The 57,671-nt window shown below is 41.0% G+C and carries 55 protein-coding genes (2 of these 55 running past the window's edge); 52 read left to right on the plus strand and 3 right to left on the minus strand.

The window, feature by feature from the left end; genetic code table 11:
- From ACTJJD_RS06025 to ACTJJD_RS06105, 17 genes are all read left to right on the plus strand, one after another.
- Window positions 1-1,450 carry the 3' portion of a glycoside hydrolase family 9 protein gene (locus ACTJJD_RS06025; RefSeq protein ID WP_440608177.1) on the plus strand. It extends 401 nt beyond the left edge of the window, so only the last 1,450 of its 1,851 coding nucleotides appear in the window; the start codon falls outside the window, past its left edge; it ends in the stop codon at window positions 1,448-1,450.
- A 17-nt stretch (window positions 1,451-1,467) separates the two neighbouring features.
- Window positions 1,468-3,576 carry a glycoside hydrolase family 48 protein gene (locus tag ACTJJD_RS06030; RefSeq protein ID WP_440608178.1) on the plus strand — a complete coding sequence of 703 codons (2,109 nt, stop codon included), beginning with the start codon at window positions 1,468-1,470 and terminating at the stop codon, window positions 3,574-3,576.
- Window positions 3,577-3,655: 79 nt separating this feature from the next.
- Window positions 3,656-4,882 carry an endo-1,4-beta-xylanase gene (locus ACTJJD_RS06035; protein WP_440608179.1) on the plus strand — a complete coding sequence of 409 codons (1,227 nt, stop codon included), beginning with the start codon at window positions 3,656-3,658 and terminating at the stop codon, window positions 4,880-4,882.
- A 23-nt stretch (window positions 4,883-4,905) separates the two neighbouring features.
- Complete coding sequence (locus ACTJJD_RS06040) at window positions 4,906-6,036, plus strand: glycoside hydrolase 5 family protein (protein WP_440608180.1); 1,131 nt, start codon at window positions 4,906-4,908, stop codon at window positions 6,034-6,036.
- Window positions 6,037-6,277: 241 nt separating this feature from the next.
- Entirely contained in the window at window positions 6,278-6,751 is a 474-nt protein-coding gene (gene rimP, locus ACTJJD_RS06045) for a ribosome maturation factor RimP (protein ID WP_008344744.1), read from the plus strand.
- Window positions 6,752-6,783: 32 nt separating this feature from the next.
- Window positions 6,784-7,899, plus strand: coding sequence for a transcription termination factor NusA (nusA, locus tag ACTJJD_RS06050; RefSeq protein WP_007499530.1), 1,116 nt, complete (start codon window positions 6,784-6,786; stop codon window positions 7,897-7,899).
- Window positions 7,900-7,914: 15 nt separating this feature from the next.
- Complete coding sequence (rnpM, locus tag ACTJJD_RS06055; protein ID WP_008344742.1) at window positions 7,915-8,199, plus strand: RNase P modulator RnpM; 285 nt, start codon at window positions 7,915-7,917, stop codon at window positions 8,197-8,199.
- Entirely contained in the window at window positions 8,192-8,494 is a 303-nt protein-coding gene (locus ACTJJD_RS06060; protein WP_007499528.1) for a YlxQ family RNA-binding protein, read from the plus strand. Before rnpM ends, ACTJJD_RS06060 begins: the two co-directional genes overlap by 8 nt.
- Window positions 8,495-8,513: 19 nt before the next feature.
- The gene (gene infB / locus ACTJJD_RS06065) at window positions 8,514-10,634 is read left to right on the plus strand and encodes a translation initiation factor IF-2 (protein WP_007499526.1); all 2,121 of its coding nucleotides are present in this window, start codon (window positions 8,514-8,516) and stop codon (window positions 10,632-10,634) included.
- Window positions 10,631-10,909 carry a DUF503 domain-containing protein gene (locus tag ACTJJD_RS06070; RefSeq protein ID WP_017359071.1) on the plus strand — a complete coding sequence of 93 codons (279 nt, stop codon included), beginning with the start codon at window positions 10,631-10,633 and terminating at the stop codon, window positions 10,907-10,909. Before infB ends, ACTJJD_RS06070 begins: the two co-directional genes overlap by 4 nt.
- Window positions 10,910-10,926: 17 nt before the next feature.
- On the plus strand, window positions 10,927-11,277 hold the full coding sequence (rbfA, locus tag ACTJJD_RS06075; protein ID WP_007499525.1) for a 30S ribosome-binding factor RbfA: 351 nt from the start codon (window positions 10,927-10,929) through the stop codon (window positions 11,275-11,277).
- Window positions 11,278-11,345: 68 nt separating this feature from the next.
- Window positions 11,346-12,275, plus strand: coding sequence for a tRNA pseudouridine(55) synthase TruB (gene truB, locus ACTJJD_RS06080; protein ID WP_008344736.1), 930 nt, complete (start codon window positions 11,346-11,348; stop codon window positions 12,273-12,275).
- A gap of 18 nt (window positions 12,276-12,293) precedes the next feature.
- Window positions 12,294-13,244, plus strand: a complete 951-nt coding sequence (gene ribF, locus ACTJJD_RS06085) for a bifunctional riboflavin kinase/FAD synthetase (protein ID WP_440608181.1) — start codon at window positions 12,294-12,296, stop codon at window positions 13,242-13,244.
- Between the two features lie 155 nt (window positions 13,245-13,399).
- On the plus strand, window positions 13,400-13,669 hold the full coding sequence (rpsO, locus tag ACTJJD_RS06090; protein WP_008354438.1) for a 30S ribosomal protein S15: 270 nt from the start codon (window positions 13,400-13,402) through the stop codon (window positions 13,667-13,669).
- 183 nt (window positions 13,670-13,852) lie between these two features.
- Window positions 13,853-15,970, plus strand: a complete 2,118-nt coding sequence (pnp, locus tag ACTJJD_RS06095; RefSeq protein ID WP_007499522.1) for a polyribonucleotide nucleotidyltransferase — start codon at window positions 13,853-13,855, stop codon at window positions 15,968-15,970.
- Between the two features lie 125 nt (window positions 15,971-16,095).
- A complete protein-coding gene (locus ACTJJD_RS06100) occupies window positions 16,096-17,049 on the plus strand; it encodes a polysaccharide deacetylase family protein (protein ID WP_017359068.1) in 954 nt (317 codons plus the stop codon).
- Between the two features lie 33 nt (window positions 17,050-17,082).
- Window positions 17,083-18,315, plus strand: a complete 1,233-nt coding sequence (locus ACTJJD_RS06105) for a M16 family metallopeptidase (protein ID WP_041090488.1) — start codon at window positions 17,083-17,085, stop codon at window positions 18,313-18,315.
- Window positions 18,316-18,367: 52 nt separating this feature from the next.
- Here ACTJJD_RS06105 and ACTJJD_RS06110 read toward each other — a convergent pair whose 3' ends face one another.
- Window positions 18,368-18,631 (minus strand): acyl carrier protein, encoded by a 264-nt coding sequence (locus tag ACTJJD_RS06110; RefSeq protein ID WP_052463354.1) that lies wholly within the window; start codon window positions 18,629-18,631, stop codon window positions 18,368-18,370.
- Between the two features lie 170 nt (window positions 18,632-18,801).
- Here ACTJJD_RS06110 and ACTJJD_RS06115 point away from each other — a divergent pair, with 170 nt between their 5' ends.
- The 3 genes from ACTJJD_RS06115 to ACTJJD_RS06125 all read left to right on the plus strand — a co-directional run bounded on the left by ACTJJD_RS06115 (window position 18,802) and on the right by ACTJJD_RS06125 (window position 23,377).
- A complete protein-coding gene (locus ACTJJD_RS06115; RefSeq protein ID WP_440608182.1) occupies window positions 18,802-19,722 on the plus strand; it encodes an aminoglycoside phosphotransferase family protein in 921 nt (306 codons plus the stop codon).
- 173 nt (window positions 19,723-19,895) lie between these two features.
- Window positions 19,896-21,665 (plus strand): ABC transporter ATP-binding protein, encoded by a 1,770-nt coding sequence (locus tag ACTJJD_RS06120; protein ID WP_440608183.1) that lies wholly within the window; start codon window positions 19,896-19,898, stop codon window positions 21,663-21,665.
- Entirely contained in the window at window positions 21,662-23,377 is a 1,716-nt protein-coding gene (locus ACTJJD_RS06125; protein ID WP_440608184.1) for an ABC transporter ATP-binding protein, read from the plus strand. Before ACTJJD_RS06120 ends, ACTJJD_RS06125 begins: the two co-directional genes overlap by 4 nt.
- Here ACTJJD_RS06125 and ACTJJD_RS06130 read toward each other — a convergent pair.
- Window positions 23,364-23,624, minus strand: coding sequence for an acyl carrier protein (locus ACTJJD_RS06130; protein ID WP_041090484.1), 261 nt, complete (start codon window positions 23,622-23,624; stop codon window positions 23,364-23,366). The genes ACTJJD_RS06125 and ACTJJD_RS06130 overlap by 14 nt on opposite strands.
- Window positions 23,625-23,725: 101 nt before the next feature.
- On the opposite strand from ACTJJD_RS06130, the gene ACTJJD_RS06135 reads away from it, so the two are divergent.
- The 4 genes from ACTJJD_RS06135 to ACTJJD_RS06150 are packed head-to-tail and all read left to right on the plus strand — an operon-like array spanning window position 23,726 to window position 27,681.
- The gene (locus ACTJJD_RS06135; RefSeq protein WP_342498995.1) at window positions 23,726-24,739 is read left to right on the plus strand and encodes a hypothetical protein; all 1,014 of its coding nucleotides are present in this window, start codon (window positions 23,726-23,728) and stop codon (window positions 24,737-24,739) included.
- 19 nt (window positions 24,740-24,758) lie between these two features.
- Window positions 24,759-25,337: a CYTH domain-containing protein gene (locus ACTJJD_RS06140; protein ID WP_440608185.1), complete on the plus strand. Its 579-nt coding sequence runs from the start codon at window positions 24,759-24,761 to the stop codon at window positions 25,335-25,337.
- Between the two features lie 5 nt (window positions 25,338-25,342).
- The gene (locus ACTJJD_RS06145) at window positions 25,343-26,488 is read left to right on the plus strand and encodes a nucleotidyltransferase domain-containing protein (protein WP_440608186.1); all 1,146 of its coding nucleotides are present in this window, start codon (window positions 25,343-25,345) and stop codon (window positions 26,486-26,488) included.
- Window positions 26,489-26,511: 23 nt separating this feature from the next.
- Window positions 26,512-27,681, plus strand: coding sequence for a hypothetical protein (locus ACTJJD_RS06150; RefSeq protein ID WP_350391197.1), 1,170 nt, complete (start codon window positions 26,512-26,514; stop codon window positions 27,679-27,681).
- Here ACTJJD_RS06150 and ACTJJD_RS06155 read toward each other — a convergent pair.
- A complete protein-coding gene (locus ACTJJD_RS06155; RefSeq protein ID WP_335352760.1) occupies window positions 27,678-28,760 on the minus strand; it encodes a serine hydrolase domain-containing protein in 1,083 nt (360 codons plus the stop codon). The two genes, ACTJJD_RS06150 and ACTJJD_RS06155, sit on opposite strands and share 4 nt — an antisense overlap.
- A 109-nt stretch (window positions 28,761-28,869) precedes the next feature.
- On the opposite strand from ACTJJD_RS06155, the gene ACTJJD_RS06160 reads away from it, so the two are divergent.
- The 28 genes from ACTJJD_RS06160 to ACTJJD_RS06295 form a co-directional block, all read left to right on the plus strand.
- The gene (locus ACTJJD_RS06160) at window positions 28,870-30,099 is read left to right on the plus strand and encodes a methionine adenosyltransferase (protein WP_073413546.1); all 1,230 of its coding nucleotides are present in this window, start codon (window positions 28,870-28,872) and stop codon (window positions 30,097-30,099) included.
- Window positions 30,100-30,104: 5 nt separating this feature from the next.
- Entirely contained in the window at window positions 30,105-31,139 is a 1,035-nt protein-coding gene (locus ACTJJD_RS06165; protein ID WP_342462526.1) for a hypothetical protein, read from the plus strand.
- A 14-nt stretch (window positions 31,140-31,153) separates the two neighbouring features.
- The gene (locus ACTJJD_RS06170; protein WP_052472184.1) at window positions 31,154-31,705 is read left to right on the plus strand and encodes an AAA family ATPase; all 552 of its coding nucleotides are present in this window, start codon (window positions 31,154-31,156) and stop codon (window positions 31,703-31,705) included.
- 4 nt (window positions 31,706-31,709) lie between these two features.
- Entirely contained in the window at window positions 31,710-32,699 is a 990-nt protein-coding gene (locus tag ACTJJD_RS06175; RefSeq protein WP_178930153.1) for a phosphotransferase enzyme family protein, read from the plus strand.
- Window positions 32,696-33,424 (plus strand): SDR family NAD(P)-dependent oxidoreductase, encoded by a 729-nt coding sequence (locus tag ACTJJD_RS06180; protein ID WP_041507281.1) that lies wholly within the window; start codon window positions 32,696-32,698, stop codon window positions 33,422-33,424. The genes ACTJJD_RS06175 and ACTJJD_RS06180 overlap by 4 nt, the downstream gene beginning before the upstream one ends.
- 14 nt (window positions 33,425-33,438) lie before the next feature.
- On the plus strand, window positions 33,439-34,212 hold the full coding sequence (locus ACTJJD_RS06185) for an SDR family NAD(P)-dependent oxidoreductase (protein WP_058337328.1): 774 nt from the start codon (window positions 33,439-33,441) through the stop codon (window positions 34,210-34,212).
- A gap of 16 nt (window positions 34,213-34,228) precedes the next feature.
- The gene (locus ACTJJD_RS06190) at window positions 34,229-35,035 is read left to right on the plus strand and encodes a histidinol-phosphatase (protein ID WP_041090464.1); all 807 of its coding nucleotides are present in this window, start codon (window positions 34,229-34,231) and stop codon (window positions 35,033-35,035) included.
- A gap of 24 nt (window positions 35,036-35,059) precedes the next feature.
- Window positions 35,060-36,142 carry an inositol-3-phosphate synthase gene (locus ACTJJD_RS06195; protein WP_440608187.1) on the plus strand — a complete coding sequence of 361 codons (1,083 nt, stop codon included), beginning with the start codon at window positions 35,060-35,062 and terminating at the stop codon, window positions 36,140-36,142.
- Window positions 36,143-36,145: 3 nt separating this feature from the next.
- Entirely contained in the window at window positions 36,146-36,997 is an 852-nt protein-coding gene (locus ACTJJD_RS06200; protein ID WP_058337326.1) for an HAD hydrolase family protein, read from the plus strand.
- Window positions 36,998-38,134 (plus strand): aminoacyl--tRNA ligase-related protein, encoded by a 1,137-nt coding sequence (locus tag ACTJJD_RS06205; RefSeq protein ID WP_440608188.1) that lies wholly within the window; start codon window positions 36,998-37,000, stop codon window positions 38,132-38,134.
- Window positions 38,121-39,251 (plus strand): nucleotidyltransferase family protein, encoded by a 1,131-nt coding sequence (locus ACTJJD_RS06210; RefSeq protein WP_440608189.1) that lies wholly within the window; start codon window positions 38,121-38,123, stop codon window positions 39,249-39,251. The genes ACTJJD_RS06205 and ACTJJD_RS06210 overlap by 14 nt, the downstream gene beginning before the upstream one ends.
- 4 nt (window positions 39,252-39,255) lie before the next feature.
- Entirely contained in the window at window positions 39,256-40,512 is a 1,257-nt protein-coding gene (locus ACTJJD_RS06215; protein ID WP_440608190.1) for an ATP-grasp domain-containing protein, read from the plus strand.
- Window positions 40,499-41,809 carry a type III PLP-dependent enzyme gene (locus tag ACTJJD_RS06220; RefSeq protein ID WP_440608191.1) on the plus strand — a complete coding sequence of 437 codons (1,311 nt, stop codon included), beginning with the start codon at window positions 40,499-40,501 and terminating at the stop codon, window positions 41,807-41,809. Before ACTJJD_RS06215 ends, ACTJJD_RS06220 begins: the two co-directional genes overlap by 14 nt.
- The gene (locus ACTJJD_RS06225; RefSeq protein WP_440608192.1) at window positions 41,775-42,968 is read left to right on the plus strand and encodes an acyl-CoA dehydrogenase family protein; all 1,194 of its coding nucleotides are present in this window, start codon (window positions 41,775-41,777) and stop codon (window positions 42,966-42,968) included. Before ACTJJD_RS06220 ends, ACTJJD_RS06225 begins: the two co-directional genes overlap by 35 nt.
- Window positions 42,969-42,993: 25 nt before the next feature.
- Window positions 42,994-43,989 carry a hypothetical protein gene (locus ACTJJD_RS06230; protein WP_282747176.1) on the plus strand — a complete coding sequence of 332 codons (996 nt, stop codon included), beginning with the start codon at window positions 42,994-42,996 and terminating at the stop codon, window positions 43,987-43,989.
- Window positions 43,958-44,512 carry a hypothetical protein gene (locus tag ACTJJD_RS06235; protein ID WP_041507274.1) on the plus strand — a complete coding sequence of 185 codons (555 nt, stop codon included), beginning with the start codon at window positions 43,958-43,960 and terminating at the stop codon, window positions 44,510-44,512. Before ACTJJD_RS06230 ends, ACTJJD_RS06235 begins: the two co-directional genes overlap by 32 nt.
- A gap of 18 nt (window positions 44,513-44,530) precedes the next feature.
- Entirely contained in the window at window positions 44,531-46,492 is a 1,962-nt protein-coding gene (gene asnB / locus ACTJJD_RS06240) for an asparagine synthase (glutamine-hydrolyzing) (RefSeq protein ID WP_440608193.1), read from the plus strand.
- Between the two features lie 61 nt (window positions 46,493-46,553).
- Entirely contained in the window at window positions 46,554-46,826 is a 273-nt protein-coding gene (locus ACTJJD_RS06245; protein WP_008344726.1) for a YlmC/YmxH family sporulation protein, read from the plus strand.
- Window positions 46,827-47,153: 327 nt separating this feature from the next.
- A complete protein-coding gene (gene dpaA / locus ACTJJD_RS06250; protein ID WP_017359065.1) occupies window positions 47,154-48,056 on the plus strand; it encodes a dipicolinic acid synthetase subunit A in 903 nt (300 codons plus the stop codon).
- Window positions 48,053-48,646 carry a dipicolinate synthase subunit B gene (dpaB, locus tag ACTJJD_RS06255; RefSeq protein WP_017367267.1) on the plus strand — a complete coding sequence of 198 codons (594 nt, stop codon included), beginning with the start codon at window positions 48,053-48,055 and terminating at the stop codon, window positions 48,644-48,646. The genes dpaA and dpaB overlap by 4 nt, the downstream gene beginning before the upstream one ends.
- Before the next feature lie 139 nt (window positions 48,647-48,785).
- The gene (gene asd / locus ACTJJD_RS06260; RefSeq protein ID WP_440608194.1) at window positions 48,786-49,805 is read left to right on the plus strand and encodes an aspartate-semialdehyde dehydrogenase; all 1,020 of its coding nucleotides are present in this window, start codon (window positions 48,786-48,788) and stop codon (window positions 49,803-49,805) included.
- A gap of 92 nt (window positions 49,806-49,897) precedes the next feature.
- Window positions 49,898-51,112 (plus strand): aspartate kinase, encoded by a 1,215-nt coding sequence (gene dapG, locus ACTJJD_RS06265; protein ID WP_025207348.1) that lies wholly within the window; start codon window positions 49,898-49,900, stop codon window positions 51,110-51,112.
- A gap of 30 nt (window positions 51,113-51,142) precedes the next feature.
- Window positions 51,143-52,009 carry a 4-hydroxy-tetrahydrodipicolinate synthase gene (gene dapA / locus ACTJJD_RS06270; RefSeq protein ID WP_019744174.1) on the plus strand — a complete coding sequence of 289 codons (867 nt, stop codon included), beginning with the start codon at window positions 51,143-51,145 and terminating at the stop codon, window positions 52,007-52,009.
- Window positions 52,010-52,180: 171 nt separating this feature from the next.
- Window positions 52,181-53,848, plus strand: coding sequence for a ribonuclease J2 (rnjB, locus tag ACTJJD_RS06275; protein ID WP_008344715.1), 1,668 nt, complete (start codon window positions 52,181-52,183; stop codon window positions 53,846-53,848).
- Between the two features lie 121 nt (window positions 53,849-53,969).
- Window positions 53,970-54,698 (plus strand): ClpP family protease, encoded by a 729-nt coding sequence (locus ACTJJD_RS06280; RefSeq protein ID WP_326378245.1) that lies wholly within the window; start codon window positions 53,970-53,972, stop codon window positions 54,696-54,698.
- On the plus strand, window positions 54,695-54,931 hold the full coding sequence (locus ACTJJD_RS06285) for a YlzJ-like family protein (RefSeq protein WP_008344712.1): 237 nt from the start codon (window positions 54,695-54,697) through the stop codon (window positions 54,929-54,931). The genes ACTJJD_RS06280 and ACTJJD_RS06285 overlap by 4 nt, the downstream gene beginning before the upstream one ends.
- 110 nt (window positions 54,932-55,041) lie before the next feature.
- Entirely contained in the window at window positions 55,042-57,417 is a 2,376-nt protein-coding gene (locus tag ACTJJD_RS06290; protein ID WP_249670168.1) for an FtsK/SpoIIIE family DNA translocase, read from the plus strand.
- Between the two features lie 164 nt (window positions 57,418-57,581).
- On the plus strand, window positions 57,582-57,671 hold the beginning of the coding sequence (locus ACTJJD_RS06295; RefSeq protein WP_008344706.1) for a GntR family transcriptional regulator. It continues 636 nt past the right edge of the window; the window shows 90 of its 726 coding nt (coding positions 1-90); the start codon lies at window positions 57,582-57,584; its stop codon lies off the right edge, out of view.

The raw sequence follows: 57,671 nt of genomic DNA on the forward strand, positions 1-57,671 counted from the left end.
GCCGATGAATCGGCCGGCATTTAAAATTGATGAACATTGTCCAGGAACAGAAGTAGCCGCCCAAACCGCAGCCGCTTTAGCAGCAGGTTCAATTATTTTTAAAGAAACTGATGCGCCCTATGCAGCAAAGCTTCTCACCCATGCAAAACAGCTTTATGCATTTGCCGACCAATATCGCGGTGAGTATACAGATTGTGTCACCAATGCGCAGCCATTTTATAACTCTTGGAGCGGCTATATTGATGAGCTCATTTGGGGTGGAATATGGCTGTACTTGGCGACAAATGACCAGACCTATTTAAACAAAGCACTAAAAGCAGTAGAAGAATGGCCGAAGGATTGGGATTATACGTTTACGATGTCGTGGGACAATACCTTTTTTGCTTCGCAAATTTTACTTGCGAGAATCACAAAGGAGAAAAGGTTTATCGAATCGACGGAGCGTAATCTCGATTACTGGTCGACGGGTTTTGTTCAAAATGGAAAAGTAGAAAGAATCACTTATACGCCTGGCGGACTAGCGTGGTTAGATCAATGGGGTTCACTTCGTTATACAGCAAATGCTGCATTTTTAGCGTTTGTGTACGCAGATTGGGTCTCTGATCAAGAAAAAAAGAATCGATACCAAACATTTGCGATCAGGCAAACAAACTATATGTTAGGGGATAATCCGCAAAATAGAAGCTATGTCGTTGGGTTTGGCAAAAATCCGCCGATCCATCCACACCATCGAACTGCACATGGCTCATGGTCTAATCAGCTGACAACTCCTTCTTCTCATCGGCACACGTTATATGGAGCGCTTGTTGGGGGGCCTAATGCACAGGATCAGTATACCGATGACATCTCTGACTATGTATCCAACGAGGTAGCAACAGACTATAATGCCGCCTTTACTGGAAATGTAGCCAAAATGGTGCAGCTGTTTGGTCTGGGGCAGTCAAAGCTGCCGAATTTTCCGCCTAAAGAAAAAGTGGAAGATGAGTTTTTTGTAGAGGCAGCTGTCATGAGTAACGATACAACATCTACTCAGATCAAAGCCATTCTATACAATCGATCAGGCTGGCCGGCAAGAAGTAGTCAATCACTTTCTTTTAGATATTATGTCAATCTAAGCGAGATATTTGCGAAGGGATTCACTGATAAAGATATTCAAGTGACAGCTGTTTACAATGAAGGCGCTTCCTTAACTCCGTTAACGGTGTATGACGCATCATCCCATATCTATTTTACAGAAATCGATTTTACTGGCGTAGCTATTTTTCCAGGAGGCGAATCGCTTCATAAGAAGGAAATCCAGTTCCGATTATCTGCGCCAAATGGTGCGAATATATGGGATGCCTCAAATGATTATTCCTTTCAAGGATTAACATCCAATATGCAGAAAACAGCGAGAATTCCTGTTTTTGATCAAGGTATTTTAGAATTTGGTACGCTTCCGAATAAATAAATATAAAGGGTGAGGACATGACAAATAAAGAACGGTTTTTAGCGCTTTATCATCAAATGAAAAACGATGCGAATGGATATTTTTCAAAAGAAGGCATTCCGTATCATTCCGTTGAGACACTCATTTGCGAGGCGCCTGATTACGGGCATATGACCACTTCAGAAGCTTACAGCTACTGGTTATGGCTTGAAGTATTGTATGGGCATTACACAGGCGATTGGAGCAAACTAGAAGCGGCTTGGGATAATATGGAGAAGTTTATCATTCCAGTAAACGAAGATGGACATGACGAACAGCCGCATATGAGTTCTTACAATCCATCTAGCCCAGCCACATACGCTTCAGAGAAACCATATCCAGATCAATATCCGAGCCATTTGACGGGTGCTCGCCCTGCTGGTCAAGATCCAATTGATCATGAACTGAGGTCAACTTACGGAACGAATGAAACGTATTTAATGCACTGGCTTCTTGATGTAGACAACTGGTATGAATATGGGAATTTGCTCAACCCATCACATACAGCCGCATATGTAAACACATTCCAGCGGGGTCCGCAAGAATCCGTATGGGAGGCCATCCCTCATCCATCACAAGATGATAAAACGGCCGGAAAGCCCAATGAAGGTTTCATGAGCTTGTTCACAAAAGAAAATCAAGCGCCAGCCGCCCAGTGGCGCTACACAAATGCGACGGACGCTGATGCACGTGCGATACAGGCAATGTATTGGGCAAAGGAACTTGGCTATAACGGGTCAGCCTATCTTGATAAAGCGAAAAAGATGGGGGATTTCCTTCGTTACGGAATGTACGATAAATATTTTCAAACAATTGGAAGCGGCAAGCAAGGTAATCCGTATCCTGGAAATGGAAAAAGTGCATGTCATCACTTAATGGCATGGTATACCTCTTGGGGCGGGGGACTTGGAGAATATGCGAATTGGTCATGGCGTATCGGAGCGAGCCATTGTCATCAAGGGTATCAAAACCCAGTCGCTGCCTACGCTTTATCCTCAGATAAGGGAGGCTTAAAGCCATCGTCACCGACTGGTGCAAGTGATTGGGAAAAGACGTTAAAGAGACAGCTTGAATTTTACGTTTGGCTTCAATCAAAAGAGGGAGCGATTGCAGGAGGTGCTACCAACAGTTGGAATGGAGACTATAGCGCTTATCCAGCAGGAAGAAGCACATTTTATGATATGGCTTATGAAGATGCGCCTGTTTACCATGATCCTCCGTCCAATAACTGGTTTGGAATGCAAGCATGGCCGATTGAGCGTGTAGCAGAGCTTTATTATATCTTTGCAAAAGATGGCGACAAAACATCTGAAAATTTCCAAATGGCCAAATCTGTCATCACAAAATGGGTCAACTATTCACTAGATTATATTTTTATTGGCACTCGTCCAGTGTCGGATCAAGATGGATATTTTTTAGATGGTCAGGGTCAAAGAATTCTAGGGGGGGCAAATGTTGCTGTTGCTACGACGAGTGCACCTGGAGAGTTTTGGATTCCTGGGAATATAGAATGGAGCGGTCAACCTGACACTTGGAGCGGATTCCAATCTGCAACAGGTAATCCAAATTTAACGGCAGTTACAAAAGATCCTACTCAAGATACTGGTGTACTGGGCAGTCTCATCAAAGCGCTCACATTCTTTGCTGCTGCAACACAGAAAGAGACAGGGAACTACACAGCACTTGGCATAAGAGCAAAAGAGACAGCGGCACAGCTCCTTGAGGTTGCTTGGAATTACAATGATGGTGTAGGGATTGTGACAGAGGAAGACAGAGAAGACTACCACCGTTTCTTTAAAAAAGAAGTGTACTTCCCAAATGGCTGGAACGGAACATTTGGTCAAGGAAATCAGATCCCTGGTTCCAGCACCATTCCTTCTGACCCGCAGCGAGGAGGTAACGGAGTGTATACGAGCTTTGCAGATCTTCGTCCGAAAATCAAGCAAGACCCAGCTTGGTCAGCCCTGGAGAGTAAATATCAATCATCTTTTAATGAAGCAACAGGCAAATGGGAAAACGGAGCGCCAAGTTTCACCTATCACCGTTTCTGGTCGCAAGTTGATATGGCTACAGCTTATGCAGAATACCATCGTCTCATAAACGAATAGAACGTAGTGCAGCTGCCGGCTTTTTTAGTCGGCGGTCTTCTCATAAGATAAATGAAGTGAAAGCAAAGGTGATGTCATTATGGTTAAAAAGAAAGAATTTATGAATCATTCATCGAATGGCGGATCACAGGAACAAGAAAATCAAAGCTGGAGAAAAGAAGCAAATGATCGAATCTTACAACATAGACAAAGAGAGCTTGTCATAAACGTCATCAATAAGGAAAAAAAGCCAGTTGCCGGAGTAGAGGTGGAAATAAAACAAATCAGACATGAATTTGCATTTGGTTCAGCAATGAATGACCAAGTACTATTCAATCAAACGTATGCTGATTTTTTTGTCCAACATTTTAATTGGGCTGTGTTTGAAAATGAGGCAAAATGGTATGCAAATGAGCCTGAACGAGGGAAAATAACCTACGAAAAAGCAGATGCCATGCTGAATTTTGCCAATAGACACCAAATTCCAGTGAGGGGGCACGCCTTATTTTGGGAGGTAGAGGATGCCAATCCAAACTGGCTGAAATCATTACCGAATCATGAAGTATATGAAGCCATGAAAAGGCGGCTTGAGCATGCAGGCAATCATTTTAAAGGAAAATTCCGTCATTGGGATGTAAACAACGAAATGATGCATGGTTCATTTTTTAAAGACCGGTTTGGGAAACAGATTTGGAAATGGATGTATGAAGAAACGAAAAAAATTGACCCTCAAGCCTTGCTGTTTGTCAATGATTATAATGTAATCTCATACGGCGAACATCACGCATATAAAGCACATATCAATGAACTTCGTCAGTTGGGGGCACCAGTTGAGGCTATTGGAGTTCAAGGTCACTTTGAAGATCGAGTGGATCCAGTCGTTGTAAAACAAAGACTAGATGTGCTTGCTGAGCTTGGTCTACCGATATGGGTGACAGAGTATGACTCTGTTCATCCGGATGCCAATAGACGAGCGGATAACTTAGAAGCTTTATATCGGGTAGCCTTTAGTCATCCAGCTGTAAAAGGTGTGCTGATGTGGGGATTTTGGGCGGGTGCTCATTGGAGAGGTGAGCACGCAGCCATCGTGAATCATGATTGGTCGTTAAATGAAGCAGGCAGGCGTTATGAAAAGCTACTACAGGAATGGACGACACAAAGAGTGGAAAAAACAGATGGGAATGGCCAAGTGACATGTCCAGCGTTTCACGGGACGTATGAGGTTCGAATTGGTGAAGTAAGTAAAATGTTGCAGCAGCAGACGATTGAACTTGATTCAACTAAACAAACACCGCTTCAACTAGATATCATCGTACCAGTAGAATAAGAGATTGTGAGGAGGAGAATGGAATGAAAAAATGGGTTCAACGGGTGGCTTGTTTTATGCTGCTGATCACTTTATGGGCGGGTTGGTTCACTCTGACCGTAAAGGCCTCCTCCTATGTGCAAACATCTGGTACACATTTTGTATTGAACAACCCCCCATTTTACTTTGCTGGCACAAATAATTATTATTTCCATTACAAATCAAAAAAGATGGTAGATGCTGTTTTTGACGATATGAAGGCAATGGATTTAAAGGTTATTCGTATTTGGGGATTTCACGATGGTACCCCTCAAGAAAACTCAGTCTTACAATCTCGTCCAGGTGTTTATGAAGAATCCGGTTTTCAAAAACTAGACTATGCGATTTATAAAGCAGGGCAGGAAGGAATCAAGCTGGTCATCCCACTCGTGAACAATTGGGATGACTTTGGCGGGATGAATCAATATGTGAAGTGGTTTCAGGCAGGATCACATGATCACTTTTATACAGATCCTCGGATTAAAACAGCTTACAAAAACTATGTGCGCTATGTATTAGAGAGAACCAATACGTACTCAGGTGTTCAATATAAAGATGATCCTGCTATTATGACATGGGAGCTCGCCAATGAGCCGCGCGCTCAGTCAGACCCTTCGGGAGATATACTAGTAAACTGGGCAGATGAAATGAGTGCATGGATCAAATCAATCGACTCGAATCACCTTGTTGCTGTAGGAGACGAAGGGTTCTTTCGCATGACAGGTCATGATGATTGGTTTTACAGTGGAGGAGAAGGTGTTGATTGGGATCGTTTGACTGCTCTCCCTCATATTGATTATGGAACCTATCATTTATACCCAGATCACTGGAATAAGTCTGCTGCATGGGGAGTGAAATGGATCAAAGATCATATCACCCGAGGAAACGCAATCGGAAAACCTGTTGTATTAGAAGAGTTTGGCTATCAAAATCAAGCAGCCCGTCCTGATGTATATGATAGCTGGCTGAAGACAATTGAACAGCTCGGAGGCGCAGGTAGCCAATTTTGGATTTTAACAAGCATTCAAGACGATGATTCCCTCTACCCGGATTATGACGGTTTTCGAGTTTTAAAGGAGAGCCGGGAGGCAGAAATCATTCGTGAACACGCCAAAAGAATGAATGAAAAGAACTGATGAAGAATGCCTGTTTATAAGGAACTTCATTTGCATAAAAAAATTGGATATGGTATAGTTTTTATGGAAATGCTAACGATTACCGAGACAAGAGTGGGGAAACCCGCTCTTTTGTATTGAACAGGCAATTTTTGTCTCGACATTATTCATCCGTTTTCTGCTCCCCCTGCTCACAATAAAGCAGGGTTTTTATGCAGAATGATTGATAAGAGCGTTTATCGAAAGCACAAGGAGGAAGAGAATGAGCAAAAAAGTAGTGGATATCGTAAGCGACATGGTACAGCCAATTTTAGATGGCTTACAGCTTGAACTCGTTGATGTTGAATTTGTCAAAGAGGGTCAAAACTGGTTCCTTCGCGTATTTATTGACTCTGACAAAGGCGTCGATATCGAGGAGTGTGCCAAAGTGAGCGAAGCCTTGAGCGAAAAGCTTGATGAGGCAGATCCAATTAGCCAAAACTACTTTCTTGAAGTGTCCTCTCCTGGAGCGGAGCGCCCATTAAAGAAAAAAGCTGATTTTGAAAAAGCACTTGGAAAAAATGTTTTCATGAAAACATACGAACCAATTGATGGTGAAAAGGCATTTGAAGGTGAGCTTACAAGCTTTGATGGTGAGATTGCAACAGTGACAGTGAAGATCAAGACAAGAAAGAAAGAGATCAATATTCCATACGAAAAAATTGCTAACGCAAGATTAGCAGTTTCGTTCAATTAACCTTTTCATTGATATAAGGGGGAACCATAAAAATGAGTAGTGAGTTGTTAGATGCCCTGACTGTTCTTGAGAAAGAGAAGGGCATTAGTAAAGAAATTATTATTGAAGCGATAGAAGCTGCACTCATTTCTGCATACAAGCGTAATTTTAACCAAGCACAAAATGTGCGTGTTGATTTAAACCGTGAAACGGGAACGATTCGCGTATTCGCAAGAAAAGATGTTGTAGATGAAGTGTATGATTCTCGTCTTGAAATCTCTGTAGATGATGCAGCAAATATCAACCCGAATTACATGGTTGGTGACGTCGTTGAAATTGAAGTCACACCAAAAGATTTCGGACGCATTGCAGCTCAGACAGCGAAACAAGTCGTGACGCAGCGTGTGAGAGAAGCAGAGCGAGGTGTGATTTACACTGAGTTTATCGATCGTGAGGAAGACATCATGACGGGAATCGTTCAGCGAATTGACAGTAAATTCATTTACGTGTCACTTGGCAAAATCGAAGCCCTTCTTCCGGTCAATGAACAAATGCCAAATGAGGACTACAAACCACATGACCGCATTAAAGTGTTCATTACGAAAGTAGAAAAAACAACAAAAGGACCACAAATTTATGTATCAAGAACACACCCAGGTCTTTTAAAGCGTTTATTTGAAATCGAAGTGCCAGAAATTTATGATGGTACTGTAGAGCTTAAATCTGTCGCTAGAGAAGCAGGGGACCGTTCTAAAATATCTGTTCGTACAGATGATCCTGATGTTGATCCAGTTGGTTCTTGTGTAGGACCTAAAGGTCAGCGTGTACAAGCAATTGTCAATGAGCTGAAAGGCGAAAAAATTGACATTGTTCATTGGTCTAATGACCCAGTTGAATTTGTTGCCAATGCGTTAAGTCCATCAAAAGTTCTTGATGTCATTGTAAATGAAGAAGATAAGGCGACAACTGTCATTGTCCCTGATTATCAGCTGTCATTAGCCATTGGTAAAAGAGGTCAAAATGCGCGTCTTGCAGCAAAATTAACGAGCTGGAAGATTGACATTAAAAGCGAAACAGATGCAAGAGAACTCGGTATTTTCCCAAGAACTGAAGACTCTGAATCTCTTTTCTTAGAGGCTGAACCAGTAGCTGAGGAATCTGACGAATAAGAGGTGATATAAAAGGTGAAAAGCCGAAAAAAAATCCCGCTTAGAAAATGCGTCGTGACGGGAGAAATGAAACCAAAGAAAGAACTGATTCGCGTTGTTCGTTCAAAAGAAGGTGAAGTGTCTGTTGACGCAACCGGAAAAATGAACGGGCGCGGTGCTTACCTTTCTCTCGATAAAGAAACCATTCTTGCGGCGAAGAACAAACGTAGTTTACAGCAGCAATTTCAGACACAGATTGACGAACACATTTTTGAAGAATTACTAGAACTAGCTGAAAAGGTGAAAAAACCCAATGACTGAATCTGAATGGTATCCTTTGCTTGGTCTAGCAAATCGAGCTCGTAAAGTCGTGTCAGGAGAAGATCTGGTGATCAAAGAAATTAGACATGCGCGTGCTAAGCTGGTTCTTCTTGCAGCAGATGCCTCATCCAACACAGAGAAAAAGGTATCTGACAAATGCAAATTTTACAATGTTCCGGTTAGAAAAGTTGAAGACCGTTCCGTTCTCGGACGTTCTATAGGGAAGGAAGCTCGCGTAGTTGTCGCTGTCACTGACCAAGGCTTCGCTAAGAAGCTCATAAGCTTGCTCGATTAATTTATTTGGGGGTGAACGAATGGCTAAAGTGAGAGTATATGAATACGCAAAAGCCATAGATGTTTCAAGTAAAGATATTATAGCAGCGCTTAAGGATATGAACGTGGAAGTGAACAACCACATGGCGACGCTTGAAGACGACACTGTGAAAAAGCTAGACGCTATCTATAAAAAAGCCAAAGCAAAAGAGACAGCTAACGAGAAACCCGCAGAACAAAAAAAACAATCATCTAACAAAAACAATGATAGAAAGAAGAATGACGTGCAGAATAATCAATTTAATAAAAACAAAAAAAACAACAACCAAAACAAAAACAAAAATAAACGCGGCGGCAACAACAAGGCGCAGCATCAGCAAGCAAGACCTGTGAAGCCGAAAAAAGAGCTTCCTGAAAAAATTGAATTTACAAATTCAATGACAGTCGGCCAGCTTGCTGACGAGCTTGGCAAAGAAACTGCTGAAATCATCAAAAAACTGATGATGCTTGGTGTTATGGCTACGATCAACCAAGAGCTCGACAAAGATACAGTCGAATTAATTGCTTCTGAATATGGTGTTCCAGTAGAAGAAGTGATCATTTTAGAAGAAACTGAACTTGAAAAGTATGAAGTTGAAGATAAAGAAGAAGATATGCAAGTACGCCCTCCAGTCGTAACGATCATGGGACACGTTGACCACGGAAAAACAACGCTTCTTGACAGCATTCGTAAAACGAAAGTTGTTGAAGGCGAAGCGGGTGGAATTACGCAGCATATTGGTGCATACCAAATTGAAGAAAACGGTAAGAAAATCACGTTCCTTGATACACCAGGACACGCAGCTTTCACTACGATGCGAGCACGTGGTGCTGAAGTAACAGATACGACGATCTTGGTCGTTGCAGCAGATGACGGTGTCATGCCGCAAACGATTGAAGCGATCAACCACGCAAAAGCGGCAGAGGTGCCAATCATTGTGGCTGTCAATAAAATTGACAAACCAACAGCTAACCCTGACCGCGTGATGCAGGAATTAACTGAGCATGGTCTTGTACCTGAGGCTTGGGGCGGCGAAACCATTTTCGTTCCTTTATCTGCAAAAACAGGTGAAGGCATTGACGAATTGATCGAAATGATCCTTCTTGTCAGCGAAGTAGCAGAACTAAAAGCCAACCCAAATCGTGCTGCAAAAGGAACTGTGATCGAGGCTGAGCTTGATAAAGGAAGAGGTTCTGTTGCAACCCTTCTCGTTCAAACTGGTACACTTCAAGTAGGTGACCCAATCGTTGTCGGAAATACATTTGGCCGAGTACGTGCAATGGTCAATGACATCGGACGCCGCGTGAAAACTGCAGGACCATCTACACCTGTTGAAATCACTGGTTTAAATGATGTACCGCATGCAGGGGATCAGTTCCTCGTATTCAAAGATGAAAAAACAGCTCGTCAAGTCGGTGAGGCGCGTGCGTCTAAACAACTTGATGAACAGCGTTCAGACAAAGCGAAATTATCTCTCGATGACCTATTTGAGCAAATCAAACAAGGTGATGTGAAAGATATCAACTTAATCGTAAAAGCAGACGTACAAGGTTCTGCTGAAGCACTGACGGCAGCTCTTCAAAAAATTGAAGTAGAAGGCGTCAAAGTGAAAATCATCCATACGGGTGTTGGAGCGATTACAGAATCTGATATCATTTTAGCAAGTGCTTCTAATGCGATTGTGATCGGATTTAACGTACGTCCTGATGGCAATGCGAAGAGCACAGCTGAAACAGAAAACGTAGATATCCGCTTACACCGCATCATCTACAAAGTCATCGATGAAATTGAAGCTGCGATGAAAGGAATGCTTGACCCTGAATATGAAGAAAAAGTCATCGGTCAAGTTGAAGTTCGTCAAACGTTCAAAGTATCAAAAATCGGTACAATTGCTGGTGGCTATGTCACTGAAGGCACCATTACTAGAGACAGTGGTATCCGCTTAATTCGTGATGGCGTCGTCATCTTTGAAGGTGAAGTCGACGTATTAAAACGATTCAAAGACGATGTGAAAGAAGTTTCACAAGGCTATGAATGTGGTATTACCATTAAGAAATACAATGATATCCGTGAAGGTGATGTCATGGAATCATTCGTTATGCAAGAAATCGAAAGAAAATGATCGGTTATACCGAGTGTGAGTGTATGATCTATGATGCATCCTCACTGAAGGAAAAACGTGCGGTTCTGCAGCGTATCATGACAAGAACGCGCCATAAATTCAATGTGACCATTGCTGAAATGGACTATCAGGATACATGGCAGCGTACTTCGATCGGAATCGCCGTCATTTCCTCCTCCCGGGTTCAAGTGGAAAAGGAACTTCAGCGTGTGTTAAGCTTTATTGATTCTTTTCCGGAAATTGAACGAACGATCACGAAAACTGAGTGGTTTTAATTAGAGGTGATAAGATCATGAGTATGAGAGCAACCCGTGTGGGTGAGCAAATGAAAAAAGAATTAGGCGACATCCTTGGCAGAAAGCTAAAAGATCCAAGAATCGGCTTTTTGACTGTAACGGATGTTGAAGTATCCGGTGATTTGCAAATTGCTAAAGTCTATATTTCTGTACTTGGCGACGAGAAGAAAAGAGAGGAAACCTTAAAAGGCCTTGCAAAGGCGAAAGGGTATATCCGCTCTGAAATTGGCAATCGAATCAGACTTCGCAAAACACCAGAGCTTCACTTTGAATTCGATGAATCTGTAGATTACGGTAACCGAATTGAAAGCCTGATTGCTGAACTAAACACAAAAGATCACGAATAAGACGTTGAAATAAGGATAGGCGATGATCGTCTGTCCTTTTTCATCGTTTATGAAAGGAGAGAACGCAGGTGCAAAACGGTGTTCTTTTATTACATAAAGAAAGAGGCATGACCTCTCACGACTGTGTGTTTAAAGTGAGAAAGATTTTACACACAAAAAAAGTGGGACATACAGGGACACTCGATCCAGAGGTTTCAGGTGTTCTGCCTATTTGTATTGGACGAGCGACAAAAATTGTGGAGTACTTAACAGATAAATCGAAAACGTATGATGCGGAAATCACCATTGGATTTTCTACAACGACAGAAGACCAAACAGGTGAAGTAGTAGAAGAAAAAAAAGTGCCGGTACCGATGTCAGAAGATGACATTGATGCTGCGTTGAAACAATTTGAAGGAACCATTGAACAGATCCCCCCCATGTTTTCTGCTGTAAAAATTGGCGGAAAAAAGCTCTATGAATATGCAAGGCAAGGCATTGAAATTGAACGTCCAAGCCGTGAAATTACCATTCATCGCATCGAGCGGACAACACCTGTCACATTTGAAAATGGTAAAGTATCATTTAGATTCACCGTACTGTGTTCAAAAGGCACATATGTGAGAACGTTAGCCGTCGATATCGGAAAAAAACTTGGGTTTCCAGCCCACATGTCTCACCTCATTCGCATAGGATCTGGTGACTTTACGTTAGATGAATGTATCACTCTTGATGAGTTGCGGGAGATCAGCGAGAAAGGAACGGTTGAGGAACATCTTGTGCCGATCGAGCGTGCGCTCAATCATTTGCCGAAATGGGAGATAAATGATACATTAGCAAGTAAAGTGGAAAACGGTGCAGTCCTACCTATGCCTGATGAATTTGCTCATTTTGCAGAGGAAGATCGTGTCGCTGTCTTTGCTCCTTCAGGCCGTTGTATGGCGATTTATATGAAGCACCCGACCAAACAGAACCTGATGAAGCCGGCGAAGATTTTATCACAGGACAAGCAATCTTAAAGAAAAGGTGACCATCTCGTGAAGACTATACATATTTCACACCCACATACATTGAATCAAAAGGATCAAGTCCCGTCTGTGATGGCTTTAGGGTATTTTGACGGTGTTCACCTCGGACACCAAAAAGTGATTGATGCAGCTAAAAACCTTGCGGAAAAAGAGGGTTTAGCTCTAGCTGTCATGACTTTTCATCCGCATCCATCACATGTTCTGCAAAAAGCACGTGAACCAAAAGACTTAATCACACCGCTTGAGGATAAGATTGATTTTATCGAACAATTAGGTGCTGACTACTTATACATTGTGCAATTCAGCGAAAGCTTTGCAGCACTGTCTCCTCAAGACTTTGTCGATCAATATTTGGACGAACTGAATGTGAAGCATGCAGTCGCTGGTTTCGATTTTACATTCGGCCGGTTTGGCGCAGGCACAATGGAAACTTTTGACGAATACGGGAAAGGGCGGATTGCTGCGACCATTGTACCTAAGCTTTCCAACCAAGACCGGAAAGTCAGCTCAACCCTTATACGTTCCGCATTGAAAAATGGAGACGTTGAATATGTGAGTGAGCTTTTAGGGAAACCGTATCAGCTTCGAGGCATTGTGATTCATGGAGATAAACGAGGACGCACGATTGGCTTTCCAACCGCCAATGTTGGTTTATCTGCTGAATACATCATCCCGCCAACAGGCGTATATGCAGTGAGAGCGGAAGTGAAAGGCAAGGTGTATGACGGTGTTTGTAACGTTGGCTACAAACCAACATTTTATGAAAAACGTCCTGATCAGCCTGCGATTGAAGTGAACCTTTTTGATTTTAACGAAGAAATTTATGGTGAACCGATTAAATTACAGTGGTACAAACGGATTCGCAGTGAACAAAAATTTAACGGTATCCAAGAATTAACGGCTCAAATTAGTCAAGATAAAGAAGAAGCGATTCAGTTTTTTCAAAATCATCTTCATTAAACAAAAAAATCACAGAAAAACCGCTCTATCATTTGCAAAATCGGCATATTTTTAGTATGATAATTCCTGTAGCTTTAAAACCACTTACTTGGCAGGCCGACTTCACCGACGGTTGCGAGGTAGATGGGGCTAACATGATTTGGAGGTGAAACAGGATGGCTATTACTCAAGAGCGTAAAACTCAATTAATTAATGAGTTCAAAACACACGAATCTGATACTGGATCTCCAGAAGTTCAGATCGCTGTCCTAACAGAATCAATTAACAACTTGAACGAGCATTTACGTACTCATAAGAAAGATCACCACTCACGTCGCGGTCTTTTGAAAATGGTAGGTAGACGTCGTAATCTTCTTACGTATCTACGTAATAAAGACGTAACTCGTTACCGTGAGTTAATTAACAAACTAGGCTTACGTCGATAATCGTAAAAAGCGGGAGGATTCCCGCTTTTTTATCGTATAATCACTAATATTTTATGGTTAAAATGTTGAAAGAATGGCAAAAACCCTTCTACATACAGCTTTCACATTGATATGTGAAAATCATTTTGTTCATAATAAGAAATAACCTAAAAACTTTACGACAAGAGAGGAGTTTATCTCAGAATGGGACAAGAGAAACAAGTCTTCACCATAGACTGGGCTGGACGTCAACTGACAGTTGAAACTGGTCAGCTTGCAAAGCAAGCAAACGGAGCGGTTCTCGTACGCTACGGAGATACGGCTGTGCTTAGCTCAGCAACAGCTTCTAAAGAACCAAAACCACTTGATTTTTTCCCGCTCACTGTAAACTACGAAGAAAGATTATATGCAGTTGGTAAAATTCCTGGTGGTTTCATTAAAAGAGAAGGCCGCCCAAGTGAAAAAGCAATCCTTGCGAGCCGCTTAATTGACAGACCGATCCGTCCACTATTTGCAGACGGATTTAGAAATGAAGTACAAGTCATTAGTATTGTCATGAGTGTGGATCAAGATTGTTCATCTGAAATGGCTGCAATGTTTGGCTCATCTTTAGCTTTATGTGTGTCTGACATTCCATTTGAGGGACCAATCGCTGGCGTGACAGTAGGACGAGTAGATGGAAAGCTCATCATCAACCCAAATGTTGAGCAGCTTGAACAAAGCGATATCAACCTTGTTGTAGCTGGAACAAAAGATGCAATCAACATGGTAGAGGCTGGTGCTGATGAAGTACCAGAAGAAACAATGCTTGAAGCCATCATGTACGGCCATCAAGAGATCAAACGCTTAATCGAATTCCAAGAAGAAATTGTAAAAGCTGTCGGTAAAGAAAAAATCGATATTCCTTTATATGAAGTCGATCAAGCATTAGCAGAGGAAGTAAAACAACTTGCTGAAGCGGATCTACTGAAAGCGATTCAAGTACATGAGAAGCATGCTCGTGAAGATGCCATCAGTGCTGTGAAAAAAGCTGTCGTTCAAAAATTTGAAGAAGAAGAGCGTGACGAAGCAACGATTAAACAAGCGAAGGATGTCTTAAACAAGCTTGTGAAAAACGAAGTTCGCCGCCTTATTACTGAAGAGAAAGTACGTCCAGATGGACGCGGCGTCGATCAAATCCGTCCACTTTCTTCAGAAGTAGGACTTCTTCCAAGAACGCACGGTTCAGGATTGTTTACAAGGGGCCAAACACAGGCACTCAGTATTTGTACATTAGGTGCACTTGGTGATGTACAGATTCTTGATGGTCTTGGTGTTGAAGAGTCTAAGCGATTCATGCACCATTATAACTTCCCGCAATTCAGTGTTGGTGAGACCGGCCCAATGCGTGGTCCAGGCCGTCGTGAGATTGGACATGGTGCGCTAGGCGAACGTGCATTAGAGCCAGTCATTCCATCTGAAAAAGATTTCCCTTATACGGTTCGCCTTGTGTCTGAGGTGTTAGAATCAAACGGTTCTACTTCACAAGCAAGTATTTGTGCGAGCACACTTGCGATGATGGATGCAGGTGTTCCAATTAAAGCACCAGTTGCAGGGATTGCAATGGGACTTGTTAAATCTGGTGAATACTACACAGTGCTGACAGACATTCAAGGAATGGAAGATGCACTTGGAGATATGGACTTTAAAGTAGCAGGTACATCTAAAGGTGTAACAGCGCTTCAAATGGACATCAAAATCGATGGTCTATCAAAAGACATTTTAGAAGAAGCACTTCAACAAGCGAAAAAAGGAAGAATGGAAATTTTAGATAGCATGCTGTCAACGATTCCAGCTTCTAGAGGAGAATTGTCACGTTATGCACCAAAAATCTTAACGATGACAATCAATCCAGATAAAATTCGCGATGTCATTGGACCAAGCGGTAAACAAATCAATAAAATCATTGAAGATACCGGTGTGAAAATTGATATTGAACAAGACGGTACAATCTTTATCTCTTCTACTGAAGAAGACATGAACCAAAAAGCGAAGAAAATCATTGAAGATCTTGTCAGAGAAGTTGAAGTTGGCCAACTTTACTTAGGTAAAGTAAAACGAATTGAAAAATTCGGTGCCTTCCTTGAAATCTTCAGCGGCAAAGATGGACTTGTTCATATTTCTGAGCTTGCACTTGAACGTGTTGGCAAAGTAGAAGATGTCGTGAAGATTGGTGATGAACTACTCGTCAAAGTCACTGAGATCGATAAACAAGGCCGTGTAAACCTTTCTCGTAAAGCTGTTTTACGTGAAGAAAAGGAAAAAGAAGAAAAGCAGTCTTAATGAGAACAAATAAAATGTGTTAGAAGCCAGGTATCCGTGCCAGGCTTCTTTCTTTTCTTGCGCGTAACAATAGTTCTAGCTTGTTTCTCCCCATCATAATTTGTGGTAAAGGGGAGGGACAACCATTGAAAAAAACGATACCATTCTTTGTGTTTGTATTTTTACTGCTCGTGTCATATCAAACGATGAAGCAGCCGGCTGCTGTTACATATATGAATTCAATGAAAGAGCACGCCGAGGTAGCATCTGTTTCAAAAGATATTCTGTATCAAGAGATCGAATCGAAGTCTTCTGACTATGAAGAGAAGCCGCAAAATGCTAAGATTGATAAAGTGTGGAAAAAGATGCCTGGTTTAAATGGACAGACAGTCGATATCGATGCTTCTTACGAAAAAATGAAAAAACAGGGCTCTTTCGATGAAAAGCTGCTTGTTTTTAAAGAAACAAAACCATCTGTCCATTTACATGAACTTGGTGCTGAACCTATCTATAAGGGACATCCAGACAAAAAGATGAATGCATTCCTGATCAATGTAGCTTGGGGCGACGAGCATTTAACAAAGATGTTGAATACACTAGAAAAGCATCAAGTGAAGGCAACCTTTTTCTTAGAAGGCAAATGGGTGAAAAACAGTCCAGACCTTGCTAAAAAAATCGTGGCAGATGGTCATGAAATTGGAAATCATTCATACAATCACCCGGATATGCGCACACTGACAAGAGAACGAGCATTAGAGCAGATGATTAAAACAAATCGCCAAATTGAAGAATCCCTTGGGAAAAAACCGATATGGTTTGCGCCTCCAAGTGGCAGCTTTAAAGAAGAAACAGTAAAGCTTGCGAAACAAGAAGGAATGGAAACCATTATGTGGACAGTAGACACGATCGACTGGCAAAAACCATCACCAGCTGTATTACAAAAACGAGTGCTTGGGAAAATTCACAATGGGGCGATGATATTAATGCATCCAACAGACGCAACAGCGAGAAGTCTAGACGCACTTATCACTCAAATCAAAGAAAGAGGATATGAATTAGGAACGGTTTCTGACCTCCTAAGTGAAAAAAGACACCCGTGATGCGATCTGTTTGTTGAATAGGAGGAGCAAAACTTGGTCAAAACGTATACATGCCAAAACGGAGTAAGAATTGTACTTGAAAACAATCCCACTGTAAGGTCTGTCGCAATTGGCGTCTGGATTGGAACAGGTTCTAGACATGAGACACCAGAAGTAAATGGGATCTCACACTTTTTAGAGCATATGTTCTTTAAAGGAACAAAGACGAGATCTGCACGTGATATCGCAGAATCCTTTGACCGCATTGGTGGTCAAGTGAATGCCTTTACGTCAAAAGAATATACTTGCTATTATGCAAAGGTACTTGATTCACATGCTGGGTATGCCCTCGATGTGTTGAGTGACATGTTTTTCAACTCTGCTTTTGACGAAGAAGAGCTGAAGAAAGAAAAAAATGTGGTCTATGAAGAAATTAAAATGTATGAAGATACTCCTGATGACATCGTTCATGATTTGTTAAGCAAAGCCATTTACGGTGATCATTCATTAGGTTATCCGATTTTAGGGACAGAGGAAACACTCTCTACTTTTAACGGTGATTCCCTTAGAAAATATATGGACGAATTCTATACGCCGGATCGCGTCGTCATCTCTGTTGCAGGGAACGTCGATGACACCTTCATTCGTGAGGTCGAAACATTATTTGGCTCGTATGAAGGAAAGGGGAAAAAGCAGCCTGTCGAAGCACCGCAATTCCACTATGACAAACTGACACGCAAAAAGGAAACAGAACAGGCGCATCTTTGCATGGGCTTTAACGGACTTCCTGCTGGAGATCAGGGCATCTATGACTTAATCGTCTTAAATAATGTTCTAGGCGGTAGCATGAGCAGCCGGTTGTTCCAAGACGTAAGAGAAGATAAAGGACTTGCGTATTCTGTATTCAGCTATCATAGTTCATTTGCAGATAACGGAATGCTGACGATCTATGGTGGAACTGGAGCGAAGCAGCTAAATCTGCTATCTGAAACCATCTTACAAACATTAGACGTCTTAAAACGTGAGGGAATTACGCAGAAAGAACTTGAAAACTCTAAGGAGCAAATGAAAGGCAACCTCATGCTTAGTCTTGAAAGCACAAACAGCAAGATGAGCCGAAATGGTAAAAATGAATTACTCCTTGGCAAACATCGTACGCTTGATGAAATTATTGATGAAATCAATCGCGTCTCATTAGACGGCGTAAACAATTTATCGAAAAGAATCTTTACAGAAGATTATGCTCTCTCGCTTATTAGTCCAACGGGTGATGTACCTTCTGCTTAATCAAAAAAAGGCATGTCTTTTAAAAGAGATGCCTTTTTTTCATGTCTAAAGATTAATCAGCTAACTTGTTTTGCAGCTGATGAACAATTTTATTGATTGTCGAAAAGTGCTCGGTCAATAGTTCCTCATCTGCAAATTGAATATCAAAAACCTCTTCTAATTCCAAAATGAGTGAAACTGCTTTAATTGAATCGAGACCGTGATTTGTTAACTCTTCATCTGCACCAATAGAAATCTTGCTATCATCGTCCAAAGAACGCAGGACCAAATCCTTTACTTGACTTGATAGTGAAAGGGCATCCGTCGTTTCATTCATCTGCAACGCTCCTCTTTACAAATTTTCTATTCTTTACATAAATTAACTATATTAGAATGGAAAAACATTGTAAAGCAGTTTCGATATAAATAGGAATTGTTGATCATTCTCTTCAAATGAAAAATTTGGTAGAGTGAGAAGAAAAGAGACTGGGAAGGATGGATCAATCCATGAATAAAACAGACCTTATGCAGCACATTCCCTTATTAAAAAAAGCGATCTCCATAGACCAAATTGATAAAGGCTATTCTCAAGATGAAAAATGGGTCGTGACGATGTCATCAGGTGAAAAGTATGTCCTTCGATTCACAGATCAAGACCAATATGACAAAATAAAGACGCAATTTGAGCTCCTTTCCCAATTAAGACGTCACGGTGTTCAGTGTGCTGATCCAGTGAAAATGGGTGTTCTAGATGAAACACAGCAAGTGTACTATATTTTATCGTTTGTAGAAGGTCAAGAAGCAAAAGAAATCATGAGTCAGTTAACAGAAGAACAGCAGTATGCGATCGGGGTAAGTGCAGGACAGGATTTACGAAACATGCATACATACCCAGCGCCATCTCACATCGAACCTTGGGAAGAGCGTGTTGTGAAAAAGCATCATCGATATTTAGCTGCTTATCGGGAAAGCGGTATCTCCATAGAAGGGGATGAAAAAGTTGCGCAGTTTATCTCACAGCACATAGATAAGGTGAAGGGAAGGCCTAACCAATTTCAGCACGATGACTTTCATTTAGGGAATATTATTATAAAGAATGATAAATATGCAGGCGTTATTGATTTTAATAATTTTGATTGGGGAGACCCTATTCATGATTTTTATAAAGTAGCTCTTTTCAGTAGAGAAACAAGTGAAGCCTTTGCGGCTGGTCAAATAAATGGGTATTTTGATGGGGAAATACCAGCTGATTTTTGGCAGCTTTACTCTGTATATGTCGCAATGAGCATCTTTTCATCGATTATGTGGGTCATTAAATTTGATCCAGGTCAAATGGATGAGATGATCGAAAGACTAGAAAATGTATTAAAAGATCATGATTATTTTCGTCAAATAGAACCTCATTGGTATACGCGTATCACTAGATAACAGTGAAATATAGGACGATTAGGCAGTGATGGAAGTCACTGCCTTTTATGTTATAATGATACAAATTACACATTGTCATGAGTAGAAACATTTTATATAATCCAAACAAGGATCGAAAAAGTTGTAAAAAAATTCCGTTTTTTGTTGAAAAAGAGCAAAAGGCTGGTGATGGATTGAAACAAATCGACAAAGATTCAAAGCAGTTATGGCGTGTATATTTATGGACACTCTCATTTTTAAAGCCTTATACAGGTAAAGTGATTCTAGTCATTATGAGTGGATTCGTTATTACCTTGAGCGAACTCATTATACCTAAATTTATTCAATATTTTATTGAAACGATTTTGCCAGCAAAAGACTTTTCTAAAATGAATGGATTATTGTTAGGCCTGACTGGCTTGATAGCACTTGGTATTATACTGACAGCTGCACGAAATTTATGGCAAAGAAAATTAATCGAACAAGCCTCAAGAGATTCACAATTTGCTGCCTTCCAGCAAATCCGTCAACTCGGTTTCTCATACTACGAACAACATTCTGTTAGTGAAACACTCTCCTTTGTTAACACACAAACACGAGCTGTACAAGAAATTTACAGACGATACTTCCCACAATTTATCAATCAGACACTATTTATCGCCATCTCACTATACTTTATGATACAAATTTCTATCTTACTCACTCTCATCATTATTCCAAGTTTTATTCTCTACTATATCTTTGGCCCTTGGCTTGAAAAAAAGGCAACGATCTACGGAAGACAAAGTGCAGAAGGTTTTCGCACGTTGCAAACAAAATTATACGAAAGTCTTGCTTCAATGGAAGAGCTTAGAATTTTAGGTTATATGAATTGGGACATGGAGCGGATTCAAAAGCTGCATGAACAGGTCCGCCAAGATCATGAAAAAAATGTTTTTTTCGCTTACTTACGAGGAAGCAACCGCAGGCTCACTTATTATATTGGTGCTCTAGCTACATTTGCTCTCGGCATCTCCCTTGTAAATACTGGTCAGCTGACGACAGGCGGTTTTGTGGCATATATACTATATTATTTTTCAGCAATGCACATGCTTACTTCTATTGTCACACTTCTAACAGAACAACGAATCTTAACCTTTCAAATTGAACCTTTATACCATTTTATGAAAAAAACACCCGATATTAGAGAGCCTCGTCAGCCTATGCTGCTTGATCAAGTCGAAGGCGATATCGTGTTTCATGACGTTGATTTTCATTATCCCAATCATCCTCCTTTATTAAAGGGGATGAATCTACATATTCGACGTGGTGAAAAAGTGGCGCTTGTCGGTACGAGCGGTGGAGGGAAAACATCGCTTCTTAAATTAATTGGACGCTTTTATGATCCCTCATCTGGGATGATCACACTTGATGGAGTTGATTTGCGCTGTTTACCTACTAGTCAAATAAGAGGTGCGATGGGGTTTGTTTTTCAAGAAACGTTTTTATTTAATATGAGTGTAAAGGACAATATTCGTTTTGGAGATACAAGTCTTTCAGATCAACAGATCATTGAAGCCGCTAAAAAAGCTGATTGCGACTCATTTATAAGAGAACTAGAAAACAGATACGACACCATACTTGGTGAAAGAGGATTAAAACTTTCTGGTGGTCAAAAGCAAAAGATCGCGATTGCCCGGCTATTTGCTAAAAATCCAAGTGTTGTATTACTCGATGAAGCAACAGCATCTCTTGACAGTGTCAGCGAGCAAAAAGTCCAGCAGGCATTACATCAAACATTTAAGGAATCTACTGTCATTGCAGTCGCACATCGTTTATCTACTGTAAGACATTTTGACAGAATTATTTTGATAGAAGACGGTCGTATGTTAGAAACTGGACATTTTAATGAATTGATGAGAAAAAAGGGACATTTTTATCAATTGGCGTCTGACCGTTCAGAAAAGGAGGCAGGTGTAACATGAGGAAAAATTGGCTGTTTCTTTTGATCACAAAGCAAAAATGGATGCTCATCCTCGCTCTTTTACTCGTTTTGATTGAAGCAGCAGCTAATTTAGCCATGATCGGGCTGCAAAAGTGGCTCATTGACGATGTCCTTTTGAATAGCGGCAATCAACAATTTCCTCATATCTTGATGCTGTTTGCCATCATTTTTCTTGTCTATGTTGTCATGTTTGTCGCCAGCCCATATGTGATGCACAAAAACTACCTTACCATCCACCATTCATTACAGAAAAAGATGTTAGATCAGCTTCAGCAAGTATCGATGAGATCATATAAAATTCATCCAGTTAGTTATTATTTACACAAGCTTAACCAAGATGTAAAGACAGTCGCTGTCACAGCTGCTTTACATATACCGAAAATTGTACAAACCATTTTTATGGCCGTTGTGTTATCGATCATTTTACTATCTGTGAGTCCTGTATTATTTCTCTTGCTTCTTTTTGCAAGTACGTGTTATTTCATTGTCGGTAAAAAAATGGCGAAAACGGCAACAAACATCGCAAAAGAAGTGCAAGAGAGAAAGTCAGATCTATTCGTGCATGTCGAAGAAGGAATTTCTTCTACAAGAGAAGTGGTTGCATTTGATCGACGCAAATGGGAAATCGGTTTGTATGAAAAGCTATTTAACAAGATGATGGATCGTGTCATTAAAGAAGGTAAGTTTCAAAATAAGCTTCTATTTTTAACAGAACCATTGAAATGGTTTGGAATACTATCTGTGCTTGTGTTTGGCACATATCAAGTAACAGCAGGAAACATGTCAATCGGCTTGTTTGTCGTCATTTACCAATATGCTTCTCAATTAATGAAAAGTTATCAGGAGTTATTCCAGTATGTATTTGAATTTTTCCAGCAGCGTGCATCTGTTCATCGAATTGCAGACGTACTGCAAATAGAAAACGAAGAAAAAGGAACGAAGCGAATACATTCTGTGGAAGATGTGGTGTTTGAAGATGTTTGTTTTTCTTATGAACAAACATCTAAAGGGGCTTTAAACGACTTGAATCTTCATATTCCAAAAGGAAAAAAAGTGGCCATTGTTGGAGCGAGCGGCAGCGGGAAATCGACTATCTCAAAGCTGGCACTTGGACTTTATCAACCGGATAGCGGAAACGTTTTAGTAAATGGCGTTGAACGATCAGAGATAGAGCCATCTCATTTCTTAAAACGAGTAGCCGTTGTCCCGCAAGAACCCTATTTCTTCCCAGACACCATACGTCTCAATCTCATCATGGGATTAACTGATATTACTGAAGAACAACTTGAACAGGTTTGTGAGATTGCACAAATTCTTCCCTTCATTAAAGGACTTGAAAAAGGATTTGATACAGTCATTGGAGAGAGGGGAATTTCCTTGTCAGGGGGACAACGACAGCGTTTAGCTATCGCTAGAGCGCTTTTAAAACAGGCTGATTTTCTGATATTAGATGAGGCGACATCGGCCCTTGACCGGCAGACAGAAAGGCAGGTTCAAAAAGGGATAGACGATGCAAAAGGAGGAAGCACTTTGCTTGTAATTGCACACAGATTATCGACCATACAAAATGCAGATATGATCTATGTACTTGAAGACGGTGCTGTTCAAGGCTGCGGTACTCATGAGGAGCTGATGGAAGCCTCCTCGCATTACCGCTCTTTATTTATGGCGCAGGTCATCACAGCGTCTTAGTCAGTTTGGTGTTGACCAAAGTAAAGAGTCGATCTAAGGTGCGGAAGTGGTCAGGATGTAATTCTTCGTCTTCAAACGCAATGTGAAAGGTGTCCTCTAATGAAATAACAAAAGAGACAATTTGGACAGAATTTAATCCTAAAGCTTTTAAACTATCATCAAGGCCTGGCTGCTCAGTGAGCGACAACTTATTCATCACAAGTTGGACAATTTTTTCTTCAACTTCTGTTCGTGTCAGTTCATTCATGTCGTGGCTCCTTTCTAAAAGATTAATATGTGTTATATTTTGGTGGATTAAGGAGAAAATTGCAATTGTTTTTATCAATCTATCATAAGGGGTGGCATTCATTGTCATATGTAAGCTATCAAAAAAATAATGTTCGTGTGGTATTAGGGGCAGATGAATCAGTTCAGAATTTAGTCATCAGTAAAGTACATCCCTATGTTGAGTGCAGCAAAATAACAGACAGACCTGAAGGAGACGTTTGGACGATTTTAACCAGCAAATATGCACAAGACATACAAACAGAAGTGCCACTTGAAGAAGTCTTTTATCAAACCAAGATGGAACCTCGCTGCCGCTACCTGTATCACGGAGAGAAGAAAGTCGTTGTAATAGATGAACCAAAAGATGTCAGATGGACAGCACAACACGCACTGCGATTAATAAGAGTACTGCTTCGCCTTTTGTGTTATCAGGATGGACTTGTCTATTTGCATGGCGGCATGATGGAGATGAATCAAAAAGGGGTTGCACTAGTAGGCGGATCAAGAGCGGGCAAAACATCCACCATTTTATCCTTGTTATCCTTAACCGATGCAACGTACATCACAAACGATGATATAGGGATTTCATATACGAACAACGAGTACAAAGGAACTGGTTGGCCGAGATCTATGAGTATTCGGAAAGATTCTTTTGAAGCCATTGAAAAGTTTGATACACCATATAGGCTTCAAACATCGAGTCACCCATTTAATGAAGATGATAAGAACTATCATTTCGTCTATCCGGAGGAATTAGAAAAATGGTTTTCACGTGAAGTCAAAACAATGGGGAAAATTGACGTCATGGTGTTTCCTGAGTTTTTACCTCATGGGCAAACGGGCGCCACACTTTCGAAAATCAGTCCACATGAAGCAGGGGAACGTCTAAAGGAGCACGCAGTCATCAATCCTGGAAGACATAATGAGTTCCTCTTACCATATTTCACATTACCGACACCCGAAGCGCTAGAACCATTTCTTAAACATCTAGCGGAAAAGATCCCTTGTTATTCATTAAAACAGGCATTTACTTCTTTAGAGAAAGGAACCTTTCTCATTCAAGAGCTTCTTGAACAATCCGATATTGTCGTGTAAGACGTTTTGGAGGTGAGTCATGGTTGAGCAGGAGTATAAATATTTGTTGTCACAAGCAGATTTTCAACACATCTACAACATATTAAGTCAAAATCATAAACCCGCGTATCTACTTAACTTCAATTACTATTATGACACCTCAGATTTTTTATTAAAACGATATGGCTATACCGTACGGGTCCGTCAAACCAGCGGCAAACGAACACTTGAGATCAAATGTCCCAGTCAAACGTCTGGTTATAAAAGAGTAAGAGAAGAAAAGTCATTTCCTATTGAGGATCTACCGCAAAAACTAGATGTACAGAACATCGTAACGTCTTTACCTTTTACAATGACTGAACAGCCAGAGTTGTTAGGACTATTGGTTACTGAACGAACTACCTTTTATATCGAGACAGGCATCAAAGTGGATTTGGATCAAAGCAGCTATCTTGGCATCACAGATCATGAATTAGAAATTGAATATGACAGTGAAAAAGCATATGAGGCAGCTCAATGGTTTCATAGACTAACGGATGATTTGGACATACCAGTCAATCGAAAAGGGAAACGCTCTCGATTTATCACTAGATTTAAATCACTATACGGGAAGGAGTAATCCACATGCGGGCTGTTTTGGATCAATCCACTCTCTCAAATGAAGAGAGGCTACTATTACTTGGCTCACGTATTCAATTAAATGAAAAAGAAGAAGAGTTGATGAGAGATGTATTAAAAGATGGCATCGATGTACCTCAATTGATTGGACTTGCATCAAGACATAAGGTACTTCAACTGATGACGCCTCATTTGATTCGCCTTGATGATGAAAAAAAAATCACGACAACCTACAAATTTTTACTTCATTATCATTATATCGGGAATCGCCAAAAAAATATGGAGAGATTCAAGGAATTAAAGCGTCTTTTACAAACATTTCGAAAAGCAAAGCTGAAAGCAGTCCCTCTAAAAGGAGCCATTTTAACGCCTCTTGTTTACAAAGATTATGGACTCCGAATGATGTCAGACATTGATTTCTTAATTCATCCAGATGATCGAAAAAGAGCTTCTTCATTGCTCAAGGAGGAAGGGTTTATCATCGGTAAATATGACTGGGCAACCGATCAAGAAATACCGATTTCCCGAGAAGAAGAAATGATGTGGAGAATGAATGCCGGAAATCTTTATTCACATATTAAACGGAGCGGAGAAGACTTTTTGAAGGTTCACCGTGTTGATTTTTCATACGATGTTGAGCTGAAAAAAAACTACGACGCGACAAATGCCTTGCTAGATGCTGCTAATGAAAAGTCATTTTTGCAAACGGATACTTATATGCTTGAACCTTTAGATTTTCTCATTCATCTTGCTTTCCATTTATACAAGGAAGCAACAAATGTGCAGTATGTCTATTTACATGCAGATCTCAATTTGATTAAGTTTTGCGATGTAAGGGAGTACGTCAAGTTTGCTGAAGAGCAAAACCAACTTGATTGGCATGCTTTGCAAGCAAGAGCGAAGGAATTAGGGGCCGAAAAAGCACTTTTTTACACGTTTACGTTTGTAGATTTATTGTATCAAACGAACTATATTGATCAATTGCAGCAGTTAGACATGAGTGACCAATCGTTCTTAGAAGCCTATGGAGAAAATGATTTCGGTTCTTCGAAAATGTGGAAGAAATCTTTTGTTGAGCGTTTTTTCAGCTTGGATAATCGTGATGAGCTTGAAGAGGAGCCTATCGTACAGCTGTTCCCTGAAAGGCAGTAGCAAAATGAAGAGGAGGATTCTATATGGAGATAAAAGCGCTTTTTGAAAAGCCGAAGAACGATTTTCCTTATGAAAAATCATTTGTGTTTGCAGGTATTCATTTTCACATTTTATCAACCGAATCGCTGGCAATTGAAGATATCGAACATTATATCCCGAAAGAACCAGACAGCCATGTGGGGGATATGCCTTCACAGATTGATATACGGTTCATCATTGATCCTGACCTTGAACAGTCCGTTCGCAATGCGTGCTTTCAAAAGGGTGAAACGATTACAGCAAAAAGGAAGTTTACTTACAAACGATTGAAATTAGACGATCAAGTATTGTTTGCCTCGCATGAAGGTGACGAGCCGCACAGTGTGGCGGTCTTTAAAGGGCGTTATGCTGTGATTGGAAAAAACAATAATGAATCTGCGATACGCTGTCCACTGCGAATCGTTCGAGAAATTGCCCTTAGAACATTAGAAAACCAAGGTGGATGCTTTACGCATGCAGCGGCTGTCTCTTTTGAAGATGGCCAAAAAGGAGCGCTCATTATTGGCGATAAAGGTGCCGGGAAGTCAACCACTATGTGGCAGTTTTTGCATCATGGAGGAGCGGATTTTATCACAAACGATCGTTCCATTTCAGTGCTTGAAGATCAGGAGCTTACTGTGTATGGATGGCCGATGTGCTTGGCGCTTGGAGTAGGAACCGTCCAAGCCACAACAAATATACAGGAATTGAAAAACAAAAAATTCAGCCGGTCTCAAGATCAAAGAATATGGGATGAAACCATATCAACAGAGGAAGAAGCAAAAGAAAAATGGGCGAGCGGCTGTAAGTTTGAAATTACACCAAAAGAAGCTGCTGACATGACAGGAACAACGATTCGGAGCTCTACGAAAGTAAATATGGTGATTTTCCCTTCACTCAAAATAGGATCAGGTGAGATCAGGCTTGTACCAGTAAAAAAAGATGATCAGAGAGCAAAAGATATCATGGTCGCCAATATAAGAGAACCAGAAGATCCTGACTATTTAAAAGGCTGGCTCGGCCTTCGGCATGTGTCAGATACCTTTCTGGAACAAAAGGCATCTGAGCTGATCCATCATTTATTCAATATGCCATGTTTTTATTTAGAGGGTGATCCACGGTATCTGCAGGACGCGATTCCAGATTTATTAAACAAAAAAGTGAGTTCCATTTAAAGAGACGATTGTCTAAACATTCGTTTGAGCCGGTCTTCACGCTTTTTCATCAGTTCGTGATCTGCTGGCAGCATGATTTGAAAGAGCATGTCGGCAATCGGCCGAGCGAGCCTTTCGTCAGAGTTTAAGAGAATACAAACACCTAATTTACGCTTTGGAATGAAGCCAATATAGGAGGTGAAGCCTTTAATTTCTCCGCTATGTTCAGCTAAGGTGAATCCGTTAAAAGGTCTCAAAAACCATGAAAGACCAACACCTCTAGTGAAATCTTCTTCAACCATAACGGGGCTTTGCATTTCTTTTAGCGAATGCTGATGAAGCAGACGGTTTCCGTCGTATTGAGCTTGAATGAATCGAATCAAATCGTCTGCTGTAGAGAATAGTCCGCTTGAACCGTCCTCCCAAGATGGTGTTTCAGCACTTGGATAAGATATGCCGGAAAGACCAGAGGAAGAAAGGGTATACCCTTTGGCTGTGGATGCTGTTTCAATAAATCCAGTTTGCTGCAAATCGAGCGGTTCTAGTATGTGGGTATGCACTAATTCTCTAAATGGCTGTTGACTCACTTTTTCTAGTACTTTACTTAAGATTGAATAGCCAAGACTGGAATAATTGATGATAGACCAAGGCGGTGTAAAAATAGTCAGTATTTCCATGCACTGAGCTAATGTCATATCTCGCAGATGAGTTGTTTTATCGAGTGTTTTGGGCAGGCCTGAGATATGAGAGGCAATCATTCGGAAAGTGAGTGGAATTGGTTCAGATATGTGACTTTTTATGAAAGAAAGTAAAGGTTCGTAAGTATGAATAGGCTCATCGAGTTGAATCAATCCTTCCTCTCGTATTTTCATCATGACCATTGCAGTAAAAGGCTTAGTCACAGAACCAATTCGAAAGGTTGTGTCTTTTGTAACAGGGGTGCCGCTTTCAATATCAGCTAGGCCCTCATGCCACGACCAAATGTGCTTATCTTCATGAGAAATACAAATAGAGCAGCCAGGAATTTGATGTTGATTCAATAACTTCTTAATATCAGTGGTTGTATCTTGCAAGCGTTGTAGGATCGATTCATTGATCAAAATAGACACCTCTTTCATACAGAATATATATATATTACCAAATGTTTCATGTTGTTTTAAGGTAAAGGATCAATATTTTTATATTTTAAAAGAGAGCGGGCGATTGATAATGAAAACAATTCAAAAAACCATTCTTGATATTTTAAAAGGTGATGGCCAGGATATCGAACAAATTCCATATGAGCTTGTAGAACGTAAAGGAGTAGGGCATCCAGATACGATGTGTGACGCCATCGCAGAAAGAGCTTCTCAATATTATTCTCAATATTGCATGGAGCATTTCGGCAGAGTAGCACACCACTGGTTTGACAAAGTGATGCTTCTTGGCGGAGATGCTGATGTATCGTACGGAAAAGGAACAATGGTCAAACCTTATCAAGTTGTGTTTGCTGGAAAAGGGGCATATGCATACGGTGATGAGCCGATTCCTCTTAAAAAGATTCTTTTCGATGCAGCCAAAGATGTGTTATCAGAGGTGACGACCGGATTTGATGCTGACGAACATCTCGTCATTGACTGCCGGATTGTTGATCATCAAGGGGCAGGGCGTAAAAATTCAAGATATCGTCCGATGGTTGAAACAGACATGATCGAAATCGGGGATCCAAAGCTTGTTTCAAATGACTGTAATTTACTGCATGCTCATGCCCCGTTAAGCCGTCTTGAGAAACTCGTTCTCTATACAGAGCGTTATGTGAATGGACCAGAATTTAAAAAGGTGAACCCAGATACCGGCTGGGATGTGAAAATATTTGGAAGCAGACGTCATGAAGATTTCAAACTCATAGTAAACATGCCTTTTCTAGCAAAAGATATTCATAGTCTTGAGGAATATTTTTCCCGTAAAAAAGAATGTCAGGATCAAATTGCTCGCTATATTCATGAAACGTTAGGACTTACGCCTGATCTTATGCTGAACGCAACAGATCGCAATGGTCGCCCGTACTTAACAGCACTTGGTTCTGTAGCAGATACAGGCGATGTAGGTGTTGTTGGAAGAGGAAATCGATTAAATGGATTGATCACCCCAATGCGGTCTATGAGTATTGAAGCGCCGGCTGGTAAAAACCCGCTTGATCATACAGGGAAATTGTATGGAGTGCTCGCACAACGATTGGCAGATCAAATTTTTGAGACCATTCAAAAGCCAACAGAAGTGCATATCTTTACTTCAAAAGAAGCACCGCTCCACAACCCTGATGAAATTGCCGTCCGTATTGAACAGTGGGATGGAAATGAAGTGGATAGAAAGAGAATTGAAGACATTGTCATGAATGCGGTCCATTCGATGGGCGATGTGACAAAAGATTTAATTTTTAAAGGCGTGACAATGTGGTAATAAGGATGAAAGAAAAAGTCATTGATGCCGTTCATGCATGTATTCATACAAAAGAACCCATGGCAGTGACCATTCATCCATATGAAATTGAAAAACACCAACAATTGAATCAACATCATCTTCTATTGATGCTAAAGCCTGAATTAACGAGTATCCACAAAGGTGTACAGCTTGATCGAATATTAGATGAACTTTTCCTACGCTTAGATAATCATGATGTAGAAATAGGAGCCGTGCGCGTTATATCATCCTTATATTTGAAAGAAAAGAAAATAATAGAAAAACAATATGGGATGCTGAACAAAATCTCTAAAAACGGTCTGAGTGAATTGTCAGATACGGCAAAAAAGATGCTGTTCTTTAAATATCCAGAGTTTAAACAGAAGGAACATTTCATATATGGAGGCCATCAATTTTTACAAAAGTACGAAGAGCTTACGCCATATGGTTTAGAGCTTCTTACACGGAACATGAAGGTGGACAAGCTAGGGGCGGGCACATACGCCATAAAGGCCGAGGTGGATGGAGAACAGATGCTTCTGCTCAATTCATTCCATCCTTGTCAAATTGAGTGGTTCACTGCACCTGCAAAGTCTATTATCGTCATGGAATGTTTTTCAAAGAAGCCTATGAGGATGTTAAGAGAAGACTTTATCGGTGCAACGGACCCTAAAGAGGCAAAAGCAGGTTCTTTTAAACACATGCTGCTGTCGGAGCAAAAACAGTTTGGTTTAACGAACGTGTGTACTCGATTTAATGGCATTCACCTGTCACCAGGACCTGTAGAAGCAATGGCGGGAATGATTCACTATTTTCGTACACCTGAAACAAGGCTGACTCCCGCACATACACTTTTTGGCCAGTTGTTAAAGAAAAGTGGCTTTTCGGAGGAATCACTAGATCTGTTATGTGAAGATGTGTCCATTCATTCAAGCGAAGTGCCAGTATTTGAATTAACTGAAAACCTCAATTGGGATGAATCATTAGATCTGTTAACAAAAGTGAGAAACGACATTCAAAAGCATGAACGTGTTCTTTAACAGGGGGGAACCACTTGAATAATGAAGGAGCTAGCCAGCGAATATGGATTGTTGGTCCACCTGGATCTGGAAAAACGACCCTTGCCCATCACTTGAAACAGGAATTCATGTTACCTCACTATGAGCTCGATGCCCTATTTTGGCAAGCGAACTGGAAAAAAACAGATCGGAAGTTGTTTATCGATAACGTCCATGAAGTTGTTAAACAAAAGAAATGGGTGATTGATGGTCAATATTCATCTGTTCACCATATCTTGACTGAATATGCTGATACGATCATATGGCTTGATGTGAAGAGAAGGAAGACATTCCCCCGTCTCATGAAAAGGACGTTCAAGCGGCTCATGACAAGGGAAAAACTTTGGAATGGAAATAAGGAGCGACTAGGTAATGCGCTCCAATTTTTCTCATATGCCTTTCATGTGTATCCAGAGGTGCTCCATCAAAACGAGAAGCTTTTTCATAAATTAAAAAAAGAATCACGTGTGAAATGCCTACGCATAGACAAGCAGGAAGCAGCAGATCTGGTACTTAGGAAAATCAAAAACCTTGAGAAAAAGGGGTGAGGACATGATGAAATCTGATGATGCTGATAATGTCCTGAAATATTGGTTTTCGGAACAGCCAATCCGCTTAACACCTTTAAACGGAAGAAGCCCTAATGAAGGCTGGCTTGTAGAGGATGCTAAAAACCGCTTTGTCTTAAAAAAATGTGCGAGAAATCATGATGCAAAGTGGCTTCAATATTTAGAAGATTTAACAGATGCTTTGCTTGATCATGGTTTCCCGATTCAACCAATGATAGAGGCAGAGAACGGTCGTAAAACCATTTTATTCAAAGAACATTTTTGGCAGTTGCGGCCCTATTTTGAAGGAAGGCCATATGAAATGGGAAATCGTTCAGATGAACAAGAAGCCATTCGGGTATTAAGACAACTTCATTCATTAAAGAACTTACCGAAAGGGCCTGTGAATCCAAACTGTGAATTGAAAAACTGGATAACTTCACCGGACGAAACACTGGATAAGACGGCAAGTGTATTAAAGAAAGTCGTTTCTTCTAAAAAGGCTGCTTCTTTGCTTAAAGTGTATGAACAGGAGCTGATGAATGTACTCACGCTGCTAAATCCTAGTCTGTATGAGGCATTACCACATGCTGTCACACATGGTGATTTTCATTCTGGCAACCTGCTCATCCGTCATAAGAAGCTCGCCATGGTTCTTGATTTTGATACAGCAGGTTATAGACCACGAATTTATGATGCAGCCATATCTGCTTTTTTGTTAACGAGAATCAAGCGGGGAACATTTCAACTAGATATTGTGAAAACGATTCAATTTTTAAAGGCATATGCCGATGACCTATCTGAAAACGAGTGGCGTTCTATATCTGGTTTTATCAGACTTTTATATATTCCGACAGGGCGGTATTTAACACTTCTGCATACTTACACACCTCACTTATTGAACTGGTATATTGATTGGTCCTTGGAAGCACTAGAATCTGCATCAAGCCAGCTGAAAGAAGAATGGTATCTCCAAAAGGAGATGAGGATTTGAAGGTTGCTGTTGTCACTGGTGGAAATAGAGGCATTGGAAAAGAAGTGTGCAGACAGCTTGCGCAAGATGGCATGCTTGTCATTTTAACAGCACGGCAGATTGAAAATGCTGAATTAGCTGCTTCTGATATAAATGAGCAGGTTGTGCCATACCAGCTGGATGTGACAAACGAAGAGTCGGTTGAACGTCTGTCGGCTTTTATAAAGGATTCGTACGGAAGAGTGGATGTGCTGATTAATAATGCGGGAGTCTTTCTTGACAACATAATGGATGACGCCTTTCCATCTTTTTTAGATCTTCCTGTATCGACACTTCAAGAAACGATGAATGTCAATGTGTATGGCGCAGCCAGAATGACCAAGGCGGTTTTCCCTTACATGAAAGAGGCTGGATATGGACGAATCGTCAATGTATCTAGCGGCATGGGAAGGCTCTCCGCCATCTCCGCTTCAAACGATGTTAGGCGTGATGGAAAAAGCGGTCCTTACTACAGGATGTCAAAAGCGGCTTTGCACGTTCTGACAAAAGTCACGGCTTTAGAGGGGGCGCCATTTTCTATTCTTGCGAATGCAGTTTGTCCTGGCTGGGTACAAACGGACATGGGGACATCAGAGGCTGTTAAAACTGTACAGGAAGGTGCATCAGGAATCGTATGGGCGGCACAGCTCCCCCGAGATGGACCAACAGGAGAGCTACTAAGAGACGGTAAAAGACTTCAGTGGTAAGAGGAGGCAGCTACATGCGAGGGATGAAAGAAAAGACAGTGATTGTGACAGGCGGGGCGCAGGGGATTGGATATGCGGTCGCAGAACGAGCAGCACAAGAAGGTGCGCAAGTCGTCATTGCTGATCACCATGTAGATTACGGATTAGCAGCAGAAAAAAGGCTCAAAGAAATTGGATATGATGTGTTGTTTATAGAAGCTGATATTGCTGATGAGGCAGCCATTGTCTCAATGGTAGAAAGAACAGTCGATCATTTTGGGAAAATTGACATGCTTGTGAATTGTGCAGCCGTTTTTATCATGCGTGGCCTTGAAGCTACTGTTGAAGAATGGCGGCGCATCATGGACTTAAATATTATGGGGCAAGCCCTATGTGTCAAACACACGTCACCTTACATGGAGAAAATAGGAAAAGGATCCATTGTAAATATTGCCTCCATTTCAGGTCATATTGCCCAGCCGAAATATTTAACATACAATGCGACAAAAGCAGCCGTCGTGAATATGACGCGATGCATGGCAATGGATTTGGCAGATGCAGGTATTCGTGTGAATGCAGTGAATCCCGGTACGGTGTGGAACAAAAATAACGAACGATTTCACTTAGAAGAACTTGGATTGACAAGAGAGCAAGCAAATCAGCACCCTGATATTGGAGGGATGCACATGTTAAAACGAACAGCTGATCCAGAAGAGATCGCATCTGCTGTCATCTTTCTTCTCTCTGATGAAGCAAGTTTTATCACAGGAGAAAATCTAATGGTTGACGGCGGCTATACTGCCATGTAGAGGAGTAAACATTTTGATGAAATTTGATCTGCACACACATCATCAGCGCTGTGGTCATGCGGAGGGAAACATCAGAGAATATATCGATGAGGCTGTCAAACTAGGTCTAGAATGTATCGGAATATCGGATCACTCCCCGTTTTTTGGTGAAGAGGCTGATCATTTTAAACCATGGGTAGCGATGGCGAAGAGTGAATTTCAATCATATGTAGAGGAAGTCCTGCAATTGAAAAAGGAATATGAGGGGAAAATTCACGTGCTTTTAGGTGTTGAATCTGATTATTTTCCAGAACACGAAGCCCTCTACCGAGACGTGTATCGACATTATCCATTTGATTATATCATTGGCTCGGTTCATGTCAGTAATGGATACGATCTATTCAACCGGAAACGCTGGGAACGAATCACAGAGCAACAAGCAATCATTGAAAAAGAGACGTATTACCAGTTAATTAAGATGTCTGCTGAGAGTCAAATGTTCGACGTTTTAGGGCATATTGACGCCTTAAAAGGTTTTTATCCAGAAATTGCTCATCTCAAAACAGAAGCTGTCGATGATGCACTAAAAGTCATTGCGGAGAGTGGTTCTGTGATTGAAGTGAATACCTCTGGCAAAACAAAAGACTGCGGAGGCTGGTATCCATCAATGGATCTATTAGAGCGAGCCAAATTTTATGGAGTGGATGTCACGTTTGGCTCAGATGCTCATCAGCCCGCCCGCGTGGCAGATGATTGGCTGAAAGTGAAACAAACGCTAAAGGAATTAGGTTACCAGGAATGGTGTATTTTTCAATCTCGTCAAAAGCGAAAATTGGCTCTATAAATTCATAAAAAAGGGGTTATGAAAATGACAAAAGTTCGTGTAGCAATTGCAGGAGTAGGATCATGTGCGTCAAGTATCGTTCAATTTGTTGAGTTGGCTAAGGAAAAGATGGATACGCCCTCTGGTGTTATGCATGACGTGATTGGAGGCTATCAGTTATCTGATGTCGAATTTGTTGCAGCTTTTGAAGTAGATCAAAATAAAGTCGGAAAAGACTTGTCAGAGGCCATTTTTACTAAACCAACAGCTGCAGTGAAACATATCGATGTTCCGTTTTTCCAAGTAACCGTCGAAGCAGGTCCTTTATGTGATGGACTTGAAGGAGATTTGTCCAACTGCATTCAACCACATGAACATTCACTGAACATGAACACACATGATGTGACGCAAAGGTTAAAAGATGTTCAGGCAGATGTACTCGTCTGCTTCTTACCAACAGGTTCGTTTGAAGCAGTTCGTGTGTACGCAGAGGCGTGTGCACACGCTCAAACAGCCTTTATTAATGCGACACCTGAACCGGTGGCAAATGATCCTGAGTTTGTCAAAATGTTTGAAGAGTCGGAGACCCCACTCCTTGGAGACGATTTAAGAAGTCACTTAGGTGCAACCACACTGCATACAGCCTTAATTGAACTATTAAAATCCCGCGGGATTGATATCACCAATACGTACCAACTAAATGTTGGAGGCAATACGGACTTTTTAAACCTAGCCAACCCTATGAGATCAACGAGTAAGCAAAAATCGAAGAGAAAAGCATTGTTCGCTTCAGGGATTGATGCCAGTGAAGTGGCAGCAGGTCCAAATGGTTATGTCAGCTATTTAGGGGATCATAAGGTCTGCTTCTTGCGATTAGAAGGGAATTCTGTTTTAGATTCTGACATTTCACTTGAAATTCGTTTACAAGTAGAAGATAGTCCGAATTCAGCTGGTGTCATTGCGAATGCGATGCGTGTTGCAAAAGCAGCTAAAGATATGAATCATAGCGGTGTCATACATGACGTCTGCCCATTCTTATTTAAGAGTCCACCAGTTGGACAAGTCGATTCAGAATCATTACGTCTGTTCAATGAATATGTGGCAAATGCTGAGCTGAAAAAGGTGTAACCAGTGGAAGCGGAACTCAATCTTCGCAAGATAAAATTTGCCGCTTTTGACTTGGATGGAACATTAATTGATGACAGAGGCGAGCTTATTGGTGATGTCCATGGCGCAGTGAACATGCTGCGCCAAAGAGGCATTATACCCATTATTGTGACAGGAAGAACCTATGATTCTTTCTTCTCTCTGGATTTAGATCGATCTCTACTCGCCTTATTTCATCATGATGTTTTGCTGAATGATGGGAATGTCATTTGTCATCATGAAAAGAAAACATTTGAGGTGAAGCGGTATGTAGATGCAGCTTTATGCCAACAGATCATCACATCACTTGATGGAAAAGCTGAATTTGTCATGGAATCTCATGGGAAGCACGTGGCATCAAGTAAAAGCGCTAAGTTGAAATACTGCATGCTATATAGCTTTCCACGAGAAAAAATAGAGGTTGGTCACAAGAAAGAATTTAGCTTTGACCATGTAACTAAACTATTTATTTTACCAAAAGAAAAAGTGGATCTTGCTCAACAATTAAAAAATTGTCATTGCGACGTAGCAGATGCCCAGTTTTTAAATGCTCAAGTCATATCTCCAAAAGGGATTTGTAAGGCAGACATGCTTGAGCACTATTTATTCGATTGTTTTGGAGAAAGAGATTTAGATCGTGTGATTGCCTTTGGAAATGGTCATAATGACAGGCTGATGCTGAAGAAGGCCAAGTGGGGGCTAGCCGTTCAAGATAGTCATCCGTCGGCGATTGAGTTAAGTGATGTTCATTTACAGGAGCCTATTTCTGATTATCTATTTAAAGTTTTACAATCATTTGAAACGCCGCACGTTATCAATGAAAAGGGAGGTATTTAGTTGAGGACCCTTCAACTGCCTTTACCAGAAGCATTAGAAGATACAATGATATCGGATTTTATGGAAAGAGTTTCATTTCTATCTGCTCATATTGTGCACGTGGCTCTTAACAAAGAGGAATCTATGATTGAAGTAACCGTAGATAAAATGGGAGACAAGGAGGCAATATCAACTGCGTTTTCGAATCTATCGTCAAATATCGCACAGCTGCGGAGATTTCGTGAAAAAGAAATAAAATCAAATATTCATTTATCTAGTGAGCCTGTTCATTCGAAACTAAGCGAGGAAGATCAGAAAAGAACCTTCTATGATGAAGTTGAATTGGAACTTTCAAACTACTTTGATCAATTATTTTTAAATATAGGGATTTCACTTGGAGCGAAAGTAAGGCGATACCCTTCGACGATCAGTAAAGATTTAATGGAAAAATGTAAGTATCATACGAATTTTCCACAAAATATTTATTCTGTTTTTGAGATCCCTCATGATTATCAAATCATTGATGATATTCGAGAAAAGCATCATGGTTTTCAGCCTGAACACTTCCAGCAGGCAGGCCGTTTTTTACAGCCGTGTATTTGTTATCACTGCTATGAGGAATGGGAAGGGGAGACGTATACAGACAATCAAATGATGACAGCAACGGGGCAATGTTTTAGACATGAAATCTCTTGGAAAGTGGACCCTCTCAGGAAAATAGAATTTAGTATGCGCGAAATTGTCTTTATTGGTCATCAAGAATTTATCAATGAAACGAGAAAAACACTCCTTGAGAACACATGGGAATGCTTTCATCAACTTGGTCTAAGTGGAAAGGTCACGACCGCAAATGACCCTTTTTTCTTTTATGATGATATGGATAAAGCGAATTATCAATTAATGGCTAATAGCAAATATGAATTAGTCGCTGTGACAGAAAAGAAAGAAGTTTCAATCGCTTCTTTTAACGACTGCGGAGAGATGCTTTGTGAAAGGTTCCATATTAGCGGAGAAGATGGTCTGCCGCTTTATTCAGGTTGTGCGGCATTTGGGATCGATCGTTGGGTTCAAGTGTTTTTACAAACATACGGTCGAAATCGAAAGGATTGGCCGAAAGACATGCTTCATTTAAAGGAGGAGCGCTATGCTGCAAAGTAATCTGACTCAAGAAGAACATACAGCTCTCACTTTATCCACTCCTTTTTTAAAAGCGAGTCAAATTGAAGAGATGCAGGAGCTTTTGTATAAGCAGCAAGACTGGAATGTCATTCTCGGAATGCTGCATGTTCACCGGACAGCAGGAATTGCGTGGAAGAATATTAAACGTTATGCCATTCATTTAAGAAAAGAGTTTAAAGCGACTTATTTTTTAAAGTCATTAGAGATTATGTATAAGGGTCAATTAGAAACGGCTCGAGACAATATCAAGTTAAATAATCAGTTATTTCAAGCACTTGATCAAAAAGGAATTGAATATGCCATTGTAAAAGGAAGTGTGATTGGCCAGTGGGCATACGGTGATGTTGGGCTTCGCTTGTTTGGGGACAACGATCTCTTTATCTCACAAGATCAGCTGCAAGAAACTGGACACGTATTAAACGAATTAGGCTATATTCAAGGTTCTTGGAACTATGAAACGGAGAAAGTCACACCTGCGAAACGCAAAGACATCCTTTACCTCATCATGAACTCACATCAAACCTACACCTATATGAAACCTACACCAGATTGCCGCTTTATTGATTGTCATAAAATTGATGTTCAGTTTTCAGTTGACCTCATGACAGGGAACCGAACGGATTCAATTGTCAAAGAAATGCTGTCTAGACGAATTCAAACGTCTGTTGACGAGCACCTTGTATGGTCTTTAAAAGAAGAGGATATGCTTCTTTTCCTATGTATTCATTTTTATAAAGAAGCGATTTATTTAAATGAAGTGGAGTCAATGAAAGACTTACTACTTTATAAACTGCTAGATATATATGGCATGTTTATGAAGGAAGACCTACTTGATGTGGATTTATTTGTCCGCCAGACGAAAGCGTATGGCTTTGAAAAGATGGTCTATTTTGCTTTTCATTATGTGAATGAGGTCTTTCCTCAAACGATTCCTGAACTTGTCATGGATGCACTTCAGCCTGAATCGCTTACTTATTTATCCGAAGTGCTGGATGCAAATGATGTCGTTCATACTTGGAATCAACCAATTCGTAAACGATTCTTTCATATTAATCGATCTTTAGATATTAACAAGCATTCTGTGCATAAGGAGTAGTGTCATGAAAGATCCGGCATCGCTATTTGATTTTAAGGGAAGAAATGACGTGATATGGTATGGAAATATGAATCAAGAACAAAGCTGGGATCAAACAAGAGCTTTACCAGTCATGACAGACCATGTTCAAAATGATCTGGTTCTTCAGCAAGAACAGCAACTGCTTTTGATTGCATCTAAAGAGCATCATGTCATCTTGCATCATCAGCCTGATAAAGCTTTTTTAGCCTATTTGGAAAATCAAGGTGTCCAGCTTCCGCATATGACTCAACTAGACCATGCATTTAAATTAAATGGACTGATTGTACCGTATCTTTTAGATGAATCCCTTGAAAAAGAAGCATTGATTGAAAAAAGAACGATATACGGCTCAAATGCTTCACTCGTAAAGCGGTTCAATCATAAGATTTCTACTAGAAGATGGGCAGAAGAACATCTGTTTAACGTCACGTGCGGCGCTATCTGCCATCATGCTGACGAATTAAAACAGACGTATGAAGAATTAAAGGCGAAGAATTTCTCCAAAATGGTTCTGAAAATACCTTATGGATCATCTGGGAAGGGGCTGCGTATTTTAAAAAGTGACCGAGAATTTATGCAGCTGCTGACCTTTATTGAAAGAAGGAATATCGAAACGGATTTGCTCTTAGAGGGATGGCATCCGATTAAACGGTCCTTAAATGCCCAATTGCTCATTCAAGAGAAGGGGTCACACTTACTCTCCATTACAGAGCAGAAAATTAATGAGGACGGCATTTACTTAGGGACGGATTTTGCGCCTGTGTATGAATTGGACAAAAAACGTGAATACGAAGCAAGCATGCATCGAATCATAGAGCTTCTTTATGATGAAGGGTATCGTGGTGTGGTTGGTGTCGATTCAATTATTGATGAAAATGAACAGCTCATACCGATCATCGAAATAAATGCCCGGTTCACACAGGTCAGTTATTTACTCCCACTGATTTGTCGTTTTTTTTCAACCTACGAATATATCGAAAGCCGCTTTAAAAGATTCTCATGCCGCGCTGACCTGCCATTTGAAGATGTCTTAACGGAGGTAACAGAAGCACTTAATCCGGGAGAAGATGGCGGGTTCTTTATTTATACTTTTGGTAAGACGAGATCTGATGATATGTGGCACTATCGATTGTTTATCTTGTTTTACCATATGAAGAAGGACAAGCAGATTCATATGCTGACCATGTTTGATGAGATGGAATTTTCATCAGAAAGGAGGAGGAGAAGTGCTGGAAAATGACTTTACGCTCTTAGAGAAAGCGAATCGTTATGGGACGCCGATGTATGTATACGATGGAGATGCATTGAAAGAGCACTATGAGCACATTACATCATGGCTCCATCAAACAGCTGAGGTGTTCTTTTCATTTAAGTCCAATGGAAATGTCTCGATTGCATCATTGTTACGGTCTTTTGGGGCTGGTATAGAAGTGGCTTCTGAAGGAGAGCTTTTCATGGCGATAAAAGCAGGTTATTCACCGCAGCATATCATTTTTTCTGGACCGGGTAAGCAGAAGGAAGAGATTGATACCGCTGTTCAGCATGAGATCTATTGTATTATCGCCGAATCTAAGGAAGAACTCACCTACATCGCTGAGTCTGCAAAACGTCAAGACAAGCAGGCATCAGTAGGCATTCGGATCAATCCAGAATCAATTGAGTCACGAGCCAAAATAAAAATGGGCGGAGTTCCAAGTCCATTTGGAATAGATGAATCTAAACTGAATGATGTATTTGATCTGTTTCAGAAGTATGATCATTCGCTGCTATTTAAAGGTATCCATATGTATCTGGGAACTCAAGTTCTTGATGAAACATCGCTTTTATCATCGTTTGAATACACACTTAACACAGCTGTTCGAATCAAGAATGAATATGGACGAACATGCCAGATGGTTGATTTAGGTGGCGGTTTTGGCATTCCGTATTTTCAGCATGAAACACCGCTTCATGCTGAAAGGCTATTTCAACACGTAGCGGATTTGATTAGAACATATGAAACTGAGCTTGAATTTCCGAGGTTTATTATAGAAATGGGGAGATTTCTTTTAGCAGAATGTGGTGTTTATTTAACAACCATACAATATGTAAAAGAATCAAAAGGGCAGCCGTTTTTAATAGCAGATGGCGGGATGCATCATCATCAAGCGATGACGTTTAGAGGCAGACTGCTCCGCAATAATTACCCTATGCGGCTCATTAAATATTCCAGCAACACCGCAGCCGTATTGAAACAATCAATTGTTGGTCCACTTTGTACACCAGAAGACTTAATTGGCAGGCAGGTGGAGCTTCCGCAAGGGGAAGTAGGGGATCTTCTTTGTATTGAGAAATCTGGTGCATATGGACTGAGCTACAGCCCCACCTTATTTTTAGGTCATTCTTCTCCGCTTGAGCTACTGTTGTTTGAGGGGAACGATTATGTTGTGCGAGATAGAGGGACCCCGGAAGATCTGTTATTGAAACAAAATAGATCATTCTTTAGACAAAGGAGGGGTGGAAATGAAACTGACAGAGCTTCGACAAGAAACGATTGATCGTCTCATTCACCAATTTTCAGAAAGAGCAGGGCAGCTGGATGCCGAATCTCGGTTCCCACATCAGAATCTAGACGAGCTGATTGATTGTGGATTACATGTCGCCAATATGCCGAAACAACACGGAGGTCTTGGATATGGATTTGAAGAAACGATCACCTTGTTGTCACACATATCTAAAGGGTGTGCGTCAACAGGCCTCATTATGGCGATGCATTACTATTCGCTCGGCGCATTTTCTGAAGTGCTGACAAGTGAGCAGCAGGCTTCAGTATTTGACGATATTCGGCATTCAGGAGAGTTCATCGCTTCTGTCAGCGACCCGAATGTGATTTTTATTTATCAGCGAAAGCAAATGGAGGGAATTCCAACCATCACCGCCGAAAAAACAGATGGCGGATATCTTGTGAGTGGAACTAAGTTTACTGTGACAGGTGCACCGCGCATTAAATATTTGCCAATCTATTGTGAGTATGCCCCGTCGTCATGCACATCTCAATATGGAATGACGGCGCTCTTAATGACATTACCGAGTGAAGGTGCTGAGGTGGAGGAATCGTGGAATTATTCGGGAATGAGAGCATCGATGAGTCATCACATTCATTTTGATCAAGTGTTTATACCCGATCATCAGCTCATCGGGCGGGAAGGCTACGCAATAGAAGATACTGAACATTTAATCTATTGGTTTCGTTTAGCTGTTACCGCTGTTTATTACGGGATTGCAAAGGCAGCATATGAACATGCCCTCGGTATGGCATATAAAAGGAATGATCGAATTTCTAAGAAAAAATCAGCCTTTTTACCAGGTCAACAATTTCGCATTGCAGATATGAAAATGAAATTAGATGTTGCACATTCTCAGCTCATGGCCTGTGCCCAGCAAGCAGATCGAGAAAAGCAACAAACTCATTACTCGAGTGAGTTGTATACGAAGACGCTGATTACTAAACACTTTGTGACGCAGGCGGCAGAAGAAATCGTGGAGCTGGCTTCTCAGGTCGAGGGTTTTTCTTCATTACAGCGAGGATCTTTGCTCGAGCGCTTAAGCCGAGATGTGAAAGCGGCAAAATTTCATCCGCCTTCAGAAGATGTATTAAAAGAAGTGATTGCGAAAAAAGAGCTGGGCATTATCCCGTTAAAAAATCGCTGGGTATGATGGCGTAAAAAAGGAGGAGACATATGTGGCTACTGCAGCACCTATTTACCGAAACAATTATTTAAACTGTTCTCAATTAACGATTGCAGCCATGCTTCTTAGACAAGGAATTCAAATCGACAGGATTTGGAGGCAAGCTGGTCTTGTTTATAGATCTCAAGACCAAGGATTTGTTTTGATCGGTTCCTTTAAACATTTTCGGGAAGATATTCTGCATCATAATGGCATTCATTTAGAAGAAATTTTTTACACTGAAGAGGAATTAGACCTCTATATGAATCGGGTATTTAAACAGCATCCAAAGAGAGGCACTGTGTCTGTTTCTTTAGATATATTTGAATTACCGTACTGTCCATTTTTTGAAAGAGAACATGGATATCATACATTGGAAGTACTTGAGGTGAATGATGATCATGTAGTGATCAGTGACCATGCTTATTCCTATCATGGCACATTGAGTAAAGATCATTTGATGAAAGCCGCACGCTCTGTCTACGAACATACGCCTCGAACCGAAAATCGTTATAAATGGATCAAACAGGTTGATCTTGAGAAAGAACCGGATGTAATGAAAGTTTTAAAAGAGCATGTCGCCATATTAGAAGGTGCACCGCCACATTTTGAATTGCCTGGAGCTATCACAGGCCTTGACGCAATTTCAGTCATTCAAAGAGATTATATTGATAGTATTAAAGGTGATGAAAATGGTAATTTATTAGACAATGTTTATTTTGAAGGACTAAAGGATGTCGCCAACTCCAGAAAACATATGGTGACATTTTTATCATCATATGAAAATGAACATTTACAACCCCTTATTCAAGCATTTGAAGATGCTTATCAAAGCTGGACAGTGCTTGCTAATTTTACAGCTAGAGTCGGCCTCAGCAAAAATCCTCGCAGTATGATTGAAAGGACGTCGAATCGGTTTCAAAAAACATTAGAAGTGGAGACAAGCCTTCTCACGCAACTAAAAGAGGTGATTCAAAATGAAAACCTATCAACCCCTCACTCTTCATGATTATGTCAATAACAGAGGCATCACATATCAAAATGAATATGAAAAAGGCCAATTAACCATTGGTGGGGCTTCTTTGCCGGCTGAGTTGGTCATGAACGTGAAGGACTCTTTGGTCGAAGGCATTCCTTTTCAGTTCATTTATCAAGATCAAGGAGACAATATTGAATTAGAGGGTCAGTCTATTCAACTTCAGGCAGTTGAAGCAGAAGCGCTCCATGTCGTTGGCTGTTCATCTAATGGTAATCTCTACGAAAAGATGACATTATTACGAGAGGGGACCGTTGTCTTGGAGTCTCGTCTTTCATTAACCGATGTGATTGAACGTGAACCTGCATTTGATGATCGATTGGCTTATGCATTTGATTATATTCATACGGTAGCCGGCATCAATCATCATTTGACATCAAACCTATGGATTGATTCGCTTTCCTTCTCGCAAAAAATCGTTTTTGATGAAATCCGCTTTCAAGATAATCCATTTATGCATATTTTCGCAATGACGATCCAGCAGTCAGATCATTGATGGAAGGGGGCCATGTCTATGTGCGGTATTGCAGGTTATTGTCATTTTAACAAAGCACCAATTGATCCACACATCTTACTGAAGATGAAAAACGCACTTAGTGTGCGTGGACCTGATGATAGTGGTGTATATCAAGACGACTCAGTTGGTTTGGTTCATACGCGGCTTTCCATTATCGATATTCAATCTGGGCCGCAGCCAATAACAAATGAAGATGAGTCTATTTGTGTGATTTTAAATGGCGAGATTTATAATTTCCAAGAACTAAGAGAGGACTTATGGAATAAAGGCCATACGTTTCGTACGCTGACAGATACAGAAGTACTTGTTCATGGCTATGAAGAATACGGGATTTCTTTTATTGAGCAATTAAATGGAATGTTTGCAGCTGCGATTTGGGATCAAAAGAAGAAAGAATTCTTTTTATTTAGAGACCGGTCTGGGATTAAACCGCTTTATGTTTCAGAATGTAGAGGAGGGCTTATTTTCGGATCGGAAATGAAGGCTCTTCTTCAGCATCCAGATATACAAGTTGCCATTCAGCCTGAGGCTGTCCTTAGTTATTTATCCTTCCGTTATGCGATCGGTGAGCAAACTTTCTTTCAAGGAATTCAAACATTACCCCCAGGTGTCATCTTGAAAATAGATGAAACAGGAATGACAAAAGAGGCCTATTGGCAATATCCTTTCCCATCTGATGGAATTGACAGGGGAGAACGTTATTATCAAAAGGGATTGTTTGAATTACTTCAAGATAGTGTGCAAAAACAAATGATGTCTGATGTACCTGTAGGAGCTTTTTTGAGTGGAGGAGTGGATTCGACTTCTATTGTTGCTTTGATGTCCAAATATGCGAACGAGAATATTCACTGTTTTTCGACCAGCTTTGAAGAGGAAGGTTTTTCTGAAGAAAGCTATGCCAAGCTCGCAGCAGAACAATACAACGTCAAGCTTCACTCGCATCGAATGAGTGAAGAAGAATACTTTCAATTATTGCCAGAAGTTGTGAAACGAAGAGATCATCCTCTTTCCATTCCTCATGAGGTCGCTTTTTACCATATGTCACGTGAAGCAAAAAAGCATGTAACGGTTGTTTTGTGTGGTGAAGGAGCGGACGAATTGTTTGCAGGGTATGGTCGTGTATTTAGGAGTCCTTCAGATTGGCGTAAAATTTTATGGCTTCAAAAAAACCGAAAGCTGTCATCCATCCTTTCAAAGGTATTATTTGAACCGTCCTTTCAGCAGCAGGTGCATCAATTTATCCATCTTGATGGGGAAATGGAACATTATAAAAAAAGATATGCTTGGTTTACTGATAGCGAAAAAGAGCAGCTCTTAGGTCAGCACGCGCATTCAATTGATTCTGCTGATTTGCACATGAATCAATTGATCGCCCATTGCTTTAAAGAAATGGAAGGGGCGTCGTATGAAAACAAACTGCTCTATTTATTTCAACAAATCCATTTACCCAACTTGTTAGACCGGCTTGATATGATGACGATGTCACACGGACTAGAAGCACGTGTACCGTTTCTTGATCATCGCATCATCCAATTTGTCAATGATATGCCTTTCAAGTACAAACTTCCTTATAAAGGGCTACCTAGCAGAGTGCAAGCATTTTTTCAATCGAGCCTTAAAACAAGTGAGGTCCAAGATATTCCGAAATATATGTTGAAAAAGACAATGGAGCAAACGGTGGATAAGCGTATATTATATAGAAGAAAAATGGGTTTTCCGGTTCCGGTGTATCATTGGATGAACAAAAGAATGGAAGAAATCGAAGAGAAACTTCTTGATCAACAAAGCTTTGCAACACAATTATTTCAAAAAGAGCCGCTAGAACAATTTTTGCGACATCATTCGAATCAGAAGAACAAAAATGGAGCGGACCAAAAAGTGTGGATGCTTTACAACTTGGAATTATGGCATGATCACTATATCAAAGGGGCGCGTCTTCCGCTCCAAACTAGTCATTAAGAGGCCCGGTCTATTCCCCTTGCCTGCTGCATATATGATATGGAAGGGGAGTGATGCGATTTTGAGGCTAAGTGAGCTGTCAGGAAAAGAGATCGTCGATATTAAAAGAGCGGAGCGGCTTGGCGTGCTTGGACAAACCGACCTTGAAATAAATGAACAGGACGGTCAAATTACAGCACTCATCATACCTTCCGTCAAATGGTTTGGCTTTCGAAAACAAGGAAATGACATCCGCGTTCCGTGGAATCACATTCAAAAAATAGGATCAGATATGATCATTCTCGATGTGCCTGAAGAACTTCAGCCGCACGGGGAAAAAGAGCACCCATCATAAAAGGGTGCTCTCAGCGTGTAGACAAACCCTCGAATTCTTTATCAGTCCTGCGTGCTGGTGCTCACGAATGTCAAATTCGCTCCGCGCCAGTACTCGTCCTTCCTAGGGCTGCAAAGGTTTTCTATCACGCTGAAAAGAAAAAAAGAGCTAAAATAAAGAGCATTTTAGCCCTTTGTCCATGATTTGAAAGAGCACCCACTATAAATGGGTGCTCTTTTTCTTTTCTCTCCCCGATTTGTTCACAGGCTGAATCCTCTCCTCATATGCTGAAAGGGAGATTCGGAAAATATTACAGACTTTTTTAAATAAAGAAGGTGAACGGTCAGTATGTTGAGCGGTTTAACGGTTGCGGTGATCGGGGGAGATGCTAGGCAGCTTGAAATCATTCGCAAGCTGTCACAGCAGCATGCCAAAGTGTTTTTGGTCGGATTTGATCAGCTGGATCATGGATTTATTGGTGCTGAAAAGCTGAAAATGTCAGAGCTTCCATTTGAGCAGGTAGACAGTATGATCCTTCCGGTATCAGGTGCTACAGACGAAGGGGTCGTTGCCACCGTTTTTTCAAATGAGAAGGTCGTGCTAGAAGCTAAATATTTAGAAAGAACCCCTGCACATTGTACCTTGTACTCAGGTATTTCTAATATGTACTTAGACAATATGGCAAAGCAGGTGAACCGGAAGCTTGTGAAGCTGTTTGAGCGAGATGATATTGCCATATATAACTCTATTCCAACAGTTGAAGGGATTATCATGATGGCTATTCAGCAAACGGACTATACGATTCATGGGTCACATGTCGCTGTTCTCGGACTTGGTCGAACAGGGCTCACCATTGCCCGCACATTTCGGGCGCTAGGTGCGGAAGTGAAAGTTGGTGCTGCGGATACAGCCCATTTAGCGCGAGCCTTTGAGATGGGACTTGATCCATTTTCAATGGACCGTTTAAAAGATGAAGTAACGGATGTCGACATCATCATCAATACGATTCCAAGCTTAGTATTAGATTCATCTGTCATCGTCAGCATGACACCAAAGACACTCATTTTGGATATCGCCTCCCGCCCAGGTGGAACAGACTTTGATTTTGCACAAAAGCATGGAGTGAAGGCACTTCTTGCACCAGGACTTCCAGGGATTGTGGCACCAAAGACAGCCGGACAGATCATTGCAAAAGTGCTTTCTGGTCTCTTATGTGAACTTGCGGAGGAAAAAAGGGGGATGGAATCATGACTACACTAAAAGGAAAAAGAATTGGCTTTGGTTTAACAGGTTCTCACTGCACGTACGAAGCCGTTTTTCCGCAAATCGAATCACTCGTGAAAGAAGGGGCAGAAGTGCGTCCTGTCGTGTCATATACAGTGCAAAATACGAATACGAGATTCGGAGAAGGAGCAGACTGGATTGAGCGGATTGAGAAGCTGACAGGATTTCAAGCGATTGACTCAATCGTCAAAGCAGAGCCACTCGGACCAAAACTTCCACTTGATTGTATGGTCATTGCGCCTTTAACAGGCAATTCAATGGCGAAATTTGCAAATGCACTGACAGACAGTCCAGTCTTAATGGCTGCTAAGGCGACCATTCGTAATCATCGCCCTGTCGTTTTAGGCATTTCCACCAACGATGCATTAGGTTTAAATGGTACAAATCTCATGAGACTCATGTCGACAAAGAACATTTTCTTTATTCCATTCGGCCAAGATGATCCATTCAAAAAACCGACTTCCATGGTAGCGCATATGGATCTACTGACGAAAACAGTAGAAGAGGCGCTCGAGCATAGACAAATTCAGCCCATTTTAATTGGATCAAACGAATAATAGATTCACTAGAAAATCATGAAAGATTCAAAAAAGGTACTTCAAGCCTTGCTTTTCTATGGTAAAATAAAATGTAAAAAGTCATAGGATGGCCATCCGAAAGAAAAGAATCATGGATGGGTCGGAAGGAGTTTTACTGATGGGAAGAGGATTGCATGTAGCTGTAGTTGGAGCGACTGGAGCTGTCGGTCAACAAATGTTAAAAACACTAGCTGACAGAGATTTTGAAATGGATACACTTACTCTACTATCCTCAAAACGTTCTGCTGGAACAAAAGTGACATTCAGAGGTCAAGAGTATATCGTTCAAGAAGCAACACCTGAAAGCTTTGAAGGGGTCAATATTGCACTATTCAGTGCGGGAGGAAATGTTTCCAAAGCGCTAGCTCCTGAAGCGGTCAAACGAGGTGCAATTGTTGTCGATAATACAAGTGCTTTTCGTATGGACGAAAATACCCCTCTTGTCGTACCAGAGGTAAACGAAAAAGATTTGCATGACCATCAAGGGATCATTGCAAACCCTAACTGTTCAACGATTCAAATGGTGGCGGCGCTAGAACCGCTTCGTCAAGCGTATGGCATGAAAAAAGTCATTGTGTCTACTTACCAAGCAGTATCAGGTGCAGGACATGAAGCCATTGACGAACTGTACAGCCAGTCGCAAGCCATTTTAAATAAAGAAGATGTGAAACCAGAAGTCATGCCTTATCAAATTGCCTTTAATGCGATTCCGCAAATTGATAAATTTCAAGACAATGGCTATACATTTGAAGAAATGAAAATGATCAATGAAACGAAAAAAATCATGCACTTGCCAGAGCTGGAAGTAGCGGCAACATGTGTGAGACTGCCAATTGAAACGGGTCATTCAGAATCAGTTTACGTTGAACTTGAATCAAATGACGCAACGGTTGATGACATCAAGTCCCTCCTAAAAGATGCACCAGGCATCACATTACAAGATGATCCGTCTCAGCAAATTTATCCAATGCCTGCAGATGCTGTTGGTAAAAACGACGTATTTGTCGGCCGCATTCGGAAGGATTTGGATCGTCCAAATGGCTTCCATATGTGGATTGTATCTGATAACCTGCTAAAAGGCGCTGCATGGAACTCCGTTCAAATTGCAGAAAGCTTACGAGCATTAAAATTAGTTTAACATTCAATGGATGATGAGGACGAATAGAAGAGAGTTAGGCATCTTTCGCCTACTCTCTTCTGTTACGTCAGAATGAACTTGGAGTGAAAACAGTGAAAATAATTGTCCAAAAATTTGGCGGTACATCTGTCAAAGATGATCAAGGGAGAAAAAGGGCACTTGCACATATCTTATCTGCAAAAGAGAAAGGCTATAAATCGGTCGTTGTCGTGTCTGCGATGGGACGAAAAGGCGATCCTTATGCGACAGATACGCTGCTAGGTCTGCTTTACGGCAGTGCGCAGCATATGACAAACCGAGAAAAAGATTTACTCGTGTCTTGCGGAGAAAATATTTCAGCTGTTGTGTTTTCAAGTATGCTGAATGAAAACGGGCTAAAGGCTGTAGCGATGACTGGATCACAGGCAGGCTTTGTGACAGATAAAGAACATACAAATGCGAAAATTATTGACATGAAGTGTGAACGTCTTGAGGCGGCACTTTCAGAGCATGATGTGGTTGTCGTAGCTGGATTCCAAGGCGCTGCAAAAAATGGAGACGTGACAACAATCGGACGAGGCGGCAGTGATACGTCAGCTGCTGCGTTAGGCGCTGCATTGCAGGCAGATTTCATCGATATTTTTACAGATGTAGAAGGGGTCATGACAGCAGATCCCCGTATCGTAGAAAATGCAAAACCACTGAGAGTCGTGACATACACAGAAATTTGTAACCTCGCATACCAAGGGGCAAAAGTCATTCACCCTAGAGCTGTTGAAATTGCCATGCAAGCAAAAGTACCAATGAGGGTCCGTTCAACATACTCTGATGATGAGGGCACACTCGTGACATCACACTACTCAGATAAAATGAGTCATGATGTGTACGACCGCCTGATTACGGGTATTGCACATGTCAATGATGTCACACAAATCAAAGTCCCAGCTAAAGAGGGACAGTACAGCGTACAAACAGAGGTCTTTAAAGCAATGGCAAATGCCCAAATCAGTGTCGATTTCTTCAACATTACACCGAGCGAAATCGTCTATACGGTGACAGGTGCAATGACTGAAAAAGCAACGGCGATCCTAAAAGATCTGGGCTATACGCCGATTGTCACGACAAACTGTGCAAAGGTATCAGCTGTTGGAGCAGGCATTATGGGTGTACCAGGTGTCACATCTAAAATTGTATCTGCACTATCTGAGCAAAATATTCCGATCTTACAGTCCGCTGACAGTCATACGACGATTTGGGTGTTAGTGAACGAAGAAAACATGAGAGCGGCTGTCAATGCCCTTCATGAAGTGTTTGAACTTTCAAGATAAATGTGATTGAATCATGATGAGGTGAAAAAAATGAATTTCGGAAATATCGCAACAGCTATGATTACACCTTTTGATAAAAAGGGCAACATTGATTTCCAAAAGCTATCAATTCTCATTGATTACTTGTTAAAAAACGGCAGTGACTCTTTAGTCGTTGCAGGGACAACAGGCGAATCGCCAACTTTATCGACTGAAGAAAAAGTCGCTCTTTTTCAGCAATCGGTGAAATTAGCAAATGGTCGTTGTAAAATCATTGCAGGAACAGGCAGTAATAACACAAATGCGTCTATTAAACTAACGAAAAAAGCAGAAGAAGCGGGCGTTGATGCAGTGATGCTTGTCGTACCTTACTACAACAAGCCATCACAGGAAGGCATGTATGCACACTTTAAAGCAATTGCCGAGTCTACATCTCTTCCTGTCATGCTTTACAATGTACCAGGAAGAACAGTTGCTTCATTAGCACCAGAAACAACGATTAAGCTTGCGCAAATACCGAACATTGTCGCAATCAAAGAAGCAAGCGGTGATCTAGATGCCATGACAAAAATCATTGCAGAGACACCAGAAGATTTTGACGTTTACTCTGGTGACGACAGCCTAACGCTTCCTGCGGTTGCGATTGGTGCAAGAGGAGTTGTCTCTGTGGCTTCTCATATCGTAGGCCTTGATATGCAACAAATGTTAAAAAGCTACGCTTCAGGACAAACAGCGAATGCGGCATTGATTCATCAAAAGCTGGTGCCGATCATGAACCAGCTGTTCTCAGCGCCAAATCCAACGCCTGTCAAAACAGCTCTTCAGCTGAAAGGATTAGATGTCGGATCCGTTCGACTCCCGCTTTTACCTTTATCAGAAGAAGAAAGACTGAATTTAAGCAGCGTATTAAACAGCTGATCAAAACAAAAAAATTCGTAAGCGGTCATTCTCAGATGTCCCTGAGTATGACCGTTTTTTATACATAAACACTTTCTTAAAATGTGACTTCATCTTGTTTTCTAAAATTAGATTCAGTTATAATAGCATTAAGCGATGATGGACGGGCTTGAGACTAGGAGGATAAGAATTTTGAAAAAGAAAAATACAGAGAACGTAAGAATTATTGCACTGGGAGGCGTTGGAGAAATCGGGAAAAACTTATATGTCATTGAGATTGATTCCGACATATATGTTGTAGATGCAGGACTCATGCATCCAGAAAACGAAATGCTAGGCATTGACGTGGTCATTCCTGATATCTCTTATTTAACAGAACGAGCTGATCGGGTGAAAGCAATTTTTCTTACCCACGGACATGATGAAGCAATCGGAGGCGTATTCCATTGCTTAAGTAAATTGTCTGTACCAGTTTACGGCACGAAGCTGACCCTTGCGTTACTTCGAGAAAAGTTAAAGCAATACGGCTTCAATCAAAAAGCTGATTTGCGTGAGGTTCATGCAAAGTCAGTCATTACATTTGAAACAACAAAGGTATCATTCTTTAGAACGAATCACAGTATTCCTGATTCAGTCGGAATCAGCTTCAAAACATCTCTTGGTTCAATCGTATGCACAGGTGATTTTAAATTTGATCAAACCCCAGCGCTTAACCAAGCCTGTGACATCGGAGAGATTGCGAAAATTGGAAACAATGGCGTTTTAGCACTTCTTTCAGACAGTGCAAATGCTGAAAAACCAGGCTATACACCTTCTGAGGCGCTCGTCCAAGACGAAATCTCAAATGCGATGTACAATGCTGAAAATCGTGTGATTGTCGCTGTATCTTCATCAAATATTAACCGTGTACAGCAGATCATTAATGCCACAAACCAAAATGGCCGTAAGCTTGCAGTAGCAGGAAAAAATATGATGACAACTCTTCAGCTTGCGATCAAACTTGGTTATGTGACAGCAGACGAAGAATTATTTGTTCCAGTCCAAGAAGTGAAAAAAATGGCGAAAAACAGTGTGGTCATTCTCACAGCAGGAAGCCACGGTGAGCCTCTCGCTGCTTTAACAAAAATGGCGAAACAAAATCACAAACAGCTTCATATTGAAAAAGATGACACGGTTGTGATTGCGTCTACACCTCTTCCGGGACAAGAACTCACATATTCAAAAACGGTGGATTTCCTTACAAGAAGCGGAGCACAAGTGATTTTTGCTCAAAAACGAGTGCATGTATCTGGACATGGCTGTCAAGAAGAGTTAAAGCTCATGCTGAACTTACTGAAGCCGAAGTATTTAATTCCTGTAAACGGCGAATATCGCATGCAAAAAGCACATTCTCGTATCGCTGAAGAAGTGGGAATGAAACGAAGCGACATTTTCTTAATTGATAAAGGCGATGTTGTAGAATTTAGAGGACAAAACGTAAAGATCGGTGAAAAAGTGCATCAAGGGAACATTTTGATCGACGGTCTTGGCGTTGGTGATATCGGGAATATTGTCTTACGTGATAGACGCCTATTGTCTCAAGATGGCATCTTAATTGTGGTCATTACGCTCGATAAACAAAAGAAACAATTAATTTCTGGACCTGAGATCATCACAAGAGGATTTGTTTATGTAAGAGAATCCGAAGAGCTGATTGTGAAAGCAACAGAAATGGTCAAAGGGATTGTGAAAGAGCAAACGGAAAACTCAATTGTTGAATGGTCAACACTGAAACAATCCATGCGCGATGTACTAAATCAATTCCTATATGAAAAAACAAAACGCAAGCCAATGATCATTCCAATTATTATGGAAGTGTGATGAGAAAAGTCCAAAGAGCACAAGCTCTTTGGGCTTTTTTGATGTGACATGATGAATGCGGATGGAATGTGGCGATCTTGTTCATAATAGGAGGAGAGTTTTTAGGAAAGGATGGAGACAAATGGACGAACAGAATGAACAGCAGCCTGAGCGAAAACCAGAAGAAAAAGATAGCATTATGAGTAAAATACAACAGCTTGGTGAAACAGCCGTCCCGCAGTTGTCACAAGATACAAACATACATTGCCTGACTATTATTGGACAAATTGAAGGGCACATGCAGCTACCGCCACAAAATAAAACAACCAAATACGAACATGTCATTCCACAAATCGTAGCAGTTGAACAAAACCCAAAAATTGAAGGACTTCTAATCATTTTAAATACAGTGGGCGGCGATGTAGAAGCAGGACTAGCTATTGCAGAAATGCTTGCTTCTTTATCCAAACCGACTGTATCCATTGTGCTTGGCGGCGGCCACTCTATTGGGGTCCCAATCGCCGTATCGTGTGATTATTCATACATTGCCGAAACAGCAACGATGACCATTCACCCTGTACGCTTAACCGGTCTAGTCATCGGTGTTCCGCAAACCTTTGAATACTTAGATAAAATGCAGGAAAGAGTCATAAATTTTGTCACGAGTCACTCAAACATTACAGAAGAGAAATTTAAAGAGCTTATGTTCTCTAAAGGCAATCTAACAAGAGACATTGGGACAAATGTCGTTGGCCATGAGGCGGCGGAATACGGGCTGATGAATGAAGTAGGCGGCGTTGGACAAGCGATTAAAAAGCTGAACGAGCTTATTGGAGAACGGGCAGCACAAAACGAGGGGCTGATCCAATGATTTTATATACACCTATGCCTTATGAAGCCATTTACGCTGAGGAACAAGGAGAACGCAAACTCCAGCAGGTAAACATTCAGGGCGTGCCAGTGATGGTTGAAATGAAAGAAGATGAAGCGGAAATCGTTCAAGTGATGAGTACGAATCCAATGGACTTTTTGAATCAGGAGCTTGCACCAGGTAAGCGATTGAAGTTACATTTAGGCACCAATCAAACCGACTCATATGAATGATTCTATGCTATAATAAAGGGAAAACTTACAACAAGATGCAGCCAAAACCAGGCTGCTTTCTTTCTGATCTTTTCGTAGGTTATATTTTCTTTTGTAGTAAGGTGATGAGTATGGCGAAAAAGAGAAAACGTAAAACAAGAAAAAAACAAAATAAACAGCTAAAACTGAAATATGAACTAAATGGGTTAGTCTGTATTGCCATAGCGATCATTGCCATTTTACAGCTAGGTGTAGTTGGACAAACCTTTGTACATCTATTCCGATTCTTTGCAGGTGAATGGTTTATTCTCTGCCTTATCGGATTATTTCTTTTTGGTGTGACGATCTTTTGGAAAAAACAAATTCCTGATTTACTGACAAGAAGAAAAGCAGGTTTATACTGCATCATTGCGAGTATCTTGCTTTTGTCACATGTGAAGCTTTTTCAGCATCTTTCAGCTGCAGGCGTGATAGGCTCTCAAAGTGTGATCAGAAATACGTTTGAATTATTCTTAATGGATATGAAAGGTGAGACAGGCTCGCCCGATTTAGGAGGCGGTATGATCGGTGCTGTATTATTTGCGGCCTCCTATTTCTTGTTTGCACAAGCAGGGTCGCAAATCATGGCCATTGTGCTAATGCTGATTGGAATTGTGCTGATCACAAACCGGTCACTGCAAGAAATGGTCAAAAAAGTGACGCTGCCTGTATCACAATTTTTGGTGAAGCAGTGGAAAGCATTTATTGAAGATATGAAAGGCATAAGGCAGGCGAAAAAGAATGCACCTGCGCAGAAAACAAGTGAAAAGAAAAAACGTTCACGCTTGCAAGAAGAGGCCGAAGAAGATCATGATCATATCTTGATCGAGGAAGAAGAGCAGGCTTCTGATAATCGTCAGCCGATTATCTCAAGTTTTGCTGATCGAGATGACATGCTCACATCGCCGGTTCAAAAAGATCAGCCGGTCAAAGAGCCAGATCCTCTTCAAGAAACTGTACAAGGCACTCCGTCTCCTGATACAGGGGATGAACCGAAAGAAGCTCCGCCTATGACGTTCACGGAGCTTGAAAATAAGGATTATGAGCTGCCATCGCTTGATATTTTAGCTGAGCCGCAGCATTCAGGTCAGCAAACAGATAAGAAGAATATTTATGAAAATGCAAGAAAGCTTGAAAAGACCTTCCAAAGCTTTGGTGTAAAAGCAAAAGTGACACAAGTTCATTTAGGGCCGGCCGTCACAAAATATGAAGTATACCCTGATGTCGGCGTGAAGGTAAGTAAGATCGTCAACTTGAGTGATGATTTAGCCCTTGCATTAGCTGCAAAAGACATTCGAATTGAAGCGCCGATTCCTGGTAAATCCGCCATCGGAATTGAAGTTCCCAACGCAGAAATTGCAATGGTTTCTTTAAAAGAGGTTTTAGAATCGAAACAAAATGACCGCCCAAATGCCAAACTGCTCATCGGACTGGGCCGAAATATTTCTGGTGAAGCTGTGCTGGCTGAAATGAACAAAATGCCGCATTTACTTGTGGCTGGCTCGACAGGAAGCGGAAAGAGCGTATGTATCAATGGCATTATCACAAGCATTCTCATGAGAGCAAAACCTCATGAAGTGAAGATGATGATGATTGACCCGAAAATGGTTGAATTAAATGTTTATAATGGCATCCCGCATCTGTTGGCTCCAGTTGTGACTGATCCTAAGAAAGCCTCACAGGCACTTAAAAAAGTGGTTAGTGAAATGGAGCGCCGTTATGAATTGTTTTCTCATACGGGCACAAGAAATATTGAAGGGTACAATGATTACATTAAACGAATGAATCAATCAGAAGAGGCGAAGCAGCCAGAACTACCTTATATTGTCGTCATTGTAGACGAGCTTGCTGATTTAATGATGGTTGCTTCCTCTGATGTAGAAGATTCCATTACAAGGCTTTCTCAAATGGCACGTGCTGCGGGGATTCATTTAATTATTGCTACACAAAGGCCTTCTGTTGATGTCATTACAGGTGTCATTAAAGCAAATATCCCTTCCCGTATTGCATTTAGCGTATCGTCACAAACCGATTCAAGGACCATTCTTGATATGGGAGGCGCAGAAAAATTGCTGGGCAGAGGGGATATGTTGTTCTTACCTGTCGGTGCGAACAAACCAGTTCGTGTACAAGGCGCCTTTTTATCAGATGAAGAAGTGGAACATGTCGTTGATCATGTCATCACGCAGCAAAAAGCACAATATCAAGAAGAAATGATCCCGAGTGAAGAAACGCAAGATCAGCTTGGGGCTGTGGACGACGACTTATATGATGAAGCAGTTGAACTGATCATTGGCATGCAGACGGCCTCTGTTTCTATGCTGCAAAGGAGGTTCCGCATCGGTTATACCCGTGCCGCACGTCTTATTGACGCAATGGAAGAGCGCGGGGTTGTCGGACCATATGAAGGCAGTAAACCGAGAGAAGTCCTCCTCTCAAAAGAACAACATGACGAGCTCTCTTCATAATTCGAAGAGAGCTTTCCTAACATGAAGTTAACGATATATTGATTATGTTAACTGGATGTCAGACTATTTATTTATTTGCAAAAACGTGATATAGTTATGTTCATCTTATCTCGGAATAGAGATTTCTCATCTTATCATTTGCATTGATTAGACGGAGGGAAAACATGTCGACCAAAACAGACAATCGCCATTTATATTTGAAAGTGATTGACCGTATTAAAGAAGATATTCAAACAGGTGTATATGCCGAAAAA

The organism is Bacillus sp. 22446 (genome assembly GCF_052044955.1).
GTDB lineage: Bacteria > Bacillota > Bacilli > Bacillales > Bacillaceae > Bacillus > Bacillus altitudinis.

Bases quoted from the DNA above. Each gene is read 5' to 3' on its own strand.
- ACTJJD_RS06030 (WP_440608178.1), top strand. From the start codon at position 1,468: ATGACAAATAAAGAACGGTTTTTAGCGCTTTATCATCAAATGAAAAAC.
- ACTJJD_RS06035 (WP_440608179.1), top strand. From the start codon at position 3,656: ATGGTTAAAAAGAAAGAATTTATGAATCATTCATCGAATGGCGGATCA.
- ACTJJD_RS06040 (WP_440608180.1), top strand. From the start codon at position 4,906: ATGAAAAAATGGGTTCAACGGGTGGCTTGTTTTATGCTGCTGATCACT.
- rimP (WP_008344744.1), top strand. From the start codon at position 6,278: ATGAGCAAAAAAGTAGTGGATATCGTAAGCGACATGGTACAGCCAATT.
- nusA (WP_007499530.1), top strand. From the start codon at position 6,784: ATGAGTAGTGAGTTGTTAGATGCCCTGACTGTTCTTGAGAAAGAGAAG.
- ACTJJD_RS06060 (WP_007499528.1), top strand. From the start codon at position 8,192: ATGACTGAATCTGAATGGTATCCTTTGCTTGGTCTAGCAAATCGAGCT.
- infB (WP_007499526.1), top strand. From the start codon at position 8,514: ATGGCTAAAGTGAGAGTATATGAATACGCAAAAGCCATAGATGTTTCA.
- ACTJJD_RS06070 (WP_017359071.1), top strand. From the start codon at position 10,631: ATGATCGGTTATACCGAGTGTGAGTGTATGATCTATGATGCATCCTCA.
- rbfA (WP_007499525.1), top strand. From the start codon at position 10,927: ATGAGTATGAGAGCAACCCGTGTGGGTGAGCAAATGAAAAAAGAATTA.
- rpsO (WP_008354438.1), top strand. From the start codon at position 13,400: ATGGCTATTACTCAAGAGCGTAAAACTCAATTAATTAATGAGTTCAAA.
- pnp (WP_007499522.1), top strand. From the start codon at position 13,853: ATGGGACAAGAGAAACAAGTCTTCACCATAGACTGGGCTGGACGTCAA.
- ACTJJD_RS06110 (WP_052463354.1), bottom strand. From the start codon at position 18,631: ATGAATGAAACGACGGATGCCCTTTCACTATCAAGTCAAGTAAAGGAT.
- ACTJJD_RS06115 (WP_440608182.1), top strand. From the start codon at position 18,802: ATGAATAAAACAGACCTTATGCAGCACATTCCCTTATTAAAAAAAGCG.
- ACTJJD_RS06125 (WP_440608184.1), top strand. From the start codon at position 21,662: ATGAGGAAAAATTGGCTGTTTCTTTTGATCACAAAGCAAAAATGGATG.
- ACTJJD_RS06130 (WP_041090484.1), bottom strand. From the start codon at position 23,624: ATGAATGAACTGACACGAACAGAAGTTGAAGAAAAAATTGTCCAACTT.
- ACTJJD_RS06140 (WP_440608185.1), top strand. From the start codon at position 24,759: ATGGTTGAGCAGGAGTATAAATATTTGTTGTCACAAGCAGATTTTCAA.
- ACTJJD_RS06145 (WP_440608186.1), top strand. From the start codon at position 25,343: ATGCGGGCTGTTTTGGATCAATCCACTCTCTCAAATGAAGAGAGGCTA.
- ACTJJD_RS06150 (WP_350391197.1), top strand. From the start codon at position 26,512: ATGGAGATAAAAGCGCTTTTTGAAAAGCCGAAGAACGATTTTCCTTAT.
- ACTJJD_RS06160 (WP_073413546.1), top strand. From the start codon at position 28,870: ATGAAAACAATTCAAAAAACCATTCTTGATATTTTAAAAGGTGATGGC.
- ACTJJD_RS06165 (WP_342462526.1), top strand. From the start codon at position 30,105: ATGAAAGAAAAAGTCATTGATGCCGTTCATGCATGTATTCATACAAAA.
- ACTJJD_RS06175 (WP_178930153.1), top strand. From the start codon at position 31,710: ATGATGAAATCTGATGATGCTGATAATGTCCTGAAATATTGGTTTTCG.
- ACTJJD_RS06185 (WP_058337328.1), top strand. From the start codon at position 33,439: ATGCGAGGGATGAAAGAAAAGACAGTGATTGTGACAGGCGGGGCGCAG.
- ACTJJD_RS06190 (WP_041090464.1), top strand. From the start codon at position 34,229: ATGAAATTTGATCTGCACACACATCATCAGCGCTGTGGTCATGCGGAG.
- ACTJJD_RS06195 (WP_440608187.1), top strand. From the start codon at position 35,060: ATGACAAAAGTTCGTGTAGCAATTGCAGGAGTAGGATCATGTGCGTCA.
- ACTJJD_RS06210 (WP_440608189.1), top strand. From the start codon at position 38,121: ATGCTGCAAAGTAATCTGACTCAAGAAGAACATACAGCTCTCACTTTA.
- ACTJJD_RS06215 (WP_440608190.1), top strand. From the start codon at position 39,256: ATGAAAGATCCGGCATCGCTATTTGATTTTAAGGGAAGAAATGACGTG.
- ACTJJD_RS06225 (WP_440608192.1), top strand. From the start codon at position 41,775: ATGAAACTGACAGAGCTTCGACAAGAAACGATTGATCGTCTCATTCAC.
- ACTJJD_RS06235 (WP_041507274.1), top strand. From the start codon at position 43,958: ATGAAAACCTATCAACCCCTCACTCTTCATGATTATGTCAATAACAGA.
- asnB (WP_440608193.1), top strand. From the start codon at position 44,531: ATGTGCGGTATTGCAGGTTATTGTCATTTTAACAAAGCACCAATTGAT.
- dpaA (WP_017359065.1), top strand. From the start codon at position 47,154: ATGTTGAGCGGTTTAACGGTTGCGGTGATCGGGGGAGATGCTAGGCAG.
- dpaB (WP_017367267.1), top strand. From the start codon at position 48,053: ATGACTACACTAAAAGGAAAAAGAATTGGCTTTGGTTTAACAGGTTCT.
- asd (WP_440608194.1), top strand. From the start codon at position 48,786: ATGGGAAGAGGATTGCATGTAGCTGTAGTTGGAGCGACTGGAGCTGTC.
- dapA (WP_019744174.1), top strand. From the start codon at position 51,143: ATGAATTTCGGAAATATCGCAACAGCTATGATTACACCTTTTGATAAA.
- ACTJJD_RS06280 (WP_326378245.1), top strand. From the start codon at position 53,970: ATGGACGAACAGAATGAACAGCAGCCTGAGCGAAAACCAGAAGAAAAA.
- ACTJJD_RS06285 (WP_008344712.1), top strand. From the start codon at position 54,695: ATGATTTTATATACACCTATGCCTTATGAAGCCATTTACGCTGAGGAA.
- ACTJJD_RS06290 (WP_249670168.1), top strand. From the start codon at position 55,042: ATGGCGAAAAAGAGAAAACGTAAAACAAGAAAAAAACAAAATAAACAG.